The organism is Streptomyces sp. NPDC088810 (assembly GCF_044750305.1).
GTDB lineage: Bacteria > Actinomycetota > Actinomycetes > Streptomycetales > Streptomycetaceae > Streptomyces.
The window spans coordinates 341,189-398,859 of the sequence record NZ_JBIVJQ010000008.1 but is presented as its reverse complement, the minus strand read 5'-3'; the positions used below and the strand labels follow the sequence as shown (position 1 = coordinate 398,859).

Below are 57,671 nucleotides of genomic sequence, written 5' to 3'. Positions count from 1 at the left end.
CTGCGAGGTGCGGATGGACGGCGGTCCGCTGCGCTGCTGGGTGATGGTGGGGACTCCCGCGCGCGTGCTGCTCACGTGGGCCGCGCTGACCGGGGCGCCCGCGCTGCCGCCCGCGTGGGCGCTGGGCCATCACCACGCGCGGTGGGGCTTCGGCAGCGAGCAGGAGGTGCGCCGGATCGTCGCGGGCTACCAGGAGCACGGGCTGCCGCTGGACGCCGTGCACCTCGACATCGACCACTACGACGACCACCGGGTGTTCACGGTCGACCAGGAGCGTTTCCCCAAGCTGCCGGTTCTGGCGGAGGAGCTGCGCCGGGACGGGATCCGGCTGGTGTCGATCGTCGACCCGGCGGTGCGGGCGGAGCCGGGCAGCGCGGTGTACGAGAGCGGTGCGGCCGTGGACGCGTTCGTGCGGGACGGGCAGGGCCGCCCGGTGGAGGGTGTCGGGTGGGCCGGCGATTCGGTGTTCCCGGATTTCACGCACGCGCGCGTGCGTGAGTGGTGGGGCGGGCTGTACGAGGAGCGGCTGGGGCAGGGATTCGCGGGGTTCTGGCACGACATGAACGAGCCGACGTCGTTCAGCGCCTTCGGTGAGCCCACGCTGCCGCGTTCGTCGCGGCACGCCCTGGAGGGGCGCGGCGGCGACCACCGGGAAGCGCACAACGTGTACGCCCTGTGCATGGCCCGGGCCGCCTATGAGGGGCTGCGTGGGCTGGCGCCGCAGGAGCGGCCCTTCCTGTTCTCCCGCTCGGGCTGGGCGGGGCTGCAGCGGTACGGGGGCACGTGGTCGGGGGACGTGGCGACGGGCTGGCCGGGGCTGCGGGCGTCGCTGTCGCTGGTGCTGGGGCTCGGACTGTGCGGAGTGCCGTACTCGGGTCCGGATGTGGGCGGTTTCGACGGCAGTCCGTCGCCGGAGCTGTATCTGCGGTGGTTCCAGCTGGGCGCGTATCTGCCGCTGTTCCGCACCCACGCGGGTCTGCGGGCGGGGCGCAGGGAGCCCTGGGAGTTCGGTGCCGAGGTGCTGGAGCACGCGCGCGGGGCGCTGCTTGAGCGCCGGCGGCTGCTGCCGTACTTCCTGACGTTGGCGCATCTGGCCCGGCGGACCGGCGCACCCTACGTCCGGCCGCTGTGGTGGGGCGCGCCGGAGGACCGGGCGCTGCGCGACTGCGAGGACTCGTTTCTGCTGGGCGACGGGCTCCTGGTGGCCCCGGTGCTGGATCCGGGTGCCGAGCGGCGCGCGGTGCGACTGCCGCGGGGCCGCTGGTACGACACGGTGACGGAGGAGGCCTACGACGGGCCGGCCCAGGTCCTCCTGGACGCTCCCCTGTCCCGGATACCGGTGCTCGCGCGCGCGGGAGCGGTGATCCCGGTGCGTGGTGCCGACGGCGGGCTGGAGCTGGAGGTGTGGGCGCCCGCGCGCGGGCGCACGGGGGGCGGCCTGGTGGTGGCGGACGCGGGCGACGGCTGGGACGAGCCGGAGATCGAACGCTACGTCGCCCGTCGGCAGGGCGGCCGGGTGGTGGTCACCCGGGACCGGGAGGACGGCGTGGCCGAGCCGCCCTACCCGGTGCGCGTGCGGGGGCTGGGCTGAACCGCCCGGCTCACACGTAGCGGCCCTCGAACCACGCCTTGACGGCCACGGTGTGCAGCGGGAAGGCGAGCTCCTCGGGCCTGCGCAGCAGCTGCCAGCCCTCGGTCTCGTCCGTGGGAGCGGAGGGCGGCAGTCCGTCGGCCGGGCGTTCCGGCAGCAGTCCGAACAGCAGCAGGTGTCCGTCGGGTGAGCTCATGACGTCCACGAGCCGCACGTCGCGGGCAGCTGCGTCGATGCCGGTCTCTTCCTTGAGTTCGCGTACGACGGCCTGCTTCCAGTCCTCGCGGTCGTCGATGTAACCGCCGGGCAGGGCCGTGCCTCCGCGCGCGGGGGCGACGGTCCGGGTGATGACGACCAGGGCCGTGCCCTTGGTGTCGTACACGGGCTGGAGCGCGACCGCGACCGGCAGCGGGTTGCGGTAGGCGACGGTGCCGCAGGACGGGCAGGTGCGCGGCCATCCGGAAACGCCCTCTCCATAGGGCGCTCCGCAGCTCGAACAGTGGGAATTCGGCGCGGAATTGGCAGTTGGTTGCTGAGTTTCGGACACGCGCGGACTGTATCCGATCACGGGAGGGATGTGTTCCGGCAGCGACCCGTCAGGAACGGACGGATCAGGAGGGGGCGGCCGGAATCACCCCCGTCGGTCCCGGCCGCCCCCTCCTGTACCACGACGCCGTGCGGGGCCGTTCGGTTCACCGAACACCCCTGCCCATTTCCGGTGGCCCGTGGCACACTCCTGACGAATCGTCAGATCGCTGCCTGTGAGGGAGGGCCCTTGCCGTACACACGCAAGCCGGCGATCGCCGGCTGGTTCACCGGTGAGGGTGACGGCTTCCGGCTCCTGGGCACCCGCTGCACGACGTGCGCCTCGGTCTTCTTCCCGCGCGAGGACGTCCACTGCCGCAACCCGCACTGCGCGGGCGGCTCCCTGGAGGAGATTGCCTTGTCGCGAAGGGGGCGGATCTGGTCGTACACCGACAGCCGATACCGTCCGCCGTCACCCTATGTGAGCAATCCGGAACTTCCGTGGGAGCCGTACGCGTTGATCGCGGTGGAGCTGGAGGCCGAGCGGATCGTGGTGCTGGGGCAGGCGGCTCCCGGGGTCACCGTCGCCGATCTGACGGTGGGCATGGAGGTGGAGGTCGTCCCCGGGGTGCTCCATGCGGACGAGGACACGGAGACGGCCTGGACGATGTGGCGCTGGCGGCCGACGAGGGTGGCGGCATGACGAAGGACGTGGCGGTGCTCGGCGCGGGCATGCACCCATGGGGCAAGTGGGGCCGTGGCTTCGTCGAGTACGGGACGGCGGCGGCCCGCGCGGCGCTCGCGGACGCCGGCCTCGGCTGGCGGGACGTCGGTTCCGTCGTGGGCGCGGACACGGTGCGCGGTGGGTATCCGGGACATGTCGCGGGAGCCACGTTCGCCAAGGCCCTGGGCTGGCAGGGTGCCAGGGTGACCAGTGTGTACGCGGCGTGCGCGTCCGGAGCCCAGGCCGTTGCCGCGGCGCGGGCGCAGATCCTCGCCGGTCTCGCGGACGTCGTGCTCGTGGTGGGTGCGGACGCCGCGCCCAAGGGATTCTTCCGGCCCGCGGGCGGGGACCGGCCCGACGATCCGGACTGGCAGCGTTTCCGCCTGCTGGGCGCGACGAATCCGGCGTACTTCGGGCTGTACGCGCGACGGCGGATGGCAGTCCACGGTGACACGCCGGAGGACTTCGCGCTGGTCAAGGTGAAGAACGCCGCACTGGGGGCGCTCAACCCGTACGCCCGGTACCGCAAGCGGGTCACCGCCGAGGAGGTGGCCGCCTCCGTGGTGGTCGCGGATCCGCTGCGGCTGCTGGACATCTGCGCCACCTCCGACGGCGGGGCCGCCCTGGTGCTGTCCAGCCTGGACTTCGCACACCGGCACGGTGTCGCCCGGCCGGTGCGGATCCGGGCGGTGTCGACGGTCACCCCCCGCTTCCCGAACACGGTGCTGGACCTGCCGGACATCGCCACGGACTCCGCGGTCGCGGTGGCACCCCCGGCGGAGACCTTCCGGGCGTCCATCGCCAGGGCCGCCTACGAGGAGGCGGGCATAGGCCCCGAGGACCTGTCCGTGGCCGAGGTGTACGACCTGTCCACCGCAATGGAACTGCAGTGGTACGAGGATCTGGGACTGTGCGGCGAGGGCGAGGGTGCGAAGCTGCTCCGGGAGGGCGCCACCGCCCCGGGCGGCCGGATACCCGTGAACACCAGCGGCGGGCTGGCCTCCTTCGGTGAGGCGGTGCCGGCCCAGGCCATCGCCCAGGTGTGCGAGCTGACCTGGCAGTTGAGAGGCGCGGCGGGCGACCGGCAGGTCCCGGGGGCACGGGTGGGCATCACCGCCAACCAGGGGCTGTTCGGGCACGGTTCCTCGGTGGTCGCCGTGCGGTGAGCCGAGCCGGGCCGGAGCCTCGTGCGCCGCAAGGGAGGCCTGGGATTCCACGCTCAGTGATCACCTGGGAATCCTCCGTGAACGTCTCATGAACTGCGCCTGGGTGTGCGCGGGCAGCGCCATCATGCTCCCGTGCACTCCTGGACGGATACTCTCCGCTTCGCCTTCCAGCCGGTGGTCAACCTGAGGACGGGCGCGGTCGCCGCACTGGAGACACTCGCCCGCCCGGAGACCGGCGACGTCCTGGCCCAGGCCCGCCGGGATCCCGAACTGGACGCCAGACTGGCCGTGCTGGCGCTCCGTGCGGCGGCCCGCAAGGAGACGCTGCTGCCGCTGCACCTGAACGTGTTCGCGGCCACGCTCGCCGACCTCGGCGGTCTCACACCGCTGCACGACGCCGTGCGCGCGGCGGGGCGCATGGCCTGGGAGGTGACGCTCGACATCGTCCCGCCCTACACGCACGTGCCCCAGCGCGCCCTGCTGGAGGCGGTGGCCTCGCTGCGCGAGCAGGGCTTCCGGATCAGCGCGGACGGCATCGGCGACGGCGACGTACCACTCAGGCTGCTCACCGACCTCTCCCCCGACCTGGTCAAGCTCGACGCCCCACTGCTGGCCCGGCCGGCCGCGGTACGGGCGATGCGGACGCTGTGCGAGGAGCTGGGCGCCCTGGTCGCTGTGGAGGGCGTGGAGACGGAACTCCAGTGTGCGGCGGCCATGGCGGCCGGCGCGCAGTTGGCCCAGGGTGAGCTGTTCGCGCCCCCGGCCCGGATCCCCGCAGCGGACGTATACGTTCCGCCACTGGCTCCCGGTGCCGTCTCCGTGCCCCGCTCCGGGCCGTCGGTGCGGGAGTTCGTGCGGCCCGCCGCCCTGCTGCCGCGGACCGCCTCGGCAGGGCAGGTGCGGGCGCTGCTGACCGGTTCGCCGGACGTCTCGGGGGTGCTGCTGGTGGACCCGTCCGGCCGGCCCGTCCGGTCCGTGCACCGCTCGCGCTTCCTGCTGTCGATGTCGGGCCGCTACGGACACGCCCTGTACGCCGACCGGCCGGCCTTCAAGCTGGGCGACGCGCCCCGCACGGTCGGCGTCGACGCGACGGCCTGGGAGGTGCTGGACGTGGTGGCGGTCGGGGGCCGGGACCGGACGTCCGACGACGTGGCGGTGGTCGACGCGCACGGCCGGTGCGTGGGGGTCGTGCGGCTGGCGGATCTGGTGCGGGCGCTGGCCGAGAGCCGGGTCGAAGAGGCCGCCGGGCTCAATCCGCTGACCCGGCTGCCCGGTTCGGACGCGATCGTGGGTGAGGTGGACCGGCGGATCGCCGAGGGGCGGGCGTTCACGCTCAGCTGGCTGGACATCGATCACTTCAAGCAGGTCAACGACGGTGCCGGGTTCGCTGCGGGAGACGAGCTGATCCGCGCGGTGGGCCGCGCGCTCCACCAGGCGGTCGCGGGGCACGCGCGCGTGGGGCACATCGGCGGTGACGACTTCCTGGTGCTGGCCGACGAGGAGGCGCTCGATCCGCTGGCGGCCGCCGTGCTGGACGTCCCCTGGGCGGCGGGAGGGCGGCCGGTCACCTGCTCCCTGGCGACCGTCGTCTGCGGCCCCGGCAGCGTGGGCGACCACCACCAGGCCGCCGCCCAGCTCGCTCCGCTGAAGAAGGCCGCCAAGGCGCTCGGCGGCGCGAGCTGGGTGCTCGGGCGCGCCGGGTCACCGGGCCACGAGGTCCTGCGCGGCGACCCGGGGCAGGCCGCGGCGCAGGCCGGATACGCGGCCGCCGAGCCACGGTGGTGAACGGCTGCTCCCTGTCCGTCCGTTGTGCCGGATCTCTGGGACTCAGGCCGAGGGAAGGATCGGTGTCACCGTCGTCGCCGGCAACCTTGACGCCCCCGGGACGCCGGTGAACACTTCCCGGTGTCAGCCGACATCGCCGTACATTCTCGGCGTTATCAGGCACTGCGGTACGGGTCTGTCCTGCTCCACGGCCCGGCCGCCCAGGGCGATCCGGCTGCGACGGCACGCTCGTCACGGACGCCGGGCGGGGCGCGGGGCCCTCCCTGCCTTCGGCTGAAGTCGCCAAGGGAACCGTCCTGCACGACAGGGCCGGGGCGATCGCCCCGTACCGGCGCCAAGGGAGCCGCCATGAGCAACGGAGACATCTTCGTCGGCGAGGTCATCGGTACCGCGATCCTGATCCTGTTCGGCGCGGGTGTCTGCGCCGCCGTCACCCTCAGACACTCCAAGGCGCGGGCCTCGGGCTGGATCGTGATCGCGTTCGGCTGGGGCTTCGGCGTGCTCGCGGGCGCGTACACCGCCGCTCCCCTCTCCGGCGGTCAGCTCAATCCGGCGGTCACCATCGGCATCGCCGTGGACACCGGCAAGTGGGGCAAGGTCTGGGTGTATCTGCTCGGACAGATCGCCGGCGCGATGCTCGGTGCCGTGCTGGCGTATCTGGTGTACCTCGCCCAGTTCCAGGCCAACGTCCGCACGGAAGGCACCACCGACGGCACCGCCGGCGAACCCGTGCCGACGCTCGGCGTCTTCTCCACCATCCCGGAGATCCGCAACCCGGTCGCCAACCTCGTCACCGAGATCATCGCGACCGTCGCGCTCGTCCTGCCGGTCCTCGCCTTCGGTCTCACCAAAGGGCTCGGCGAATCCGGCATCACCGTGCTGATCGTCTCCTTGCTCGTCGTCGGCATCGGCCTCTCCCTCGGCGGCCCCACCGGCTACGCCATCAACCCGGCCCGCGACCTCGGCCCGCGCCTCGTGCACACCTTCCTGCCGATCCCCAACAAGGGCAGCTCCGACTGGGGTTACGCCTGGATACCGGTCGCCGGCCCGCTCATCGGCGGAGCACTGGCCGGCCTGGTCTACAACGCCGCCTTCTGATTGCCCGGCTCCCGATCCCCGCACGGCCTTTCGACCAGCGATCCGACCCAGCGACCCAGGGGCAGCCATGACGGACACCGCCGACACGTATGTCGCCGCCATCGACCAGGGCACGACGTCCAGCCGCTGCATCGTCTTCGACCACAGCGGCGCGATCGTCGCCGTCGACCAGCGCGAGCACCGGCAGATCTTTCCCAAGCCCGGCTGGGTGGAGCACGACGCCACCGAGATCTGGTCCAAGGTGCAGGCCGTGGTGGCCGGGGCGCTCGCCAAGGCCGGGCTGCGCGCCGGCCAGCTGAGCGCCCTCGGCATCACCAACCAGCGGGAGACCACGGTCCTGTGGGACCGCGCCACCGGCAAGCCCGTGCACAACGCGATCGTCTGGCAGGACACCCGTACGGCGGCACTGTGCGGCGAACTGGGCGGCACGGACGGCCAGGACCGCTTCCGCGAGCGGACCGGGCTGCCGCTGGCCAGCTACTTCTCCGGGCCCAAGGCGGCCTGGCTGCTGGACCACGTGCCCGGTCTGCGGCACCGGGCCGAACGCGGTGAGATCGCGTTCGGAACCATCGACTCCTGGCTGATCTGGAACCTCACGGGCGGCACCGACGGCGGCCGCCACGTCACCGACGTCACCAACGCCGGCCGTACCATGCTGATGAACCTGGACACCCTGCAGTGGGATCCCTCCATCCTGTCCGCGATGAACGTGCCCGAGGCCGTGCTCCCCGAGATCCGGTCCTCCGCCGAGGTCTACGGCACCGCGGTCGGGCAGCTGTCCGGAGTGCCCGTGGCCTCCGCGCTGGGCGACCAGCAGGCCGCCCTGTTCGGGCAGGCCTGCTACGACGTCGGCACCGCGAAGAACACCTACGGCACCGGCAGCTTCCTGCTGCTGAACACCGGCAACCGGCCGGTGCCGTCCAAGAGCGGGCTGCTGACGACGATGGGCTACAAGATCGGCGGGGAGGCGCCGGTGTACTGCCTGGAGGGGTCCATAGCGATAACGGGCGCGCTGGTCCAGTGGTTCCGCGATCAGCTAGGGATCATCCGGAGCGCCGACGAGATCGAGACGCTGGCGGCGAGCGCCGACGACAACGGCGGCGCCTACATCGTGCCGGCGTTCTCCGGTCTGTTCGCGCCGTACTGGCGCTCCGACGCGCGCGGGGTCGTCACCGGCCTCACCCGGTACGTCACGAAGGCGCATCTCGCGCGCGCGGTGCTGGAGGCGACGAGCTGGCAGACCCGCGAGGTCGTGGACGCGATGCACCAGGACTCCGGGGTGCGGATCACCACCTTGAAGGTGGACGGCGGCATGACGAGGAACAACCTGCTCATGCAGCACCAGGCGGACGTCCTCGGCGTGCCGGTGATCCGGCCGCGGGTGTCGGAGACGACCTGTCTGGGCGCCGCGTACGCGGCCGGGCTGGCCACGGGGGTGTGGAACGACCTGGACGAGCTGAAGTCGCACTGGCAGAAGGACGCCGAGTGGACGCCCGCCATGGAGGCGTCGGTCCGCGACCGCGAGTACCGCAACTGGCGCAGGGCCGTGGAGAAGAGCTTCGGCTGGCTGGCGGAGGACGGGGGCTCGGAGGCGTAGAAGTCGCCGCACGCGCGCGTGGGTGCTCCGCACAGGACCACGGCCCGTACCCCGGTCGGCGGGGGTACGGGCCGTGCCTGACGGTCAGCCGAGCACGGCCTGGCGGCGGTCTGCCGCGTACTCCATCGCGTGCTGGACGACTCCGATGAGCACCTCCTTGACCGACTCCCGGTCACGGGCGTCGCACAGCAGGACGGGCACGTCGTCGTCCAGGTCGAGGGCCTGACGGACGGACTCGGCGGGGTAACGGGCGGCTCCGTCGAAGCAGTTGACGCCGACGAGGAAGGGGATGGAACGCCGCTCGAAGTAATCGACGGCGGCGAAGCAGTCCTCCAGGCGGCGGGTGTCGGCGAGGACGACGGCGCCGAGCGCCCCCTCGGACAGCTCGTCCCACATGAACCAGAACCGTTCCTGCCCGGGCGTGCCGAAGAGGTACAGCACCAGGTCCTCGCGCAGGGTGATGCGGCCGAAGTCCATGGCCACCGTGGTGGTGTGCTTGCCCTCCACACCGCTGATGTCGTCGACGGGACGCCCGGCCTCGGTGAGCAGTTCCTCGGTCCGCAGCGGCCTGATCTCGCTGACCGCGCCGACGAGGGTCGTCTTGCCCACGCCGAAGCCGCCGGCCACCAGGATCTTGAGCGTGACGGGCTCGACCGGAGGCTTGCCGCGCTCAGAACGCCCGAAGATCATCGGTCTCTTCTCCTGCTTGATGGGGTTCGGGCGACGGTCGGCCGTAGCCGCCGCCACCGGGGGTTTCGATGACGAGTACGTCGCCGGGGCCGACGTCGGCCGAGCCGCTCGCGCCGAGGTCGGTGACCGTGCCGTCGGCTCGCTCCACCCGGTTGGCGCCGAGCGCTCCGGGGGCGCCGCCGGCCATGCCGTACGGGGGCACGCGGCGGTGCTGGGAGAGCGTGGAGACGGTCATCCGTTCGAGGAACCGGATGCGGCGGACGGCTCCGTCACCGCCGCGCCACCGCCCCGCGCCGCCGCTGCCCCGCCGGACGGCGAACTCCTCCAGCCGGACCGGAAGCCGCCACTCCAGGACTTCCGGGTCGGTGAGACGGGAGTTGGTCATGTGGGTCTGGACGACGTCGGCACCGGGGAAACCGTCGCCGGCGCCGGATCCGGAGGCGACGGTTTCGTAGTACTGGTGCCGGTCGTTGCCGAAGGTGACGTTGTTCATGGTGCCCGAGCCCTCGGCCTGGACACCGAGCGCCGCGTAGAGCGCCCCGGTGATGGCCTGCGAGGTCTCCACGTTGCCCGCGACGACGGCGGCGGGCGGCTCGGGAGCGAGCATCGAGCCGGCCGGCACGATGATGTCCAGGGGGCGCAGGCACCCGTCGTTGAGCGGGATGTCGTCGGCGACCAGCGTGCGGAAGACGTACAGGACGGCCGCGTCGACCACCGCCAGGGGCGCGTTGAAATTGGTGGCGAGTTGCGCGGAGGTGCCGGTGAAGTCGATGGTCGCCCGGCGCTCGGTGCGGTCGACGCGGACCCGGACCCGGATGACGGCACCGGAGTCGGTCTCGTAGGCGTACTCACCGTCGTCCAGGGCGTCGATGACGCGGCGCACGGCCTCCTCGGCGTTGTCCTGGACGTGCCGCATGTAGGCCTGGACGACGTCGAGGCCGAACTCCTCGATCATGCGGCGGACCTCGTCGACGCCCTTCTGGTTGGCGGCGATCTGGGCGCGCAGGTCGGCGAGGTTGGTGCGCGGATTGCGGGACGGGTACGGCGCCTCGGTGAGCAGCCGGCGGGTCTCCTCCTCGCGGAAGCGGCCGTTCTCGGTGAGGAGCCAGTTGTCGAAGAGGACGCCCTCCTCTTCGATGGTGCGGCTGTGGGCGGGCATGGAGCCGGGGGCGATGCCGCCGATCTCGGCGTGGTGACCCCGTGAGGCGACGTGGAAGAGGATCCGCGGCTCACGCTGCGTGTCCGGGGCGCGGTCGGTGTCGAAGACGGGGGTGATCACGGTGACGTCCGGCAGGTGCGTGCCGCCGTGGTACGGGTCGTTGACGGCGTAGGTGTCGCCCGGCCGCATGGCGGAGCCGCGACGGCGGATGACCTCTTTCACGCTGGTGCTCATGGAGCCCAGGTGGACGGGGATGTGGGGGGCGTTGGCCACCAGGTTTCCGTCCGGGTCGAACAGGGCGCAGGAGAAGTCCAGCCGCTCCTTGATGTTGACGGACTGGGCCGTGGACTCCAGGCGTGCGCCCATCTGTTCGGCGATGGACATGAAGAGGTTGTTGAAGACCTCAAGGAGAACCGGATCGGTTTCCGTGTCGAGATCGGAACTCTGCGTAATCGCCGTGCGTTCCATGAGCAGATGCCCGTCATCGGTCGCGGCGGCCCGCCAGCCGTCGTCGACGACGGTCGTCGCGCCGGACTCGGTGATGATCGCGGGGCCGGTGACGGTCTCGCCGGGAGGAAGGGCCTCCCGGCGGCGGAGGGGTACGTCGCGCCAGGCGCCGCCGGTGTGGAGACGGACGGTGCCGGGCGCATCGGAACGGCCCTCGTACGGGGCGAGGGCGGACAGATCGGGGGGTGCGGTGATGCCGGTGGCTTCGACGGAGAGGGCTTCCACGACGACGGGCCGGTCGAGTGCGAAGGAGTACGTGGCGCGATGACGTTCTTCGAAGGCGTCCCTCATGGCGTCGGGCTCGCCCAGTTCGACGGTGAGGGTGGTGTCGGTGCCGTCGTAGCGGAGCTGTGCGCGGCGGGTGACCTGGACGCGGTCCTCCGGGACGTCCTCGGCGACGAGTTCGGCGCGGGCCGCGGTCTCCAGGTCGTCGGCCGTCTTGCGGATGCCGGGCATGGCGGCGGCTTCCAGGGGCGCCTCCACGGACTGTTCGCGCATCGCCGTGGTGTCGGCGAGACCGATGCCGAGCGCGGAGAGCACGCCGGCCATGGGGGGTACGAGGACGGTGCGGATCCCGAGCGAGTCGGCGACCCCGCACGCGTGCTGGCCGCCCGCGCCGCCGAAGGTGGTCAGCGCGTAGCGGGTGACGTCGTGGCCCTTCTGGACGGAGATCCGCTTCACGGCGTTGGCGATGTTGGCGATGGCGATCTGCAGGTAGCCCTCGGCCACCTGCTCGGGGGTGCGGTCGTCGCCGGTGCGTTCGTGGATCTCGCGCGCGAGGGCGGTGAACCGGTCACGGACGACGGCGGCGTCCAATGGCTGGTCGCCGTCGGGCCCGAACACCGCGGGGAAGTGGGCGGGTTGGATACGGCCGAGCATCACGTTGGCGTCGGTGACGGTGAGCGGGCCACCGGCGCGGTAGCAGGCGGGGCCGGGGTCGGCGCCTGCCGAGTCGGGGCCGACGCGGTAGCGGGAGCCGTCGAAGTGCAGGACGGAGCCGCCGCCGGCGGCGACGGTGTGGATGTCCAGCATGGGGGCGCGCAGCCGGACGCCCGCGATCCGTGTGGTGAAGACCCGCTCGTACTCGCCGGCGAAGTGCGAGACGTCGGTGGAGGTGCCGCCCATGTCGAAGCCGATGACGCGGTCGTAGCCGGCGCGCTGGGACATGCGGGCCATGCCGACGATGCCGCCGGCCGGTCCGGAGAGGATGGCGTCCTTGCCGCGGAACTGTCCGGCCTCCGTCAGCCCGCCGTTGGACTGCATGAACATCAGCGGTACGCCGCGCAGTTCGTCGGCGATGTGCCGCACGTACCGGCGCAGCACGGGCGAGAGGTAGGCGTCCACGACGGCGGTGTCCCCGCGCGGAACGAGTCTCATCAGCGGGCTGACCTCGCTGGACAGCGAAATCTGCGGGAAGCCGATGCGGGCGGCGAGCTCGCCGACGGCGCGTTCGTGGCCGGGGTGGAGGTGGCTGTGCAGGCAGACGACGGCGATGGCGCGGATCCCGTCGTCGTAGGCCTCCTGGAGCGGGCCGGCCAGGGCGTCCAGGTCGGGGGCGCGCAGGACGGTGCCGTCGGCGGCGACGCGTTCGTCCACCTCCACGACCCGTTCGTGGAGCAGCTCGGGCAGCTCGATGCGGCGGGCGAAGATGCGCGGGCGGTTCTGGTAGGCGATGCGCAGGGCGTCGCGGAAACCGCGGGTGACGACGAGGAGGGTGCGCTCGCCCTTGCGTTCCAGCAGGGCGTTGGTGGCGACCGTGGTGCCCATCCGGACGGCCTCGACGGGCTCCTGGGAGGCGCCGAGGAGTTCGCGTACGCCCGCGACGGCGGCGTCCGCGACGGTGGTCTCCCCGCTCGGGCGAGGCCGGGAGCCGGAGGGACTGGGACGGTCGGACAGGACTTTGTGGGTGAGCAGCCGGCCGTCCGGGCGACGCGCGACGATGTCGGTGAAGGTGCCGCCTCGGTCGACCCAGAACTGCCAGCCAGTCACGTCACTACCCCGCTTCCGCGCCGGTCACAGCGCCCGGAGGCCGTTGATCACGTCGCGCAGAATACTCTCGTCGGGGAGCTCGGCCGGGGGGACCGGCCGGGTCACATGGACGAGTTCCGCGTGCACCAGGTCGCCGATGAGGACGCGGACCACGCCGATCGGCAGGTCGAGTTCCGCGGCGAGTTCGGCGACCGACTGCGGCGCGTCCCGGCAGAGTCCGACGATCTCCACGTGTTCGGGGGACAGTGTCGGGTCCGATTCCGGGTCGCCGTTACCGGGCTCCGTGACCACCACCGCGATCAGATCGAGGCGGTGCTGACCCGCACTGGTGGTGCGGCCGCGCGTCATGGCGTACGGACGGACGACCGGCCCGGCTTCGTCGTCGAACCAGTGGTTTCTTGTCTGACCGTCTGCGCTCATGTCATCCCACTACCCGCCTGCGGGCAGATCGGTGCGCGGGGCGGTGCCCAGATGCACGCCGACCCGCTTGACCAGGAGCGTCATCTCGTAGGCGACCTGTCCCACGTCGGAGTCGGCGTCCGAGAGGACGGCGAGGCAGCTGCCGTCCCCGGCGGCGGTGACGAAGAGGAAGGCGTCGTCCAGCTCGACCACCGTCTGCCGGACGCTGCCCGCCTCGAAATGGCGGCCCACGCCCTTGGCGAGGCTGTGGAAGCCGGACGCCACGGCGGCCAGATGCTCGCTGTCCTCCCTGGTCAGGTCCTTGGACACCCCCGTCGGCAGTCCGTCGCCGGACAGGATGACGGCCTTGCGGATGCTGGCCACCCGGTCGACCAGGTCGTCCAGGAGCCAGTTCAGCTCGCCCTTGTTGGTCGCCGTGTGGCCGGTCGCCTTCGGTGCGGTCATCGACCGTCCCCCTTAGTCGTTCCTTGTGCTGTGCCGTTACGGGCCCCGTCGCCCTCGGCGTTCTCCTCCCGGCCGCGCTGCCAGCCGCGCTGGAGCGAGGCCATCCGGCTGCGGACCTCCTCGGCATCGCGGTCGGCGGGCGCCGCCGCGCGCTCGGCGCGCCGGTCGGTGTCCTGCTTGAGCTGGGGGGCCAGGTTCGCCTGGCGTACCCGCCGGGGCAGCGGCCCGGCGCCCGGTTCGGGGGCCGTGTCACCTGCGGGTGCGGTGGTGCCGCCGCGGGGCGGGGCCGTGTCCGCCGGGCCGGCGGCACCGGGCGCGCCGGGCCGGGTGCGCCTGGGCAGTGCCGGGGCTTCGGGTGTCGCGTCGGCGCTGTCGGCCGGGGCCCCGGCGCGGTCCTCGGCCCGGTCGGTGAGTCCGGCGGGGCGCCGGGAGGCGCTCCCGCGACGGCGGGCGGGCAGCGGGGCCAGTCCGCCCGGGTCGGAGCGGCGCGGTCCTGCGGAGGGCGCGGGGTCCGGTTCGCCGCGGCGGGGCCGCTGGTCGCTGACGGGCTTGCCGTGCGAGCTGACCAGCTTGGGCGTCTGCCGCCGCGGCAGGGGCACGGGTCCGCGGTCGCCGGCCTCCTCGCGCGACAGCCGGTCGGCCGGCCCGGCGGCGTCCGGCTCGTCGTCCTCCGGCTGGGGCCGGCGGGGGCGGAACAGGCCGCCGCGCTCGCTGTCCGTGTCCGGGAGGGCGCCGGGGAAGCCGTCCAGCGCGTCGAGATCGACGGGCGCCTCCAGCTCGACCGGGCCGTCCAGCAGGGAGGTGGGCAGGCCGGGCAGCTGCAGCGGTGCCGGGGACCGCCCGCCGGTACGGCCCACGGCCTCGGTGCCCTTCGCCGAGCGGTCTCGGTCGAGCCGGAAGCCGATGCCGTTGGTGTCCGGGACGTCGTCGGTCAGCAGCGCGTCGGGGATGAACACCACCGCGGTGGTGCCGCCGTACGGCGACGGCTGGAGGGAGACGCGCACGTTCTGGCGCTGGGCGAGGCGGCTGACCACGAACAGGCCGAGCCGGTCGGTGTCGGAGAGTTCGAACTCGGGGGTCTCGGCGAGGCGCAGATTGGCGTCCAGGAGCGCTTCGGCCGTCATGCCGAGACCCCGGTCGTGGATCTCCAGGGTGAAGCCGTTGGCGACGCGCTCGCCGAGGACCTGGACGGCGGTGTGCGGCGGCGAGAAGACGGTGGCGTTCTCCAGGAGTTCGGCCACGAGATGGGTGAGGTCGGCGACGGCGGGCCCGGTGACGGCGACCCGCGGCAGACGCCGGACCTCGATGCGCTCGTAGTCCTCGACCTCGGCGACGGCGGCGCGGACCACGTCCATCAGCTGTACGGGCCGGCGCCACTGCCGGGAGGGCGCGGCACCGGAGAGGATCACCAGGCCCTCGGCGTGCCGGCGCATACGGGTGGTGAGGTGGTCCAGGCGGAACAGGTCGGCGAGTTCGTCGGTGTCCTCGGTGCGGCGCTCCATGCTGTCCAGCAGCGTCAGCTGCTTGTGCAGCAGCACCTGGCTGCGGCGGGCGAGGTTGACGAAGACCTCGGAGACACCGGCCCGCAGCTCGGCCTGCTTGACGGCGGCCTCGACCGCGGCGCGCTGAAGGGTGTTGAGGGCCTGCCCGACCTCGCCGATCTCGTTCTTGTCGTACTCCAGGCGCGGCACCTCGGTCTCGACGTCGACCTGTTCCCCCGCGGACAGCCGGCGCATCACGCTGGGCAGCCGGACGCCGGAGGCCTCGTGGGCCTCCAGCCGCAGCTGGCGCAGGTCGCGGATGAGAGTGCGGCCGACCCGGATGGAGAGCACGACGGACAGCAGCAGCGCCACCAGTCCGAGGACGCCCGCGACGGCCGCCTCCACGATGACCTCCACGGCGACGGGACGCATGCGGTCCTGGAAGCGGTCGCCCACCTGGTCGTCCAAGGCGCCGAGTTCCTTCAGGACGGACGCCGCGGCGGAGTCCCAGCTCTGCGCGGTGACACCGCGGGGGGTGCCGGACTCCCACGAGATGACGGAGCGTTCGGCCACCCGCAGCGGGGCCGTGGTGGCGTTCTTCCAGAAGCGGTCGTAGCGTTCGCGCTCCCCCGCGGGAAGCAGCGGCAGGCTGATGTCGTACAGCAGGGTGCGCTGGGCGACGAGGCCGGAGATCTCACGGGTCTCGTCACGGGTGAGCCGGCCGACGACGAGGGAGGAGCCGAGCAGGGCGTCCTCACGGGACAGCAGCTCGCGGGCACGGGTGATGTTGACCAGGGCGCGGGCCTGCTTGTCGACCTCGACTTCGTCGATGCCGTCGAGGGACGCGAGGAGCGCGTAGCAGGGGTCGACGAGGCGGTTGTACTGGTAGAACGCCTGGGCCCGGGTGACGGTGCCCTGCTCGACGCCGCGGCGCAGCGAGTCGAGACCGCCGAGGGCGTCCAGCACGGCGGTCAGGTGCTCGCTGTCGTCCCCGTCCATGCCTGACCGGGTGTCATCGTCCTTGGCGTTCGCACGGAAGGCGGTGATCGCCCGGTCGGTGGCGGTCCGGGTGCGGTGCAGTGCCGAGAGGGCCTCGGAGGCGCGCGGGTCGGCGAGGTAGACGAGGGTCTGCCGCCGCTCCTGCTGCAGGACGCGGACGGTATCCTCGGCCGGGTAGCCGATGTCCTGGACCACGTCGGTCACACGGAACAGCCGGGCGACCTCGCGCCCCGTGAGCACCGTGGCGAAACCCCAGACGGCGGTCAGGGACAGCAGCGGCACGAGAAGCAGCGCCACGATCTTCCGGCGGATCGACTTCCCGCGAAAGCGCATGGCCTCCCCCAGCTCGACCCCCGCCGGCCGGGGGTGCTCATGTCCGTCTACAAACGGCGCGAGCCTACTACCGCCCCACAGTTAACTCGAAGACATGTCCGGAGGGCGAACTTCCGCTCCGACGGCGAGACATGGCGAGTTGTCCGGGCATTGCGGGAGATTGCCACCGCGATACGCACACCGGCACCCGGCCCGGCGGTGGCGTCACAGACATCGGTTGGCTGGAAATTTACGCCAGTTGGGAATCTTTGCAGGCTGCCGTGCGTCCTTCTCTATGGGAAATGGGGGCGGAATGGGCCACAGGAGCCGTATCCCGCACCCCGGCGGCGTAAAACAGCGCAAGCCGGGCAGCCACTGGGGAGTCGGGGTCTTCGGATGCCGGGGGCGAGCGGTCTGCTGGCGGTGGGGAGTGACACGGTGATGGGCACGGCGGAGCGGCGCAAGGCGCCCGAGGAGAGCGTGGCGGAACGCTCGCAGGCGGGGCGGGGCCGGAAGGCGCCGGATCGCGGCATTCCGGTGCATGGGCACACGGGGGTGTCCGTCGGTGATGAACAGCGGCAGAGCTACCAGCCGTTGTGGGTGGAGGAGCCCGCGCGACGGCACCCGATGCCCGATCCGGTCCGTACGGCGGCGGTGCGGGCCGTCCTGGTCATAGCGGTGACGCTGATTCAGGCGATGGTCGCGTTCCTGTGCACGCTGGCCGGGTCCTGGCTGGCGTTCCCCATGGTGATCAGCGGCGTGGCGAGCACAGTGGCGGCCACCTGGGCCGTGGTCGACGTGTGGGTGACCCGCCAGGTGTGGCGCCAGCGGCACGGCGTGGTCTCCGAGCCGAGCAGCACGGCCCGGGCCCTCCGACGGGAGCGGCGGGCCCGCCGGCGCCAGGAGCGGCTGAGCCTGCGGGAACAGGAGCGGATACGCCGCAGGGGCGGGGCCGGTCAGCTGTCGCACTCCTGACCCCGGCGGGTCAGCTGTCGCACTTCCGGCCCCGCGGGCCGCTGTCGCACCACGAAATCGGCGGACCGCTCCCGGATCCCCGGGGCGGTTCGGAGCCAGATCACGAGGACCCGGACTGCCGGGAGCCGAGTCACCGGGACCAAGGTCGCCGCGACCGGCCCAGCCTGGACACGGCCGACGCGGCCCCGGCGTCACGCCGCACCGGCGCGTCACAGCGCCGCCGGCGCCACCCTCGCCCGTTGGTCCCGCTCTCCCTCCGCCCGCTGGAGTTCGCGCCGGGCCCGCATGAACGCGCGGGGCCGGTCCACTCCGAGCACGGCGACGGTACGGCCGTCGCGTTCGTAGCGGGCCAGGAAGCCGGACTCACCGGGCGCTCGCTCGTCGGTGATCTCGCCCTCGGTGACGTGGACGGTGTCGCCCTCGCGGTACCGGCCCGCGAACTGGATCCGGGAGTCGTACTGATCGGACCAGAAGTACGGCAGCGGGCGGGCGGTCGCGCGGGTGTGGCCGGCGAGCAGGTTGGTCACCGCGACGCGGGGCTGCTCGGTGGCGGAGGTCCAGTGCTCGGCCCGGGCGCCGCCGACCCGGGCCACGTCGCCGACCGCGACCACCTGGGGCAGGGGGGTCACGCAGCCGTCGTCGCACAGCACGCCGTCGTGCACGGCGACCGTCGAGCCGAGCAGCCAGGCGGTGTTGGGGACGGCGCCGATGCCGACGATCACTACGTCGGCTGGCAGGGTGCGGCCGTCGGCGAGATCCACCCCGGTGACCGTGGCGGTGCCCCGGAGCGCGGCCACGCCAATTCCGGTGACCAGCTCCACGCCGCCACGGCGGTGCAGGGCGGCGCACACGGAGGCCATCCGGGGGCCGAGTTGGGGCACGAGCGGCAGCGGTGCGGCCTCGACCACCGTGACCTCGTGGCCGAGCCGGGCACAGGAGGATGCGGTTTCGGCGCCGATGAAGCCGCCGCCGATGACGACGACCCGGCGGGGCCCCTGGGTGAGGTCGGCGCGCAGGACGCGGGCGTCGTCCAGGGTGCGCAGGGTGTGGACGCCGGCGAGGCGGTCGCCGGGCAGCCGGCGGGCGGCGGCGCCGGTGGCGATGACGACGCCGTCGGTGGAGACCGTACGGCCGTCGTCCAGGAGGACCGTGCGGCCACGGGCGTCGAGCCCGTGGGCGCGGACCCCGAGCAGCCACTCGGCGTGGAGTCCGGCGGTCTCGTCGGCGTCGGTGAGCGCCAGCCCGCTCTCCTCGGCGCGGCCGATGAGGAAGTCCTTGGAGAGAGGAGGGCGGTCATAGGGGTGATGGGGTTCCTCGCCAATGAGCACCAGCCGGCCGTCGAAGCCCTGGGCGCGCAGCTCGCGGGCGGCGTACAGCCCGGCGAGGGAGGCGCCGACGATGGTCACGGTCCTCATACGGCACTGCTCCTGGCGTCGGTCGCGGGGCGGTGGGGGCGAGCCGGTGCCGCTGCGGGCGGACGGCTGCGGCCTGCGGCGGCGGGGTGCGGCTGCCTGGCGGTGGTCATGCGGCCGTACCCTCCTCGGCGCCGAGGCGGACGTGCACGACACCGTCCTCCACGGTGACCCGGTGGGTGCGCACGGGGCGCCGGGCCGGCAGGCAGGTCGGTTCGCCGGTGCGCAGATCGAAGGAGGCCGCGTGCAGCGGGCACTCGACGAGGCAGCCCTCCAGCCAGCCCTGGGAGAGGGAGGCGTCCTGGTGGGTGCAGGTGTCGTCGATGGCGTACAGCTCGCCGTCCTCGGTGCGGAACACGGCGATCGGCGGCGTGGTCGCGACGCGGACGGATTCTCCCTCGGGGAGGTCTTCGAGGCGGCAGACGGGAATCACGGGCCCCCCTCTCGGTCCGGGACGCTCGGTCCGGGACCTGCTCGATGCGGGCGTCAGGGATGCCGCCGGGAGCCCGGATCCACGTCGGTCCGGCCCGGCGAAGCGGCAAGGGAGTGGTGGACCGTCATCGGTCCGGGTGGTCCGGCGCCCTTCCGGGATCCGGACGCTTCGGTAACATGTTGTTTCGCATGGCGCACGATCCAGCGCTATGCGCAACAGAATCCGGGCGGGACGACCGTCACGTCAAGGGCTTCCCGCAGATGCGGCCCGAACCGGGCCGACAGGTGGTGAGAGTTGAGCCATGACCCGCACGCAGAAGCAGTCTGACCGCAGCGAGGAGACCACGGAGAACCCAGGGGCCCCGGACAGGCAGAGCGGCCGCGGCGCGGCCGGCGCTGTGCAGTCGGTGGACCGTGCCGTGAGCGTGCTGGAGATCCTCGCCCGGCACGGCGAGGCGGGCGTCACCGAGATCGCCGAGGAGCTGGACGTGCACAAGTCCACGGCGTTCCGGCTGCTCGGCGTCCTGGAGAACCGTGGCCTGGTGGCCCAGGCCAAGGACCGCGGGAAGTACTACCTGGGGGCCGGCGTACTGCGCCTGGCGGGGGCGGCGGCAGTGCGTCTCGACATCTCCCAGGAAGGTGTCCCGGTCTGCCGGGAGGTCGCCGACGAGCTGGGCGAGACGGTCAACATCGCCGTGCTCGACGACGACGCGGCGGTCAACATCATGCAGGCCCGCGGCACCGCGTCGGTGACCGCGCAGAACTGGCTGGGCAGACGCACCCCGCTGCACGCCACCTCCAGCGGCAAGGTGCTGCTCGCGCACATGCCGCCGACCTTGCGCGAGGGCCTGCTGGCACGGCCGTTGCCGCGGTTCACGGACCGTACGATCACCGGCGCGGCGATGCTGCGCGCCGAGCTGGAGGCCGTGGTCGGACAGGGCTACGGCGTCACGATCGAGGAGCTGGAGCTGGGGCTCGCGGCCGTCGCGGCACCGGTGCGCGCGCACGACGGCAAGGTGATCGCGGCGATCAGCGTCTCCGGGCCGGTGTACCGGCTCAACGCGGACCGCCTGCCGGAGGTGGCCAAACGTACGGTCGCGGCAGGCGCCGAGCTGTCCCGGCGGATGGGATACGGCTTCTGACCGGAAACCGAGGGCCCCGGCGGGCGGAACAGGCCGGCCTCGCCACGCCTCCGCCCCCGGAGCAGACTCGGCAACCGCACACCGCGGACACGCCGCGGGATCGGCACCTCCCCGGTCCCGCGCCGTCGTGTGTCCGACGGGTTTCGCCCCACAGGTTCCTTTTGCCAAGGGTTAACGCGCACCCCTTGACGGCCCCGTGACGCCGTTCTCAGTATGTTCCCCATCGCGCAACTCATCGTGCAATGCGCAACAGCAGAGGAGCTTGTCGTGCCACACGAGGTCCGTGCCGTAGTCGCTGTGAAGAAGGGCGCACCCGTGGAGGTGCGGACGATCGTCGTTCCCGACCCGGGTCCCGGTGAGGTGCTCGTCGACGTGCAGGCCTGCGGGGTGTGCCACACGGACCTCCACTACCGGGAGGGCGCGATCACCGACGACTTCCCGTTCCTGCTCGGCCACGAGGCGGCCGGCACCGTCGCGGCGGTCGGCCCGGGGGTCACCGATCTGAAGCCCGGCGACTACGTCGTCCTGGCCTGGCGGGCGCCGTGCGGCAGCTGCCGTTCCTGCCGCCGCGGCCGGCCCTGGTACTGCTTCGACTCCCGCAACGCCGCACAGCCCATGACGCTGCCGGACGGCACCCCGCTCGGCAACGCGCTCGGCATCGGCGCGTTCGCCGAGAAGACGCTGGTCGCGGCGGGCCAGGCGGTCAAGATCGATCCCGCCGCACGGCCCGAGGCGGCCGGTCTCATCGGCTGCGGGGTGATGGCCGGCTACGGCGCGGCGGTCAACACCGGAAACGTCGGCCGGGGCGACTCGGTCGCGGTCATCGGTTGCGGCGGCGTCGGCAACGCGGCCATCGCGGGCGCCTGCCTGAACGGTGCCATGAAGGTGATCGCCGTCGACATCGACGACAGGAAGCTGGACCAGGCGGAAAAGTTCGGCGCCACCCACACCGTCAACTCGCGGGGCACCGACCCCGTGGAGGCGGTCCGGGAGCTGACCGACGGTCACGGCGTGGACATCGCGATCGACGCGGTCGGCCGCCCCGAAACCTTCCTGCAGGCCTTCTACATGCGCGACCACGCGGGTCTGCTGGTCCAGGTCGGCGTCCCCGCCCCCGAGATGAAGGTCGAACTCCCGCTCATCGACGTCTTCTCGCGCGGCGGCGCCGTCAAGTCCTCCTGGTACGGCGACTGCCTGCCGAGCCGGGACTTCCCGTTCCTGATCGACCAGTACCTCTACGGCCTGCTCGACCTCAACGCGTTCGTGTCGGAGACGATCGCCCTGGACCAGGTGGAGGAGGCGTTCGGCAAGATGCACCGCGGTGAGGTGCTGCGCTCGGTGGTGGTCCTGTGAGCGTCCACGGGGCCGTGCGCGCCGAACGCGTCGTCACCTCGGGCACGTTCACCCTCGACGGAGAGACCTTCGACGTCGACAACAACGTCTGGCTGGCCGGCGACGACGCGGAAGTGCTGGTCGTCGACGCCGCCCACGACGCCGAGGCGATCCACCGGGCCACCGCCGGCCGCCGGGTCACCGCCATCGTCTGCACCCACGCGCACGACGACCACATCGACGCGGCGCCCGCACTGTCCCTCCTGACCGGCGCACCCGTACTCCTGCACCCCGACGACACCGGGCTGTGGTCGCTCACCCACCCCGGCCGCAAGCCGGACGGCGAGCTGCGCGACGGCCAAATCCTCACGGTGGCCGGCATCGAACTCCACGTGATCCACACCCCGGGCCACACCTGGGGCAGCTGCTCGCTCCACGCGCCGTTCCTGAACGCCGTCTTCACCGGCGACACCCTCTTCCTCGGCGGCCCCGGCGCCACCGGCCGCTCCTACTCCGACCGCCCGACCATCGAGGCGTCCCTGCGCGCACGGCTGCTGACCCTGCCGGCCACCACCGTCGTGCACACCGGACACGGCCCGGACACGACGATCGCCGCCGAGCGGCCGCACGTCCCCACCGCCTGAGCGGTTCCCCCGTACCTGCCGTCCCCGCCACCGCAAGGAGGGGCATGTCCAGCACCCCCGAAGAAGGGTCCCAGGGACCCCGTGTCATCGTCATCGGCGCCGGCATCGTCGGCTGCTCCCTGGCCGACGAACTGACCGCCCGCGGCTGGACGGACGTCACCGTCCTCGAACAGGGCCCCCTGCCCGCGCCGGGCGGCTCCACCTCGCACGCCCCGGGACTCGTCTTCCAGACCAGCCCGTCCAAGACCCTCTCGGAGTTCGCCCGGTACACCGTCGAGAAGTTCCGCTCCCTCGAAGCCGACGGCGTCTGCTGTTTCGAGCAGGTCGGCGGCCTGGAACTCGCGACCACCCCGGAACGCCTGGCCGAGCTGCACCGCAGGGCCGGCTACGCGGCCTCCTGGGGCATCCGCGGCGAGGTCGTGGGCACCGCCCGGTGCAAGGAACTGTGGCCGCTGCTGGACGAGTCGGTGGTCCTCGGCGGCTTCCACACCCCGGACGACGGCCTGGCCCGGGCCCTGCTCGCGGCCCGCGTCCAGATGGACCGCGCCACCGCGCGCGGCGCCCGCTTCCTGGACCGGCACACGGTCACCGGCATCGAGCAGCAGGACGGCCGGGTCACCGCGGTCGTCACCGACCGGGGCACCTTCCCGGCCGACCACGTCGTCTCGGCGGCCGGTTTCTGGGGCCCGGTGATCGGCCGCATGGCGGGCATCGACGTACCGCTGCAGCCCCTCGCGCACCAGTACGCGAGGACCGGGCCGCTGGCCGAGCTGAGCGGCGCCGCGGCCGAGGCCACGCGGCCCATCCTCCGCTTCCAGGACCGCGACCTGTACTTCCGCGAGCACACCGACCGCATCGGGATCGGCTCGTACGCGCACCGGCCGATGCCGGTGGATCCGTTCGCGGTCCTGGCGTACGACGAGGCGCGCGCCCGGGACATGGAGATGCCGTCCTCGTACCCCTTCACCACCGGGGACTGGGCGCCGAGCTGGGAGGACTGCCGACGGCTGCTGCCCGCACTGCGGGAGACCGGGACCGAGACCGGGTTCAACGGGGTCTTTTCCTTCACGCCGGACGGTATGCCGCTGCTCGGGGAGACCCGGCGGCTGCGGGGCTTCTGGTTGGCCGAGGCGGTCTGGGTGACCCACTCCGCCGGGGTGGCGAAGGCGGTGGCCGAGTGGATGGTGGACGGCAGGCCGTCCGTCGACGTGCACGAGTGCGACCACACCCGATTCGAGGAAGCGCAGCGTTCACCGTCGTACGTCCGTGAACGCGGTTCACAGCAGTTCGTCGAGGTGTACGACGTCCTGCACCCCCTCCAGCCGATGGAACAGCCCCGGCCTCTCCGCGTCAGCCCCTTTTACGCCCGCCAGCAGCAGCTCGGCGCCTTCTTCCTGGAGGGCACCGGCTGGGAGCGCCCGCACTGGTACGAGGCGAACGCCCCGCTCGTGGACGCCCTCGACGGCCTCCCCGAGCGCGACGCCTGGTCGGCGCGCTACTGGTCGCCCATAGCCGCCGCCGAGGCGAAGGCCACCCGCGAGAAGGTCGCCCTCTACGACATGACCCCGCTGCGCCGCCTGGAGGTCACCGGCCCCGGAGCCCTCGCCTTCCTCGACCGCATGACCACCAACAACCTCCGCAAGAAGCCCGGCGCGGTCACCTACACCCTGCTCCTCGACGAGACCGGAGGCATCCGCTCCGATCTCACCGTCGCCCGGCTCACCCCGGACCGCTTCCAGGTCGGCGCCAACTCCCCCGCCGACCTGGACCGCCTCCTGCGCCACGCGCCCGACGGCGTGCAGGTCCGCGACATCACCTCCGGCACCTGCTGCATCGGCGTCTGGGGGCCCCTCGCCCGTGCCCTCGTCCAGCCCCTGACCGGCGACGACTTCTCCCACGAGGGCTTCGGCTACTTCCGGGCGAAGCAGACCTACCTCGGACACGTGCCGGTGACGGCGATGCGGCTGAGCTACGTCGGCGAGCTGGGCTGGGAGCTGTACACCACCGCCGACCTGGGCCTGCGGCTCTGGGACACGCTGTGGGAGGCCGGGCAGGAGCTGGGCGTGGTCGCCGCGGGCCGCTCCGCCTTCAACTCGCTGCGGCTGGAAAAGGGCTACCGGGCCTGGGGCGCCGACATGACCGACGAGCACACCCCCTTCGAGGCCGGCCTCGGCTTCGCCGTCCGCATGGACAAGGAGGACTTCGTCGGCAAGGCGGCGCTCCGGCGCGCCGCAGAACCCTCCCGCCGGCTCACCCCGCTGCTGCTGGACGACCCCGCCGCCGTGGTCCTCGGCAAGGAACCGGTCCACGTCGACGGCGCCCCGGCCGGTTACGTGACCAGCGCGTCGTACGGCTACACGCTGGGCCGCTGTGTCGCCTACGCCTGGCTGCCGGCCGGGCTGCCCACCGGTACCGGCGTGCACATCGAGTACGTCGGCCAGAAGGTCCCGGCGACCGTCGCCGACGAGCCGCTGTTCGACCCGAAGATGACCCGCATCCGTCGCTAGGAGGCGCCCAGTGTCACCGTCTTACGACGTCATCGTCATCGGACTCGGCGGCATGGGCAGCGCCGCCGCCCACCACCTGTCCGCGCGCGGCGCCCGCGTCCTCGGCCTGGAGAAGTTCGGCCCGGTCCACAACCGCGGCTCCAGCCACGGCGGTTCACGCGTCACCCGGCAGTCGTACTTCGAGGACCCGGCGTACGTGCCGCTGCTGCTGCGCGCCTACGAGCTGTACGACGACCTGGAACGGGCCACCGGCCGGGACATCGCGATCCTGTCGGGTGGCGTGATGGTCGGCCCGCCGGAATCCCGGACCGTCTCCGGCGCGCTGCGCTCGGCCACCGAGTGGGACCTGCCCCACGAGATGCTGGACGCCAAGGAGATCCGCCGCCGCTTCCCCACGCTCAACCCGTACGACGACGAAGTCGCCCTGTACGAGGCGAAGGCGGGCCTGGTGCGGCCCGAGAACATGGTCGCCGCGCACCTCCAACTGGCCACCCGGCAGGGCGCCGACCTGCACTTCGAGGAGCCGGTGCTGCGCTGGGAGCCGTACCGGGACGGGGTGCGCGTGCACACGGCCGAGAACACCTACACGGCCGGGCAGCTGGTGATCTGCCCCGGCGCCTGGGCGCCGCACCTGCTCACCGACCTCGGGGTGCCGTTCACCATCGAGCGGCAGGTCATGTACTGGTTCCGGCCGAGGGGCGGCACCGAGCCGTTCCGGCCGGAGAACCACCCGGTATACATCTGGGAGGACGCGGCCGGCGTCCAGGTCTACGGGTTCCCGGCGATCGACGGCCCCGAACTGGGCGCCAAGGTCGCCTTCTTCCGCAAGGGGCAGGAGACGACCCCGGAGACCATCGACCGGACGGTGCACGAGGACGAGATCCGGGCCATGGCCGACCACATGTCCCGCTGCATCCCGGACCTGCCCGGCGCCTTCCTCAAAGCCGCGACCTGCATGTACTCCAACACCCCGGACGAGCACTTCGTGATCGCCCGGCACCCCGCGCATTCCGAGTCGGTGACCGTGGCCTGCGGTTTCTCCGGACACGGGTTCAAGTTCGTGCCGGTCGTCGGCGAGATCCTGGCCGACCTGGCGCTGACCGGTGCCACCGCGCATCCCATCGGCCTGTTCGACCCCGCCCGGCCCCCCGCTCGACTCCGCTCGAGCGGGGCGACCGCCACCGCCGCCGCGCCCGCCTGAGGAGCCCGCCCGTGACGACGACCCCGATCTCCCCAAGCCCCGTTTCCCCGAGCCTCATCGCGACCCTCCCGGGCCACTACTACACCGACCCGGAGGTCTTCCGGCGCGAGCAGGAGAAGCTGTTCGAGTCCATGTGGTTCTGTGCCGTCCGCAGCGCCGACCTGGACAAGCCGGGCGCCTTCCGCACGGTCCAGGTGGGCCGCGAGAACGTCATCATCACCCGGACCCGCACCGGAGAGCTGCGTGCCTTCCTCAACGTGTGCCGGCACCGCGGGGCGCGGCTGTGCACCGAGGAGTCCGGCGAGGTGCGGCGCAGCCTCCAGTGCCCGTACCACGCATGGACGTACGACCTTGACGGCACGTTGATCGCCGCACCCAACCTGATCAAGATGCCCGATGTCGACCGCGTCGAGTACGGGTTGATCAAGGTGGCTCTGCGCGAGTGGCTCGGCTACGCCTGGGTGTGCCTGGCCGGCGAACCGCCCTCCTTCGAGGACACGGTGATGTACGCGGCCGTGGAGCGGCTCGGCGACGCCGCCGCCATCGAGCACTACGGCACCGAGAAGCTCGCTCTCGGCAGACGCGTCACCTATGACGTGCGGGCCAACTGGAAGCTGATCGTCGAGAACTTCATGGAGTGCTACCACTGCGCGACGATCCATCCCGAACTCACCGAGGTGCTCCCGGAGTTCGCGGACGGCTACGCGGCCCAGTACTACGTCGGCCACGGCGCGGAGTTCGGTACGGAGATCAGGGGCTTCACGGTGGACGGCAGCGAGGGCTTCGCCAAGCTGCCGGAGGTGAGCGCCGACCAGGACCGCCGCTACTACGCCATCACGGTCAAGCCGACCGTGTTCGTCAACCTCGTCCCGGACCACGTGATCCTGCACCGCATGTTCCCGCTGGCCGAGGACCGCACGGTGGTGGAGTGCGACTGGCTGTACGCGCCGGAGGTGGTGGCCTCGGGCGCGGACGTGTCGAAGTCCGTGGAGCTGTTCCACCGCGTCAACGTCCAGGACTTCGAGGCGTGCGAGCGCACCCAGCCGGCGATGTCCTCGCGCGCGTACCGCCGGGGCGGGGTGCTGGTCCCGAACGAGCACCACATCGGCATCTTCCACGCCTGGCTGCTGGACCGGCTGGGGGAAGCCCATGCCTGACCTGTTCATCGACGGTCAGTGGCGGGGCGCCCTGGACGAGCGCACGCGGGAGATCCGCTGTCCCGCCGACGGCTCCCTGGTCGGGGTCGTGGACGAGGCCGGTGGCAAGGACACCGTGGAGGCCGTCGCGGCGGCCCGGCGCGCCTTCGACACCGGTCCCTGGCCGCGTACGCCCGCCGAGGAGCGCGGCGACCTGCTGCTGCGGGTCGCGGACCTCCTGGCCCGGGACAAGGACGCTCTGGCCCGCGCCGAGTCCCTGGACACGGGCAAGCGGCTGGTGGAGAGCGCGTACGACATCGACGATGTCGTCAACTGTTTCCGCTACTTCGGACGGCTGGTGGTGAGCGAGACCGGCCGGGTGATCGACACCGGGCGGCCGGACGTGGACAGCCGGGTGGTGTACGAGCCGGTCGGCGTCTGTGCCCTGATCACGCCGTGGAACTACCCGCTGCTGCAGACCGCGTGGAAGGTCGCCCCCGCGCTCGCGGCCGGCAACACCTTCGTGCTGAAACCCAGCGAGCTGACCCCGCACACCGCGATCCATCTGGTCCGGCTGCTGGCGGAGGCGGGGCTTCCGCCGGGCGTGGCCAATCTGGTGCTGGGCGCCGGTCCGGAGGCGGGCGCCCCGCTCGCCGACCACCCGGACGTCGACCTGGTCTCCTTCACCGGCGGTCTGCAGACCGGCCGCCGGCTGATGGCGGCGGCGGCCGGCACGGTGAAGAAGGTCGCGCTCGAACTCGGCGGGAAGAACCCCGACATCGTCTTCGCGGACGCCGGCTTCGAGGCCGCGGTCGACATGGCGCTCACCGCCGTCTTCCTGCACTCCGGGCAGGTGTGTTCCGCCGGGGCGCGGCTGCTGGTCGAGGACGCGCTGCACGACCGGTTCGTGGACGAGGTCGTACGGCGGGCGCGGCTGATCCGGCTCGGCGGGCCGTTCGACGAGCGGGCACAGACCGGGCCGCTGATCTCGGCGGCCCACCGGGCCAAGGTCGAGGCCTATGTGGCACGCGGGCTGGCGGAGGGCGCGGTGCTGCGCTGTGGCGGGGCCCGGCCCTCCGGCCCCGGCCACGACGAGGGCTTCTACTACCTGCCGACCGTCCTGGACGAGTGCACGAGCGCCATGTCCGTCGTCCGGGAGGAGTCCTTCGGGCCGGTGCTGACCGTCGAACGGTTCACCGGCGAGGAGGAGGCCGTCCGGCTCGCCAACGACACCGTCTACGGCCTCGCGGGCGCCGTCTGGACCGGCGACGAGGCCAGGGCCGCGCGGGTCGCGGGGCGGCTGCGGCTCGGCACGGTCTGGATCAACGACTACCACCCGTACGTGCCGCAGGCCGAGTGGGGTGGTTACAAGCAGTCCGGGTTCGGACGCGAACTCGGACCGGCGGGGCTCGCCGAGTACCGCGAGACGAAACACATCTGGCGCAACACGGCGCCGGCACCGCAGGGCTGGTTCGACTGACAGCCAGAGGAGTCCGCTCATGACGACCACCGAACAAACGCCAGGTCCCCACCACCAGGACGACGCCGAACTCGCCGAGTTCGGCTACAGACCCGAGCTCAAGCGCACCCTCGGCACCTTCCACACCTTCGCCGCCGGGATCAGCTACATCTCGATCCTGACCGGCACCTTCCAGCTGTTCTACTTCGGCTACGGCAGCGGTGGCCCGGCCTACTGGTGGTCGTGGCCGATGGTGTTCGTCGGCCAGTTCATGGTGGCCCTGTGCTTCGCCGAACTGGCCGCCCGCTATCCGGTGGCCGGCTCGGTCTACAACTGGTCCAAGAAGATCGGCAATCCTCATCTCGGCTGGCTCGCCGGGTGGATGATGTTGATCGCGTCCATCGTGTCCATCTCGGCGGTCGCGCTGGCCTACCAGCTGACGCTGCCGCAGATCTCGTCCGTGTTCCAGTTCGTGGGGGACGGCACGGGCACGTACGACGTGGCGACCAACGCGGTCGTCCTCGCCACCGTGTTGATCCTGTTCACCACGCTGGTCAATGCGTTCGGTGTCAAGCTGATGGCCACGATCAACACAGCGGGTGTATTCATCGAGTTGATCGCGACCGTTGTATTGATCATCCTGTTCGCCGTCCACATCACCCGTGGTCCTCAAGTCGTCATGCAGACGAACCACACGGGATCGGGATACTCAGCGGGTTACCTCGGCGCCTTCCTGGTGGCCTCGCTGGCCTCCGCGTACGTCATGTACGGCTTCGACACCGCCGCCTCGCTCGGCGAGGAGTCCCTGGACCCCTCCCGGAACGCCCCGCGCGCGATCATCCGGGCGATCGTCGCCTCGTTCGTCCTGGGCGGTCTGGTCCTGCTGCTGGCGCTCATGAGCGTCTCCAGCCTCAAGGGCGACAAGCTCTCCACCGACGGCCTGCAGTACGTCGTGCTCGACGTGCTCGGCCCGACGGCCGGCAAGGCGATGCTGTGGTGCGTGCTGATCGCGGTCACGGTCTGCGCGCTGGCCGTGCACACGGCGGCGATCCGGCTGGCGTTCGCGATGGCCCGGGACAACAACCTGCCGGCGTCCTCGCTGATGGCCCGGGTCAGCCCCCGCTTCCAGACCCCGGTCCTGCCGGCCGTGATCATCGGCGTGCTGGCGCTGGCGATCCTCGTGGTCAACATCCGCCAGCCGCAGATCTTCACCGTCGTCACCAGCATCGGCATCGTCATGATCTACCTCGCCTATCTGGGCGTCACCGGGCCGATGCTGGTGGCGCGGCTGCGCGGGAAGTGGCAGCCCGCGGGCGAGGGCAGGTTCTCGCTGGGCCGCTGGGGACTGCTCGTCAACATCGTCGCGGTGGTGTGGGGCGCGGCCATGACGGTGAACCTGATCTGGCCGCGCGCCTCGGTGTACAACGCCTCCGCGCCGTACCACTGGTACCTGCGCTGGGGCGCCGTCCTCTTCGTCGCGGTCATCGCGGGTGGCGGCTTCACCTACTACTGGTGCGTCCAGCGGCACCGCACCGGCGTACTCGCCGAGCACCGACCGGACACCGCCGCCGGCCCGACCGCTCCCCTCGCCGCCCCGGCGGCCGAGTGATTCCGCCCCGATTCCCGCCGACCTGGAGGTCACATGAGCATCGATGAGTTCGACTACGTCGTGGTCGGTGGCGGCACCGCGGGCAACGTCGTGGCCGCCCGGCTCTCCGAGGACCCCTCGGTGACGGTGTGCGTGCTGGAGGCGGGCCCCAGCGACGTCGGCGACGACGACGTCCTGAAGCTGGAGCGCTGGATGGGGCTGCTGGAGTCCGGGTACGACTGGGACTACCCGGTCGAACCGCAGAGCAGCGGCAACAGCTTCATGCGGCACGCGCGCGCGAAGGTGCTGGGCGGCTGTTCGTCGCACAACTCCTGCATCGCCTTCTGGGCGCCCGCGGAGGACCTGGACGACTGGGCGGCCCAGGGCTGTACGGGATGGAGCGCGGCCGACCTGTTCCCGCTCTACCGGCGGCTGGAGAACAACGACGCGCCCGGCGACCACCACGGCCGCACCGGCCCGGTGAAGCTGCGCACGCTGAAGGGCGGGGACCCGTGCGGCGCCGCCCTGCTGGAGGCGTGTGCGCAGGCCGGCATACCGACGGTCCCGTTCAACACCGGCAGGACGGTGGTGCGCGGGGCCAACTGGTTCCAGATCAACTCCGACGAGAACAACATCCGCCAGTCCTCGTCCGTGGCCTATCTGCACCCGGTCCTGGGCAAACGCCCCAACCTCGACGTCCGCACCGGGGTGCGGGCCAGGAAGCTGGTGCTGGAGGGCCGGCGGTGTGTGGGCGCCGAGTACCTGGACCCCGACCTGGTGCACACCCGCACGGTGCGGGCCCGCCGCGAGGTGATCGTCTCCTGCGGCTCGATCGACTCCCCGAAGCTGCTGATGCTGTCCGGCATCGGCCCGGCCGGGCATCTGCGCGAGGTCGGCGTCGAGGTCGTGGTGCACTCCCCCGGCGTCGGCGAGAACCTCCAGGACCACCCCGAAGGCGTGATCATGTGGGAGGCGAAGCAGCCGATGACCACCACGTCCAGCCAGTGGTGGGAGGCGGGCGTCTTCTACGACACCGAGCCCGGCCTGGACCGGCCCGACCTGATGTTCCACTACGGCTCGGTGCCGTTCGACATGAACACCGCGCGCTGGGGCTACCCGACCTCGGAGAACGCGTTCTGCCTCACACCCAACGTGACGAAGGCGAAGTCACGCGGCACGGTACGGCTGCGGACGCGGGACTACCGGGACAAGCCGAGGGTGGACCCGCGGTACTTCACGCACGAGCACGATGTGCGGGTGATGACGTACGGGCTGAAGCTGGCCCGGCGCATCGCCGCGCAGCCGGCGCTGAGCGGCTGGGCGGGCGCCGAGCTGGCGCCCGGGCCGGAGGTCCGCACGGACGACGAGCTGCTGGACTACATCCACAAGACGCACAACACCGTCTACCACCCGTCGTGCACCGTGAAGATGGGCGCCGACGACGACCCCTCGGCCCCGCTCGACGCGCGGCTGCGGGTCAAGGGGGTCGAGGGTCTGCGGGTCGCCGACGGGTCGGTGATGCCGGATCTGATCGCGGTCAACCCGTGCATCACGACGATGATGATCGGCGAGAAGTGCGCGGATCTCCTGAAGGAGGACGCCTCTTGAAAGAGGAGGGCCCGAGAACTACGCCGGCTTCTTGTACATCCTCGTCGCCGTGATCTCGCTGCGCACCGTCTCTCCGGCCTGGGGCTGCTGGGGCAGTCCGGGCCGGAGGTGTTCCTCCACGCTGATGTACTTCAGGCCCGCCCTGAGGTCGGCGTCGTTGCGCAGGCGGATGACCAGCGGGAACTCGGCGAGGGCGGTCGTGTCGAACAGGCCGGTGGTGTACAGCAGCTGGACGCCCAGCGCGTCGGAGACGGCCCGCTGGAGCTCCAGCAGGTAGGTCGCGTTGGCGCGGCCGATCGGGTTGTCCAGGAACAGCGTGCCGGCGTGCCGGTGCTTGTCCCGCCCCCGGTCGTTCGAGCGCAGCGCGGCCATCGTGCAGTACAGGGCGATGGCGGCGGTGAGCAGCTGGCCGCCCGAGAACACGTCGCCCATCTGCCCGACGGGGACGCGCTCGGCGCGCAGGACGGCGTCGGGCTTGAGGATCTCGACGGCCACGCCCTTCGGCTGCAGGGCCGCCGCGACGCCCCGCAGCAGCAGGGACATGCCGTCGCGGCGCAGGTCTGAGTTCTTCTTGACGGCCGCGCGCGTGGCCTCGTCGATGACCTCGCCGAGCCGTTCGGTCAGCGTGGCCTGGTCCGGCTCGTCGAAGCGGATGCGCAGGAACTCCTGCCCGGACCACTCGCCGAGCCCCTCGGGCAGCCGGGAGAGGCGCTGGGCGGAGCGCAGCGTGGCCAGGGCCGACTCCACGAGTCCGCGCAGCCGGTCCACGATCGAGTCGCGGTTGCGCTCCAGCTGGGCCAGCTCGTCGGTCAGGACCCGCAGCCGGGGCGCGAACGCGTCCGCCCACTTCTGGGCGTGCTCGGGCAGCGCGGAGGCGGGCAGTTCGCGGATCTGCTGCCGGGCCGGGGTGCGCACCTGCTCGTAGCGCGTGGAGTTGGCGTGCCGGACCAGGACGTCGCTGGCCTCGCGCACGGCCGCCTCGGCGGCGGACAGGTCGGCGGCGCAGCCGCGCAGCGAGCGGCGGGCCTCGGCAGCGGAGTGCCGGGCCTCCTCCAGGGTGCCCGGGTACGGCTCCGTCTCCTCCTGCTCCTCCTCAGCAGTGTGTTCGCGCAGCAGGTCGCGGAGCATCGCGGCGGTCTCGTCGAAGCCGCCGGCCGCGTCCTCGGCGGCGCGGTGGGCGTCCAGGAGCTCCGCGTGGGCCTCGCGGGCCTCGGCCAGCGCCTCGGTGCGGGCGGCGAGTTCGCCCGTGGCGGTGCGCAGCAGCGCCTGGGCGTGCTCGGCGTCGCGCGGGACGAGTTCCTCGGGCAGCTCGGTGTGCGCCTCGCCCTCCTCGGGCGCGTGCCGCTCCGTCTCGCCGCGCAGCCGGCCGAGCTGCTCGCTCGCGGTCGACATCCGGGTCTCCAGGAGCTGCACGAGCTCCTCCGCGCGCGCGGCGGCGGCCTGCCGGGAGGGCCCGTCGGAGCCGTCGGGCGACTGGAGCAGCTGCTCGGCGCGGGTGCGGACCTTGTTGCTGAGCCGGTCCAGTTCGGCGCGGGCGGCGCTCTCGTCGCTCTCCGCGCGGGCCTGCTCGGCGCGCAGGTCGGCGCCGACGCCGACCTTCTCGTACACCTGGGAGGCCGCCCGGTAGGCCTCGCGGAGGGCGGGCAGGGACGCCTTCGGGGCGTCGTCGTCGGCGACGGGTACGTCGTCGGGGGCGCCGGCGATCTCCGAGCGCTCGGCGCGCAGGGCGCGCGCGGTGCGGCGGGCGTCGTCGGCGGCGCGCTGGGCGGCGCGGCGGTCCTCGTCGGCGGCGCGGGCGCGTTCCAGGCAGGACTGGGCGCGGGCCTCGGACTCGGCGGCCTCGTCGGCGAGTTCGCGGAGTTTCACCTGCCAGCCGGCGCGTTCGCGCAGCCGGAAGGCGAGGCCGGCGAGGGCGTCGGCGGCGCGCCGGGCCTTCTGCGCGGCCTCCTGCCGTTCGTCGCGGATCTGCGCGGCCTCGGCGGCAGTTTCGTCGGCCTCCGCGCGCGCGGCGCGGGCCTCGGCGAGTTCGCCCTCGGCCTCCTGGGCGAAGGCGCGGGCCTCCTCGGCGGCACGGGCCAGCTCGGTGAGGCGCCCGGCGGGGCAGCCGGTGCGCCAGGAGGCGAGGCGCGCGGCGAGTTCGCGGTCCTTGCCGAGGCGGGCGGCGAGGGCGCGGATCTCCTCGTCGCGTTCGGTGGCCCGCGCGCGCAGCGCCTGGCGTTCCTCGTCGGCGGCGTGCTCGTCGTGCATGGCCGGGTTCGGCGGCACCAGGAACACGTCACCGGCGGCGGTGCCCGCGGCCGGGGGCGGGGCGAGCAGCGCGGCGGCGGTGCCGACGGCGACGGCGGAACGGGGCAGCAGGGCGGCGTCACCGAGGGCCTCGCGGGCCCGCGCGTGCGTGTCCGGGTCGGTGATGATCACCCCGTCGACCAGTTCGGGGCGGGCGGCGAGCACGCGCGCGTGGTCGGCGGGGTCGACGGCCTGCGCGAGGTAGCGCCAGCCGGGCAGGGCCGGGATGCCGTGCTCGCCGAGGAACTCGACGGTGGCCAGCACGTCCGGGCCGGGCGGCAGCAGTCCGCCGTCCCCGAGGGCGCCGAGGATGCGGGCGTCGTCGGCGGCGGCCGTCCGCAGGTCGAACAGGTGCCGTTCGGCGGTCGACACGGCCTCGTCGAGGAGTTCGCGCAACTCGTCGGCGAAGCGGTCGAGTTCTTCGGGGGTGAGAACGCCCTGGGCGGGGTTGGCGGCCGGTGCGCGCGTGCCGTCGGACCCTTCGGTCCGGGGCGCGGGCACCCGTGCCGTGCCGGGCGCGCCGGGCAGGCTCAGCAGCTCCGCGAGCCGCTCCTCGGCGGCCAGCGACTCCGCGAGGCGCCGCTCGGCCTCGTGGGCGCGCTCGGCGGCGGTCGCCGCGTCCGCCGCGCGCGCCGCGGTCAGTTCCGCGCGGGACTCGGCGGAGGCCGCCTCGCGCGCGTGCTCGGTGGCCTTGCGGGCGGCCTCGCGGGCCGCGTCCCAGGCGGCGACGGCGGTCTTCTCGGCGTCGCTGGCGGCGAGCGCGGCCCGCGCCGGGTCGGCGTCCGGGGCGCTGTCGTCCAGCCAGCCCGCGCGGACGGCCTCGGCGGTCTCCTGCTCGACCTCGGCGAGCCGCTGGCGCAGGTGCCCGGCCTCGCTGCGGGCCCGCTGCGCGTCGGTGGCGGCGGCGGTGGAGTCCCGGTAGGCGGAGTCGCTGACCTCCTGGAGGGCGGCGGAACGCTCCTCCTCCTCGTTGGCGAGGGACTCGGCGCTCTCCGCGGCGGCGTGCAGGGCCCGTACGAGGTCCACGGCGGCCTTGGCGCGGGCGGCGAGCGCGGGCGCCGCGTCCCGTTCGGCCTCCTGGATGGCTGCGGAGACGCGCGCGACGCGGTCGGCGGCGGCGCGGTGGCGCAGCACGGCCTCGGCGGCCTGCCAGGCGGAGTGCAGGGTACGGGCGTCGGCCAGCTCGCGCTTCTGCGCGGCGGCGGACTTCTCGGCGGCGGCCAGCGCCAGCGAAGCGTGCCGGTAGGCGAGTTCGGCCGCGATGAGGGAGCTGCGCTCGCGGGCGCCCTCGGAGTGCGTGACGGCGTACGCGGCGGCCGTCACGCGCTGGGCGAGGTCGGCGGCCCGGATCCGCTCCTGCACGGCTCGCGCGGACAGCCGACGGGCCAGCGTGCGGGTGCGGCGCTCGGCGCCCGTGTGGACGTCACGCGCGCGTGCCCGCGCTTCGGCTGCCTCCACGATGCGGCCGAGCAGGTCGACGGAGCCGGCGGTGAAGTCCCGTTCGGCGATCAGCTCGGCGCGCCGGCCGAGTTTGTTGCCGAAGCCGCTGACGAGGTCGGCGAGGCCGTCGGTGTCGCGGGTGTCGGTGACCGCGCGCAGCAGCAGGTCGGTGAAGTCGGAGTCCTTCTTGACCGCGAAGAGGCCGGCCGCCTCGCCCTCGTCGGCGTTCATCTCGCGCTGGTAGCGGAACAGTTCAGGGTCGAGGCCGAGGTCGCCGAGGTGCTCGATCCAGCGGTCGTGGATCTCCTCCCAGTGCACCTCCAGGTGCGGGTAGGCCTTGCCGGCCTCCATGAGGGCGTCGCGGAAGCCCTTCATGGTGCGGCGGCGGCCCTGGGCGCCGGAGGTGCCCTCGGCGGACGGCCGGACGGCGGTGGACTCGGCGACGGGCAGGCTGTCCAGGCTGAGGCCGGGGCCGGGCCGGAAGGAGTACCAGGCCTCGGCGAACTTGCGCGGGTCGCTGGAGACCTGCCGCCCGCGCCACTCGCTGACCTTGCCGACGACCACGCACTCGCCGGTCAGCACGTGCTGCCACTCCAGGGCCACATGGCCGCAGTCGTCGGCGAGCAGGAACTTGCGCAGCACGCCGGAGCTGGCACCGCCGAGGGTGTTGCGGTGGCCCGGCAGCATCACGGAGAAGATCAGCTTGAGCAGGACGGACTTGCCGCCGCCGTTCTCCAGGAACAGCACGCCCGCGGGCGCGGGCCGGCGCGGCGGACCGGACGGCTCCTCCTCGAAGAACTCCGCCTGCGTGGGCGCCGGGTCGGGCACGGGCTCGCCGACTCCCCGCAGGTCCAGCACGGTGTCGGCGTAGCGCGCACCGGCGGGACCGATGGAGTAGAGGCGGACCCGGGACAGCTCGTACATGGCGGACTCTCGTAAGTCTGGTGAAAGGTGCGGTGGTTCGGGGGTTCCTGGAGCTACGGAGCTTCAGGCGTCAGGAGTGGAACGGCAGTCCGGCGTCGGCCACCAGGTCCAGGTCGTCGGTGTCCTCGGCGGGCAGCAGGGTGGCGGTGCCGTCGGTGACCGGGACGACGCCCAGTTCCAGCAGCTCGGTCAGGGCGGCGCTGCCGGCCATGTCGCGGACCTGGAGCTGGTAGCGGGCGGTGGTGCGGTACGTGCCGCCGTTGTCGTCGCCGGTGCGCTGCAGGAAGCCGGAGTCGGTGAGGAAGGCGAGGGCCTTCGCCACGATGCCGGTGGTGGAGGCGGCCGGCCGGCGGGCGTCCTTGGTGGCGCCGGTGGCGCTGCGTCTGGCCCAGATCCGCCAGGCGGCCTCCAGGCCGGGCGCGTCGGTCGCCGGGTCGGTGTTCTCGCCCTGCTCCTCGGCGCGCTCCTCCAGGCGGCGGCAGGCCTGCCGCACGAAGGCGTCGACGCCGTTGACGGTGACCCGGCCGATGTAGGAGTCGTCGGCGAGGTCCTCGGGGCGCGGGAACGCCAGCGCGGCGACCGCGAGATGGGCGAGTCCGTGCAGGAAGCGGTCGGCGGAGTCGGCGGCGGTGCGACGCGCGTAGTCCCCCATGCGGACGGCGAAGACGGAGTCCTCGGCGGCGGTCACGGCCATGCCCGCGCGCGGGGACACCTCCAGCACGACGAGCCCGAGGCCCGCGGCGACGGCGTCCGCGAGCCGGGCGAACGCCGGGTTCTCGCGGTAGCGGCGCAGCAGTTCGGTGTACTCCTGGTCGCGCGCGGGCGCCAGCTTGGGCTGCAGTCCGAAGGCGACGAGCCGCGCCGCGTCGGCGGCGTCGGCGGGGGTGACGGCGGAGCCGGCCGGTGCGGCGGCAGACTCGGGTTCACTCCGGTCGACGTGCTCGGTCACGGGTTGGGCTCCTTGTCGTGCTGTGGTCCACTCATGCTGCTTCCGTCCGGTCCGCGGCCATGCCGGCCGCGTCCAGCAGGGCGGTCCCCACGATCAGGTCCGCCCCGCCGAACTCGGGATCGTCCAGTTCGGTGCCGTCGTCCACGGCGAACAGCAGCTTCTCCTCGCCCTGCCGGTAGGCGGTGCCGACGGCCGGACTGGCCGCGTGGACGGCCAGCAGCGCCACCAGGTACGCCAGGTCCGGGTCGCCGGTCCGCCGGGCCTCGGCGAGCAGCCCGGACAGTCTGCGCGGCGCGTCCGCCGGCAGGTCCAGCAGCTCCGTCGCGGCGGCCAGCTGCTCCTCGCTGAACCGGCTGTCGTCCGGCGTGGCGATCAGGTCGGGTTCGGGCATCTCCGCGCCCAGGTGCTCCCGCTCGACGGGCGGGGTCAGCAGTATGCCGACGAGGTCCCCGACGCGGACGGACACCGGTGTGCGCAGTCCCGTGCCGCGCGCGAAGAAGGCGTCCGTGACCCGGATCGCCTGCTCCATGGGCAGCGGCAGGACGGGGGCGACGAGATGGCCGTAGAGGTCTATCCCGGAGGTGGTCGCCGGCGTGGCGAAGGCCTGCCGGTCCTGTTCGGCGCGGAACAGCGGGCCCGCCTCCAGCAGGCGGGACTGGAGCTGGGTGTGGCGCCGGATGCAGTCCTTGACGATGTCGACCAGTTCGGCGGCGCGGCGCTTGTGCTCGGGCTCCTCGGTCTCGTCGCGGGCCTTGCGGATGTTGGTGAGGATGGCGTTCTCGTGGCGGTACCGCTCGGCGACGTGGTCCAGGGCCTCGGCGATCATGTCGGGGACGGCGTTGAGCCAGTCGACCGCGCGGACGTTGCGCCGGGTGGCGTCCAAGGCCCGGCGGAGCGTCTCGGAGTACTGCACCGTGCGGTAGCGGGCCTGCTCGGCGGCGAGCTGGGCGTCGGCGAGCCGGCCACGGTTGATCAGCACCTCCAGCTTGACCTCGGCGGCGATCTGGGCGCTGGTGACGTCGGTGTCGAGGGCGCCGACCAGGACGTTGACCGCCTCGTCGGTCGTGCGCAGGTACACCGTGCCGCCGGGGCCGGGGACCTCCTCGATCAGCTTGAAGTCGTAGTCACGGCGGACGTACGTGCCGTCCGGCGCGAAGGTGCCGTAGACCGCGCGGAAGCCGCGGTCCACGCTGCCGACGTTGATGAGGTTCTCCAGGACCCAGCGGGCCACGCGCTCGTGTTCGGCGGTGGGCCGGTGCGGGGCCTGGGCGGCGATGCGCGGGATCAGCCGGGCCACGATCTGCTCGTGGTCGGCGCCGGTGTCGAAGTCCATGTTCAGCGTGACCAGGTCGATGGCGGCCAGGGCCACCTCGGCCATCCCGTACACCGAGTACTCACCGGCCAGGTTGGCCTTGCGCGCGTCCAGGTCGTGCAGCGGCGCGGTGCAGGCGAGCGCGCGCAGCCGACGCGCCAGCCCCTCGTCGGCGGCCGGACCCGGAGCCGGGCGCGGCCCCGCGCTGAGCTGGGGCGGAACACGGTCCGTCGATGCAGGCGAAGTCACGGTGCACAGACTAGGTCCTGGGTCTGACATCGGCCCAAACGACTCAGAAGCGACGGCCGTCACAGAAGCTCAAGAGGCGCCTGCCGCATCCTCGCCGACCCGGCGCCGGTACACCTCGACCACCCGCTCCAGCGAGTCCGCGAGGTACCTCTCCAGCAGCCGTTCCGCCCCGCGCCGGTCCCCCGCTTGCAGGGCCTGCAGGATCTCGGTGTTGCGGGCCAGGTACGGCTCGTGCAGGCGGCGCGGGTCGTCCACGACGTGGAAGGCGAGGCGCAGCTCGGCGAAGACGCTGCGCATCAGCTCGTCGGTGCGCTCGCTGCCGGCGAGGGCGACCAGTTCCCGGTGGAAGTGGATGTTGGCCGTACCCAGCTCTTTCCAGTCATTCTCCGCGGCCGCCGTCCGCCCTTCCTCGACCGCCGCCACCAGCCCGCCCAGCCGGTACGGCGGTGCGCCCAGCCCGCGTACGACGGCGCACTCGACCAGGGAGCGCGTGCGGTAGATGTCCTCCACGTCCTCGATGGTCAGGACCCGCACGAACACCCCGCGGTTGAGCTCGTGGACCAGCAGGCGCTCGTGGGTGAGCAGCCGGAACGCCTCGCGCAGGGTGTTGCGGGAGACGCCGAGCGCCCCGCCGATGCTGTCCTCCGACAGCCGGGTGCCGGGCGGGAAGTAGCCCTCGGAGATGCGGCTCCTGAGGATGTCCGAAACCCGCTCCGCGGTGCTCGTACGGCCCAGGAGGACACGGTCGCCGGCCAGTCCCGTCAGGTGCTCTGCCATGCCCGGAATTCAATCGCACACACCGGAACGAAACAACGTGGGTATTGAGGGATCGTTGAACGATCCTCTACGGTGCTCCGCACGGCTCACTTCCCCGCACCCTCCGTCCCTCTCCTGCGAGGTGCCCATGAGCACGACTCCACCGCCCCGTTCACCCTCCGCGCCGTCCACCGGCACCCACCCGGCCCGAGAACGCACCGGTGAGGACGGCGCGTTCGACTGGCTGCGCGCCCTCGGCCCGCGCGGCCGGCGCGCCTTCGCCGGCGCTTTCGGCGGTTATGCCCTGGATTCCTACGACTACTTCACCCTGCCGCTCAGCATGGTGGCGCTCGCGGCGTACTTCGGCCTCGACAGCGGCCAGACCGGCTTGTTCACCACGGTCACGCTGGTGGTCTCGGCCGTCGGCGGCGCCGCGGCGGGTGTGCTCGCGGACCGGGTGGGCCGGGTCCGGGCCCTGATGATCACGGTGATCACCTACGCCGTCTTCACGGTCGCCTGCGGCTTCGCGCCCACCTACGAGACGCTCCTGGTCTTCCGCGCCCTCCAGGGCCTCGGCTTCGGCGGCGAGTGGGCGGTCGGCGCGATCCTGGTCGCGGAGTACGCGAGCGCGCGCCACCGGGGCCGTACGCTCGGCGCGGTCCAGAGTTCCTGGGCGGTCGGCTGGGGACTGGCGGCGGCCGTCTACACGCTGGTCTTCTCCTTCGCCGGCGACGACCTGGCCTGGCGGGTGATGTTCTGGACCGGCGCGCTGCCGGCGCTGCTCGTGGTGTGGCTGCGCCGCGGGGTGCACGACGCGCCCACGGCGACGGCGGCCCGCGAACAGGACCCGCGGCGGGGCTCGTTCGCGGCGATCTTCCGGCCCGGCCGGGACGGCGCCCCGGGCCTGCTGCGCACCACGGTCTTCGCGTGCCTGCTGTCCACCGGCGTGCAGGGCGGCTACTACACACTGGCGACCTGGGTGCCGACGTACCTGAAGTCCGAGCGCGGTCTGTCGGTCGTCGGCACCGGCGGCTACCTGACGTTCCTGATCTCCGGCGCCTTCCTCGGCTACCTGACCGGCGGCCAGCTGACCGACCGGCTCGGCCGGCGGAACAACATCTGGCTGTTCGCCCTGCTGTCGGCGCTGTGCATCGTGGCGTACGCGAACATCCCGCAGGGCGCCGACACCCTGCTGCTGGTGCTCGGCTTCCCGCTCGGCTTCTGCATGTCGGCCATCTTCAGCGGCTTCGGCTCCTACCTGAGCGAGCTGTACCCGACGGCGGTGCGCGGCACCGGGCAGGGCTTCACGTACAACACGGGCCGCGCGGTCGGCGCGGTGTTCCCGACCCTGGTGGGCTTCCTCGCGGACAGCTGGGGCGTGGGCGGTGCGCTGGTCTTCGGCGCGATCGGCTACGGCCTCGCCGCGGTGGCGCTGCTCGGGCTGCCGGAGACGCGCGGGAGGGAGCTGGCGTGACGCGGGTGAACCGTACCGGGGACCGTCCCGTCATCACGGTCGACGCGCACGCGCACGCGTGGAGCCCCGCAACGGCGCGGGCCCGTTTCCGCGAGGGTCTGGCCGGGCCCACCGCGGGGGTCGCCGCCGGCCACACGCAGGCCAACCTGATCGCGGTGCCCGCCGACTGGGCCTACGACATGCTGCTGTTCTGCCAGCGCAACCCCAAGCCCTGCCCGGTGCTCGACGTCACCGACGCCGGTTCCCCGGCGACCGTCCTCGCCGAGGGCGCCGATCTGCGCACCGACCTGCCGCGCTACCGGGTGTGGGAGAACGGCGGGCTGGTGGACGAACCCACGGACGTGCGCGCGTACTGGCGCGACGACCTGGTGTCGTTCCTGCTCGGGTGCAGCTTCACCTTCGAGTGGGCGCTGGCCCGGGCCGGCGTGCCGATCCGGCACGTCGAGCAGGGCCGGAACGTGCCGATGTACGTGACCGGCCGGGAGTGCCGGCCGGCGGGCCGGCTGCGCGGGCCGATGGTGGTGTCCATGCGGCCGGTTCCGCCCGAGCGGCTGGGCGCGGCGATCCGGGAGAGCAGCCTGCTGCCGGCCGTACACGGCGGCCCGGTGCACTGCGGGGATCCCGCGGCCCTCGGCATCGAGGACCTCGGCCGGCCCGACTTCGGCGACCCGGTGACCCTCGCCGACGGCGACATCCCGGTGTTCTGGGCCTGCGGGGTGACCCCGCAGGCGGCCGTGACGGCCTCCCGGCCGCCGTTCGCGATCACCCACGCGCCGGGCCGGATGTTCCTGACCGACGCCCGCGACGAGCAGTACCGGCTGGTCGGCATCGACTGAGGCCGGCCGTAGGAACAGCCGCGTACGAGAACCCCGTCCGAGACCCTCGACGACGGACCGCACGAGAACCGGAGACACGAGAACACCATGACCGCGAGCACCGCGATCGATCTGAACGCCGACCTCGGCGAGGGCTTCGGCCGCTGGCGGCTGACCGATGACGAACAGCTGTTGTCCGTCGTCACCAGCGCCAACGTGGCCTGCGGCTTCCACGCCGGGGACGCGGCCACCATGCGCCGGGTGTGCGAGCAGGCGGCCGAGCGCGGGGTGACGATCGGCGCGCAGGTCTCCTACCGGGACCTGGCCGGTTTCGGGCGGCGCGCCATGGAGGTGCCGCCCGCCGAGCTGGCTGCGGAAGTGGCCTACCAGATCGGCGCCCTGGAGGTGTTCGCGCGGGCGGCGGGGTCGCGCGTGGCGTACGTCAAGCCGCACGGCGCCCTCTACAACCGGGTGGTGCACGACGAGGAGCAGGCCCGGGCGGTGGTCGACGGCGTGCGGCTGGCGGACGCCTCGTTGCCGGTGCTGGGCCTGCCCGGCTCACGGCTGCTGGCGCTGGCCGCCGAGGCGGGGCTGCCGGCGGTCACGGAGGCCTTCGCGGACCGCGCGTACACCGACGAGGGCACGCTGGTGCCGCGCGGCCGGGACGGCGCCGTGGTGACCGACCCGGACGCCGTGGTGGAGCGCTCGGTGAGCCTCGCCCGTTCCGGCGCGGTGATCGCGCACTCCGGCGCGCGGATCCAGGTGCGGGCCCGTTCGCTGTGCCTGCACGGCGACACGCCCGGCGCGGTCGGCCTGGCCCGGCGGGTGCGCGAGCGGCTGGTGGCCGCGGGGGTGCGGCTGGAGGCGTTCGCGTGAGGGCGCTTCCGGTCGGCGACGACGCGCTGCTCGTCGAGGTGTCCTCCGGGGAGGAGGCGCAGGCCCTGCACGCGGAGCTGCTGCGGCGCCGCGCGGAGGGCACGCTGCGCGTCCGCGAGATCGTCCCGGCGGCCCGTACGGTCCTGCTCGACGGGCTGGCCGACCCGGCCCGCTGGGCGGCTCGCCTGACCACCGCGCGGGTACCGGCCGTGCCCGCCCACGCGCGCGAGCTGATCGAACTGCCCGTGCGCTACGACGGCCCGGACCTCGCGGCGGTCGCCGAGCACTGGGGGGTGACCGCGCGGGAGGCGGCCCGCGTCCACGCCTGTACCGAGTTCACGGTGGCGTTCTGCGGTTTCGCGCCCGGCTTCGGTTATCTCACCGGGCTCCCGGACCGCTACCACGTCCCGCGCCGCGCGACCCCGCGCACGTCCGTTCCGGCCGGTGCCGTGGCGCTGGCCGGGCCGTACACGGGCGTGTACCCGCGTTCCTCACCGGGCGGCTGGCAGCTGATCGGCACGACGGACGCGGTGCTGTGGGACCACACGCGCGTACCTGCCGCGCTGCTGGCCCCGGGGACGCGCGTGCGGTTCGTACCGGTGGAGGGGGCATGACCGATCGTGCGCTCGTCGTGGTGCGCGCCGGGGCGCTGACCACCGTGCAGGACCGCGGGCGGCCGGGGTACGCGCATCTCGGCGTGCCCCGTTCCGGCGCGCTCGACCCGCCCGCGGCGGCGCTGGTGAACCGGCTCGCCGGCAATCCGCCGGACGCCGCCGTCCTGGAGACCACCCTCAACGGCTGTGCGGTGCGCCCGCGTTCGACGGTGACCGTGGCGGTCGCGGGCGCGCCGTGCCCGGTGGCGGTGGGCGGCCGCCCGGCCGCCTGGGGTGCACCGGTCGTGGTGCCGGCGGGCGAGCTGCTGGAGGTCGGCGCGGCCACGGCCGGTGTCCGCAGCTACCTCGCGGTCGGCGGCGGGATCGCCGTGGAGCCGGTCCTCGGCAGCCGCGCCACCGACCTGCTGTCCGGACTGGGTCCGGCCCCGCTGGCGGACGGCGCGGTGCTGCCGCTGGGCGCTCCCGCCGGCCCTCCCGCGCGCGTGGACGGCGCACCGCAGCCGGGTCCGCCGGCCGAGCTCGTGCTCCGGGTGACCCTGGGCCCGCGCGACGGCTGGTTCACGGCGCAGGCGGTGCGGGACCTGGCCACGCGCGCGTACCGGGTGTCCGCGGCGAGCAACCGCATCGGCCTGCGCACCGAGGGGCCCGCCCTGGAGCGGGCCGGGACCGGTGAACTCCCCAGCGAGGGCATGGTCCTGGGTGCGGTGCAGGTCCCGCCGGACGGGCGCCCGGTGGTCTTCCTCGCGGACCATCCGACCACCGGCGGCTACCCGGTGATCGCGGTGGTCCGCGCCGCCGACCTGCCGGCCGCCGCGCAGGCGCTGCCGGGCGCCCCGGTCCGGTTCCTGCCGGTGCGGCGCCGTCGAAGCGCCGGCGCCTTCCGGTAGGGCCGCGGATACCGCTGCCGACGCCCTCAGACGAAGCGGACGGGTGCTCTGCGCCGTCGTACGGCGGCTGTCACGCCACGCCCTCCGGCACGGCGGGCCGGGCGTCGGGACGCCCGCGTCAACTTCGATCTTTCGGCGCGGGGAACGTCCCATGAGCGTTGGGCTGTGCACCCGAGCAGGTCAGACGGCCGTCATGGCCGCCTGACCCGCGGGTCATCCGGTGTTCACCCGGCGGGCGGTCGTCCGCCGGGCAGAGGTGCGGGTGGGGCCGGTGGGGCTCAGCCGAGGGCCGCGTCCGGTCCGAAGCGGCTGCGCACCGCGGTCTGCACCTCGGCCTCCTCGGCCGGATCGGCGGCCAGGCGGCGCAGGCGCTCCACGACCCGGGTGTCTCCGGTCTCGGCGTGCCGGGCGGCGAGTTCGCGGGTGGTCTCCTCGCAGTCCCACAGGCATTCGACGGCGAACCCGGTGGCGAAGGAGGGGTCGGTGGCGGCCAGCGCGCGGGCGGCGCGGCCGCGCAGATGCGAGGAGGCCGTCTCGCGGTAGACGTGGCGCAGGACGGGGGCCGCGCAGGCGATGCCGAGGCGTCCGGCGCCGTCGACGAGGGTCCCCAGCGTGGGCGTGTCCGGTCCCTCGCCGCGCACGGCCTCGCGGAGGGCGCCGAGGACGAGGTCGCGGTCCCGGGTGCCGCCGCGGGCGGCGAGCATGCGGCCGGCGGCGGCGCCGAGCGCGTCGGGGCGCTGGGCCCAGCGGCGCGCGCGGTCGACGGCGGCGACGCTGCGCATCCGTTCGAAGGCGTCGACGGCGGCCTCCACGACGAGCGCCGTCCCGTCGGTGACCGCCGCCTCGATCAGGTCGAGCGCGTCCCGGTCGTTGCTGTCGGCGAGGTAGCGCAGTGCCGTGCAGCGCGCTCCGTCGGTGCCGGCCCGGGCGGCCAGGAGGATTTCGGGCCGGTCCTCGGGGCCGGCCACGGCGACCAGGCAGCGTGCGGCGGGCACATGGAGGGCGGCGCCGCGGTCCATGCCCTGCTGGGCCCACTCGAAGACGGCGCGCACGCTCCACCCCGGGCGGGGCCCGGTGGGGCGCATCTGCCGCTGCCAGCGGTCGAAACAGCCGGTCTCCTGAGCGGCACGCACACGCGTGGCGATCGATGTGCGCGGATCCTCGGCCCACAACCGCCAGGGCCGCGGCTCGAAGGCGTCGCGTACGGCGGCGGCCAGCTCGGCCTCGCCCTCGGGATCGGTGCCGAAGCGGGCCAGGACGGGGGCGGCGAGGGCGCGCAGGCCCGCGTCGTCGTCCCGGAGGGCCAGCTCGTCCAGGGCCCAGGCCCAGTTGGAGCCGTGCGCGGCGTACCGGCGCAGCAGTTCCAGGGCGTCCAGCCGGCCGTAGGAGGCGAGGTGGCCGAGGACGGCCAGGGCCAGGCCGGTGCGGGACTCGTCGGTGTCGAGCACGTCCTCGGCGTCGAAGAGGTGCGCCTCCACGGCGTCCAGCTCGCCGTTCAGGTCGAGGAAGAGCCGGGCGTAGTACAGGGAGCGGTTCTCCAGCTGCCAGTCGTGGCGGGGGTCGCGCAGGACACAGTGGTTCAGGGCCGCGAGCGCTTCGGCGCGCGGGGCCGTGAGCGCGTGCAGCGTGCCGTCGCCACGGCCGCGCTGGAGCAGCCCGAGCAGCGTACCGCTGGGCGCTATGACCGGATCGAACATGGGAAACAGCCTCACATCAAGCGTCGACGCAACCGGGGAACACGCATTACCTGGCCACGTGACACAACGTCGGAGCGCCCGCCGTCTCTTGCTTGCTGTAGACCATCTCTCTCTGCCTCTCGTCGGTGGCCCATGCGGACCGCATCACGGCCCGCGCGGTGCGGCAACACCTGCCCGGCCATCGCGTCCGTGAAGCACGACGTCATGATGACCCGCGGTGTGTGCTGCCGCGACCGTATTTCCGGCGGCCCTGTACCGCCTCCCCCGTTTTCCGTGTCGTACCTGGTCAGTGCGTCGGCGTCAGTGGACGCCGAACAGTTCCAGCAGCTCCTTCTTGCCGAACATCCGGGCCGTGTCGACGGCCGACGGCGTGCCTGCGGAAGGGTCGGCTCCGCCCTCGAGGAGGGCCTTGATCACGTCCGTCTCACCCTTGAAGACGGCACCTGCGAGCGGAGTCTGGCCCCGGTCGTTGATCTGGTCCGCCGCCGCGCCGCGGGCGAGCAGCGCGCGCACCGCGTCGGCGTGGCCGTGGTAGGCGGCGAGCATCACGAGGGAGTCCCCGCGGTCGTTGGTGAGGTTGGCCGGAACACCCGCGTCGACGTACGCCACGAGCGCCTCGGTCTGGCCCTGCCGGGCCAGATCGAAGATCTTGGTCGCCAGCTCCACGACCTCGGGGTCGGGGGCTTCGCTCATCGGCCGGACCACCTCTCCTTGCTGATGCGGGACTGCTTCGTACGAGTGAATCGCCAGCGTACTGGCTCGCGCGGCACATGACCCGATGTGCCCGAGGTAAAGATCAGCAGCAGCTCCGGTCCGAGGCAACTCACCTGGTCAACCGGGCACCACCCAACTCCTCCGAGTGGGGGAAATCAACCGATTTTCATCCAGTTGCACCTTTAATCGTATGGATACATCCTGTGATCCTGGAAGAACTCATGGTGACTGTCCCCCACCTTCGACACCAGGAGGCCCCAAATGATCCTCTCCCTCTCAGGCGTGCTGCTGCTCGGCATCGTCGTCTTCCTGTTCTTCCGCAAGGACGGCCTGAAGGGCTCGCACGCCACGGTGTCGGCCCTGTTCGGCTTCTACCTGTCGACCACAGGCATCGCCCCGAGCATCAAAGCCGGAGGAGAGAGCCTGGCCAGCCTCCTGGGCGGCATCAAGTTCTGACCCGACAGTCCCGCCCGCACGCACCCACAGGAGTCAGCAGTGGCCCGGCGCCCTCTCCCCCGCATTCTGAGCAAGGACAGCGCCCAGATCGCCCGGACGCAGATCGCCCGGAGCAGGGAGCTGGCCCGGACGGCGGCCGACAGCGCCACCGACGTCCTCCACCCGCTGATCACTGTCACGCGCGGGCTGCGCCTGCTGGCCGCGGCCGGCGGGCGCAGGTGGGCGGACACCCCCAAGGACAGGCGCGGGCCGCTGCTGTTCTTCGTGGCGTCCGTGGTCCTGCTCGTGGCCCTGATGCCGTACGGGCCACTGCTCGCCGTCATCGCCGTGATGGCAGCAGCGGCCTGGCACGGCCGGGACCGCACCCCGCCGGCACCGGAAGGGCCCGACGAGTCCCAGACCCAACGGCTCCAGGCGCTGTACGAGGCCCTGGTGCCGTACTTCTCCGGCGCGGACGACCCGGCGCCGCTGTACGCACACGGCGGTGAGTGGGAAAAGGCCTTCACCGTGCACGACTTCGACGACGCCGGACGCGTCGCCCACCTCGTGATCCGCTACCCCGCCTACTTCCCGGACGGCGAGCCCGAGGCCCGCGCGCGGATCGAGCAGTTGCTCACCGCGAAGGCCGGGCGCAGCCGCGAGTACCACTTCGGGTGGGACGAGGCGGGCAACCAGCTCACCGTCACCGCCCTCGCCCCGCTGCCCGCCGACGTCCCCGCCCAGCGTTTCGTCACCGCGCCCGGCGAGACCGTCCTCGGCTTCACCGACCCCAGCGAGGTCCCGCGCACGCTCCCCCTCTCCTACGGAGAGGAACAGATCGACATCCCGCCGGTCGTCTGGCGCACCGGCATCCGCTCCACCGAGCCGCACCTGCTGGCCCTCGGCCATCCCGGCAGCGGTACGTCCACCCTGCTGCGGTCCGTCGTCCTGCAGACCCTGCAGTACGGCGACGTGCTGATCGTCGACGGCGGCGGCACCGGCGAGTACGCCTGCCTGACCGGGCGGGCCGGGGTACTGGCCGTGGAGTGCGCGCTGCCCGGGGCGCTGGCCAGCCTGGAGTGGGCCGCGCAGGAGACCGAGCGGCGGCTCGTCGCGATCAACCTGGCGCGGCAGGCGGGCGACCCGCCGCCCGCGGACACCCGGCGCCCGCTGTGGATCGTGCTGGACCGGCCGAGCGTCTTCGCGCACCTCGCCGCGGCGGACGGACGCAAGGACCCGCAGGCGCTGCTCGCCGTGCCCCTGCGGCACGGCCGCGCGGCGAACGTGACCGTGGTCGTGGCGGAGCAGTTCGACAGCGCCGAGACGCTGACGGACGCGGTACGGCAGCACACGCGCGCGCGTGTCGTGCTCGGTCCGGCCGCGCCGGAGCAGGTGGAGGCGGTGCTCGGGGCGCCTCCGCACACCACGCCGATGGCGCAGGTGCCGCCCGGGCGGGGGTACGCCCGGCTGGGCTCCGGTCCGGTGCACCGGCTCCAGGTGCCGCGTACGCCCGACCCCTACGACGACGCCACGAGCGATGCCGACCGGCAGGCGGTCCTGGAGCTGCTGCCGCCGCGGGGCACTGCCGTGGAGGCGGAGCCGGCGGATCTCACGAAGCCGGCGGCGGAGAACGCACCGGTGACCGCGGATGCCGTGGCGGCCGAGAGCTGATCGAGCCCCCTGAGCCACCACGCCCCTGAACCCCCGCCCCCGAACCGCTAAGCCACGAACGTGCGCGGTGCCTCGGCGCCGCCCGACGCCCCGGATTCCACCAGCCGCGCCGCGGCGGCGAGCCGTACGGCCGCTTCCTCCGCGACCGCTCCCCCGACGGTGAACGGGAGCCGGACGTACCCCTCGAAGGCACCGTCGACGCCGAAGCGGGGCCCGGACGGCACCCGGACGCCGGTCCGCTCGCCCGCCTCCGCGAGACGGGAACCGGAGAGGCCGCCGGCGCGGACCCAGAGGGTCAGCCCGCCGCGCGGAACCTCGAACTCCCAGTCGGGCAGTTCCCGGCGCACCGCCGCCACCAGGGCGTCCCGGTTCTCCCGGGCCTGGACCCGGCGCAGCTCGACCGCCTGCGCCCAGCCACCGGTGCTGAAGAGCCAGTTCACGGCCAGCTGCTCCAGCACCGGCGTGCCCAGGTCGGCGTACGCCCGCGCGGCGACCAGGCTGCGGATGACATCCGGCGCCGCCCGCACCCAGCCGATGCGCATCCCCGCCCAGAACGCCTTGCTGGCCGAGCCGACCGTGATCACCGTGGAACCGGCCGGATCGAACCCGCACACCGGCCGGGGCATGCCGCCGCCCCGGAAGTCCTCGTCGAGCCACAGCTCGGACATCGTCTCGTCGGCGACGAGCACCGTGCCGGCCGAGCGGGCCGCGTCCACCAGCCGGCGCCGCTGGTCCTCGTCGGCGAGCGCCCCGGTGGGGTTGTGGAAGTCGGCGACCACATAGGCGATCCGAGGCGCGGCCTCGCGCAGGACCTGGCGCCAGCGGTCCATGTCCCATCCGGACAGGCCCTCGGCCATGGCGACGGGGACCAGCCGGGCGCCGGTCTCGCGCATCAGCTGGAGGATGTTGGCGTAGGACGGCGACTCCACGGCGATCCGCTCGCCGCGGCCCGCGAAGAGATGGCAGATCGCGTCGATGGCACCCATCGCCCCGGTCGTCACCATGATCTGCTCCGGCATGGTGGGGATCCCACGCGTGGTGTAGCGCTCGGCGATCATCGAGCGCAGGGCGGGCAGCCCGGCCGGGTAGTCGCCGTGGGTGTGGGCGTACGGCGGCAGCTCCTCCAGGGCGCCCTGCACAGCCCGGGTGAGCCAGGGCTCGGGCGCCGGGAGCGAGGCGCAGCCCAGGTCGATCACCGAGCCGAGGGCCTCGGGGGGCAGCGGCTCGAGACCGCGGGCCGGGATCGGGTTGCCGGCCGGTACCGCGGTCCAGCTGCCGGCTCCGCGCCGGGACTCCAGGAAGCCCTCACCGCGCAGCGCCTCGTAGGCGGCGGCGACGGTGGTGCGGCTGACGGAGAGGGCCAGGGCCAGTTCGCGTTCCGCGGGGAGCCGCGCGGCCACCGGGACGCGGCCCTCCAGCACGAGCAGCCGGATGCCGTCGGCGAGGGCGCGGTAGGCGGGCGGACGGCGGGTGCCGGGGCCGGCCGGGCGGTCCTGCTGGGAGTTGAGGAGCCGGGCGAGCTGCGCGGCTCCGACAGCCGAGGTCCACTGCGCCATGAAGATCAGTCCACCTTCCCCGAATTGGCCATGGATGGCGATCCATCCCAAGCCACAGAGTGTCATGCGTCAGGCCACCGCCACCACCCAGGGGGGTACTCCCGTGTCCACTGCCGGCACATCCACTCCCAGCCCGTCCACATCGGGCACCGCCACACCCGGCGCGTCCGCCCCCGGCCGCCGCCGTCTCGGCCGGCGGCTGGTCCAGCTGTACTCCGGACTCGCGCTCTACGGCGCGAGTTCCGCGCTGCTGGTCGTGGCGGGGTTGGGCCTGGAGCCGTGGAACGTGCTGCACCAGGGGCTCGCGGAGCTGACCGGCCTGAGCATCGGGGTGGTGTCGATCATCGTGGGCGCGGCCGTGCTGCTCCTGTGGATCCCGCTGCGCCAGCGGCCCGGGCTCGGCACGGTCTCCAACGTCTTCGTGGTCGGTCTCGCGATGGACGGCACGCTCGGCCTGCTCCCGGACGCCCGTTCCCTCGCCGTGCGCGTCCCGCTGCTCCTCGCGGGCATCGTGCTGAACGGCGCGGCGACCGGCCTGTACATCGCGGCGCGCTTCGGACCGGGGCCGCGCGACGGGCTGATGACGGGCCTGCACCGGCGCACCGGCCGGTCGATCCGGCTGATGCGGACGGTCGTCGAGGTGGCGGTGGTGGTCACCGGATTCCTCCTGGGCGGCACCATCGGGGTGGGGACCGTGCTGTACGCCGTGTCCATCGGCCCGCTGGCGCAGGCGTTCCTGCGGGTGTTCGCCCTCCCGTCGGCACCGTCGGGCAGCACGGTCGTTGCCGGGACGACACCCGGGCGCGCGATACTGCGTCCGTGACCCTCGCGACGCCGCCCATCCGCCACCCGTACCTGGACCACCCGGGGCCGATCCCCTTCGCCCACCGGGGCGGGGCGGCCGACGGCCTGGAGAACACCGTGGCGCAGTTCCGGCGCGCGGTGGAGCTGGGCTACCGGTACATCGAGACCGATGTGCACGCCACGGCGGACGGCCGGCTGGTCGCCTTCCACGACACGACCCTGGACCGGGTCACCGACGGCACGGGCCGGATCGCCGACCTGCCCTGGGCGGACATACAGCACGCGCGCGTGGGCGGCCGTGAACCGGTGCCGCTGTTCGAGGAACTGCTGGAGACGTTCCCCGAGGTGCGCTGGAACGTCGACATCAAGGCGGAGCCCGCGCTGCGGCCCCTGCTGGAGCTGATCGAGCGCACGAACGCCTGGGACCGGGTCTGCGCGGGCTCCTTCTCCGAGGCGCGCGTGCTGCGCGCCCAGCGGCTGGCCGGGCCGCGGCTGGCCACCTCGTTCGGCACCCGCGGGGTGCTGAGCCTGCGGCTGCGCTCCTGGGGGCTGCCGGCCGCGGTGCGCCGGTCGGCCGTGGCCGCGCAGGTGCCCGAGGCCCAGTCGGGCGTCCCCGTGGTCGACCACCGCTTCGTCCGCGCCGCCCACGCGCGCGGTCTGCAGGTGCACGTGTGGACCGTCAACGATCCGGAACGGATGCACCGGCTTCTGGACCTGGGGGTCGATGGCATCATGACCGATCACATCGACATGTTGCGCAAGGTCATGGAGGACCGCGGCGTCTGGGTCTGACCGCCCGGCCGCACCGGCCCGCGCCTTCGCAGGAGCACGGGGAAGCGAGGGCACGGGTGAGCACCGACACCGTGCGGACGGCGGAGGACGAGGCCGCCGGCCTCAAGCGCGAGCAGCGTGGCTGGTACGTCTACGACTGGGCGTGCTCGGTCTATTCGACGAGCGTCCTCACCGTGTTCCTGGGTCCCTACCTCACCGCGGTCGCCGAGCGTGCCGCGGACGGCGACGGCTATGTGCACCCGCTGGGCGTCCCGGTCCGGGCGGGCTCCTTCTTCGCCTACTCGGTCTCCCTGTCGGTGATCGTGGCGGTGGTCCTGATGCCGCTGGTGGGCAGCGCGGCCGACCGCACGGGACGCAAGAAGCCGCTGCTCGCGGCGGCGGCCTACACCGGTGCGGCGGCGACCACGGGGATGTTCCTCCTGGACGGCGACCGGTACCTGCTCGGCGGGGTGCTGCTGGTCGTTGCCAACGCGGCGCAGTCCGTCGGGATGATGCTCTACAACTCCTACCTGCCGCAGATCGCCCCGCCGGACCAGCGGGACGCGGTCTCCTCCCGGGGCTGGGCCTTCGGCTACGCGGCGGGCTCCCTGGTCCTCGTCGCGGACCTGGTGCTCTACTCGGCGCACGACGCCTTCGGCTTGTCCGAGGCGGCCGCGGTCCGCGTCTGCCTGGCCTCGGCCGGGCTGTGGTGGGGCGCCTTCACGCTCGTACCGCTGCGCAGGCTGCGCGACCGGCACGCGCGCGTGGCGGGCGCCGCGGCACCGGGGCTGCGGCAGCTCGCGGCGACCGTCCGGGACATGCGCCGGCACCCGCTGACCCTGGCGTTCCTGCTGGCCTACCTCGTCTACAACGACGGCATCCAGACCGTGATCACCCAGGCCTCGGTGTACGGCTCGGAGGAGCTGGGGCTCGGCCAGTCGACGCTCATCGTGGCCGTGCTGCTGGTGCAGGTGCTGGCCGTGGCGGGCGCGATGGCGATGGGCCGGCTGGCGCGGACGTACGGCGCGCAGCGCACGATCCTCGGCTCGCTGGTGGCGTGGACGCTCACGCTGGCGGCGGGCTGGTTCCTGCCCGCGCGGGCGCCGGTGTGGTTCTTCGGGCTCGCCGCCGGGATCGGCCTGGTCCTCGGCGGCAGCCAGGCGCTGTCCCGGTCGCTGTTCTCCCATCTCGTGCCGCCGGGCAAGGAGGCGGAGTACTTCTCCGCGTACGAGATGAGCGACCGCGGGATGAGCTGGCTCGGCCCCCTGCTGTTCGGCATGACCTACCAGCTGACCGGAAGCTACCGATCCGCGATCTTCTCGCTGGTGGCCTTCTTCGTCCTCGGTTTCGCCCTGCTCGCGCGGGTACCGGTGCGTCGGGCGATCCGCGAGGCGGGCAACCCGGTTCCGGAAAAGATCTAGCGCCGATTTAGCACTCTGCATGAAAGGGCGGTAGTGTACGCGTTTGGCCTGCCAGGCGTACCGTTACTGCGCGTCAAAGATGCCGAAACGCTGAGTGACATCTGCTAGCAGATGTGACAAACCGGGCGCCTGTGGGTACAACAAGGGGCGGCTACGACGGCGACGCATGACCCGGAACGGGACCCGGAACGGGAATCTTTACCGCCGACCGGACGTTGACCGGATGACGACGACAGCGACACCTGTCCTGTGGGCGACAAGCCCGGGAGGCACGATTCATGAGTGAGCGAGCTCTTCGCGGTACGCGCCTCGTGGTGACCAGCTACGAGACGGACCGCGGCATCGACCTGGCCCCGCGCCAGGCCGTGGAGTACGCATGTGAGAAGGGGCACCGTTTCGAGATGCCCTTCTCGGTCGAGGCGGAGATCCCGCCGGAGTGGGAGTGCAAGGTCTGCGGTGCCCAGGCACTCCTGGTGGACGGTGACGGCCCTGAGGAGAAGAAGGCCAAGCCCGCGCGTACCCATTGGGACATGCTGATGGAGCGGCGCACCCGTGAGGAACTCGAAGAGGTCCTCGAGGAGCGTCTGGCGGTTCTGCGTTCGGGGGCGATGAACATCGCGGTCCACCCCAGGGACAGCCGCAAGAGCGCCTAGTCCCTGGCGGGGCTCGGCTGCTTCATACAGCGCAACGCAACGACCGCGGGCGCCGTACGTGATCTCACGTACGGCGCCCGCGGTCGTGTGTCCGGGGCGGACGCTCAGCGCGTCAGCGGCGGGCGGGGCTCCTGCGGGGCGTCGTACGGGTCGCCGTTCCTGATGACCTCGCCCTGCACCACCTTGCCGTCGGGCCGGTGCATGCGGACCTGCTGGAAGGCGCCGCCCAGGGTGCCCGGGGCGGCCTTGCGCAGACCCCGCTCCAGGGCGCTCTCCGCCAGGCGGCTCACCGCCTTCTGGACCGGCGGGAGCAGCAGGAGCAGTCCGGCCGCGTCCGAGAGCAGGCCGGGGATCATCAGCAGCAGGCCGCCGAGCATCATCAGGCCGTTGCCGCCGCCGCGCGCCGGCGAGCCGCCCTCGCGCAGGGCCTCGTTCAGGTTCTGGAAGGCGCGGCGGCCCGCCCGCTTGATGACCACGGAGCCGGCCACGCATCCCGCGACGAGCAGCAGGAACACGGTGAGCCCGCCGGCCGCGCCGGCGACCAGGGTCAGCAGCCAGATCTCCAGCACCAGCCACGCGGCGAGGCCCAGCGGCAGGTACCTGCGCAGCCGGGAGGGGCGGCGGCGGGTGTACGGGGAGGTCGGAGTGCCAGTCGTCATGTTCCCAGTGTGCCCGGGCGCGGCTCAGCACCGGATAAGGGAGCGATCGGCGGGGCCGCAGACCGGTGTGCTAGGCGTGCTTGTCCTTGCCGGTGAGCTTGCCCAGGCGGTCCCCGACGCCCCAGGCGGTGACCCGCCACAGCGCCTCGACCACGATGTCCCGGCTCATCTTGGAGTCGCCCAGCGCACGCTCGACGAAGGTGATGGGGACCTCGACGACGTGGTAGCCGGCCTTCACGGCGCGGCGGGCCAGGTCGACCTGGAAGCAGTAGCCCTGCGAGGCGACCTCGCCGAGGCCGAGGCCCTCCAGGGTCTCGCGGCGGAAGGCCCGGAAGCCGCCGGTGACGTCTCGGATCGGCACGTCGAGCATGAGCCGCGAGTAGGTCGAGCCGCCGCGCGAGAGGAACTCCCGGGACTTGGGCCAGTTCACCACCCGGCCGCCTGGCACCCAGCGGGAGCCGAGGACCAGGTCGGCGCCCTTGAGGGCGGTCAGCAGCCGGGGCAGTTCCTCGGGCTGGTGGGAGCCGTCGGCGTCCATCTCGATCAGCACGCCGTAGTCCCGCTCCAGACCCCAGCGGAAGCCCGCGAGGTAGGCGGCGCCGAGGCCCTCCTTGCCCTTGCGGTGCAGGACGTGGACGTGGTCGTCCTCGGCGGCCAGCTCGTCGGCGAGCTTGCCGGTTCCGTCGGGACTGTTGTCGTCCGCGATCAGTACGTGCGCCTCGGGGACGGCCTTGCGTGCCCGGCCGACGATGGACTTGATGTTCTCCGCCTCGTTGTAGGTCGGAATGATCACCAAGGCCGTGCCGAGCGGGCCGAACTGCCTCCCCTGGGCCTTGGCCGCGAGGGTCCCGTCGCCGTCGTTCACTGCTGCCCCTTCATGTCGTACGCAGGGGTCCACCATAGTGGCCACGGCCTGGGAACAGAGGACGACGCGTGCGGATCGTGGTGTCGATTCCACAAGAACGGGGTAAGACTGATCTCTTTCGGCACTGCCCACCACGGCGGATGGGGGCCCGGCGCCCTTCGGGCCGACCTGGGACCCGCTGGCTGCGGATCGACCGAGAGCCGTTGTCTACTGGACGCCCGGGCCCCACCCGGGTCACACCTGGCCGACCAGCCTGAACGTTCCCTCGTCGGCGCGGGCGCTGAGCCTGGCTCCCAGCGACGGTGTGCCCCGGTGCGGCACACCGTCCCTGACCCAGCGGCGCTGCGACGAGTCGGCTGAACGTCCCCCGGTCGGGCGTCCGGTGGTGGACTCGGACGAACCTACCGGCCCCTGGCCGCCGACTGTCAACAGCCGCCTGACCTGGGAAGACAGTGTCGTCATCGCGGTCGGTGGAGAGGATGCGCAGGTCGGGCGGCGGGGCCGCGGCGACGGTCGGCCGCCGCGCCACCCCGGGAGATCACTCGCCCGGCCGTACGAACACCGTCCGCCCGCCCACCACGGTGCGCAGGCAGACCGGCAGGTCGCGGCCCGGGGTGAGGTCCGGCAGGCCGGGGGTGCCGGAGCGCGGGTCGGTGGACCAACGGGCGACCCGGTCGTCGGGGGCCTGGACGACCAGCTCGTCGGTGCGCCAGACGGCGTAGTCGGCGGGGGCGCCCGGGACCAGGACGCCCGCGTCGTCGCGGCCGACGGCCCGCCAGCCGCCGCGGGTGTGCGCGGTGAAAGCGGCGCGGACGGAGATCCGGTGCTCGGGCGTGCGGTGGAAGGCGGCGGCGCGGACCGTGCCCCACGGGTCGAGCGGGGTGACCGGGCTGTCGGAGCCGAACGCGAGCGGCACCCCCGAGCGCAGCAGCGCGGCGAACGGGTTGAGGGTGCGGGCCCGCTCCACGCCCAGCCGCCGGGCGTACATGCCGTCCTCGCCGCCCCACAGCGCGTCGAAGGCGGGCTGGACGGAGGCGATCAGGCCCAGCTCGGCGAAGCCGGCGACGGTCTCGGGGGTGAGCATCTCGGCGTGCTCGACGCGGTGCCGGGCGGCGCGGATCCGGGCGAGGCCGAGCTTCTCGGCGGCGGCGCGGACGCCCTCGACCACGGCGGTCACGGCGGCGTCGCCGATGGCGTGGAAGCCGGCCTGGAGGCCCGCCTCGGTGCAGGCCACGACGTGGGCGGCGATGGCGTCGGCGTCCAGGTAGGCGGTGCCGGTGTGGCCGGCGTCGGCGTACGGCTCGTGCAGGCAGGCGGTGTGCGAGCCGAGGGCGCCGTCGGCGAAGAGGTCGCCCGCGGCGCCGGCCGCGCCCAGCTCGCGGGCCTTCGCGGTGTCCTCCTCCGCCCAGTAGCCGACCACGCGGGGACCCGGCAGCTCGGCGGCGAGCCGGAGCAGGCCCGTGAAGTCGTCCTCGGAGGAGATCTGCGGGCCGCCGCACTCGTGCAGGGTGCCGATGCCGAGGGAGGCGGCGTGCGCCAGGGCGGTGCGCTGGGCCTCGGCGCGCTGGGCGGGTGTGATGGCGGCGAGGGCGGCTTCGCGGACGGCGTGGTGGGCGTCCCCGGTGAGCGGGGCGTCCTCGCGCGGGACGCCACCGGGGACCAGGTCCAGCAGCGCGGTGGTGACGACCGCGGAGTGCACGTCGATGCGGCTCAGGTAGAGGGGGCGTCCGCCGGTGGCCGCGTCCAGTTCCGCGCGGGTGGGCGGCCGGCCGCCGGGCCAGCGGGCGGCGTCCCAGCCGTGGCCCAGCAGCACCCGGTCGTCGGGACGGGCGGCGGCGAACTCGCGGATCCGGGCGAGGGCCGCCTCCAGGGAGGGGGTACCGGACAGGTCAAGGCCGGTCAGGGCGAGGCCGGTGGCGG

The 57,671-nt window shown here is 73.0% G+C and carries 45 protein-coding genes (2 of these 45 running past the window's edge); 27 read left to right on the top strand and 18 right to left on the bottom strand.

Annotated elements, in window-relative coordinates; translation table 11 throughout:
- On the top strand, nt 1-1,591 hold the 3' portion of the coding sequence (locus ACIP4Y_RS26120) for a glycoside hydrolase family 31 protein (protein WP_401397862.1). Its footprint begins 770 nt before the window's first position; the window shows 1,591 of its 2,361 coding nt (coding positions 771-2,361); its start codon lies off the left edge, out of view; it ends in the stop codon at nt 1,589-1,591.
- A 10-nt stretch (nt 1,592-1,601) separates the two neighbouring features.
- On the opposite strand, the gene ACIP4Y_RS26115 is transcribed toward ACIP4Y_RS26120, so the two are convergent.
- Nucleotides 1,602-2,138, bottom strand: coding sequence for an NUDIX domain-containing protein (locus ACIP4Y_RS26115; RefSeq protein WP_401397860.1), 537 nt, complete (start codon nt 2,136-2,138; stop codon nt 1,602-1,604).
- A 228-nt stretch (nt 2,139-2,366) separates the two neighbouring features.
- On the opposite strand from ACIP4Y_RS26115, the gene ACIP4Y_RS26110 reads away from it, so the two are divergent.
- The 5 genes from ACIP4Y_RS26110 (at nt 2,367) to glpK (ending at nt 8,486) form a co-directional block, all read left to right on the top strand.
- Complete coding sequence (locus tag ACIP4Y_RS26110) at nt 2,367-2,819, top strand: Zn-ribbon domain-containing OB-fold protein (RefSeq protein ID WP_401397858.1); 453 nt, start codon at nt 2,367-2,369, stop codon at nt 2,817-2,819.
- Nucleotides 2,816-4,006, top strand: coding sequence for a lipid-transfer protein (locus ACIP4Y_RS26105; RefSeq protein ID WP_401397856.1), 1,191 nt, complete (start codon nt 2,816-2,818; stop codon nt 4,004-4,006). Before ACIP4Y_RS26110 ends, ACIP4Y_RS26105 begins: the two co-directional genes overlap by 4 nt.
- A gap of 132 nt (nt 4,007-4,138) precedes the next feature.
- Entirely contained in the window at nt 4,139-5,791 is a 1,653-nt protein-coding gene (locus tag ACIP4Y_RS26100; RefSeq protein ID WP_401397854.1) for an EAL domain-containing protein, read from the top strand.
- Between the two features lie 348 nt (nt 5,792-6,139).
- Entirely contained in the window at nt 6,140-6,889 is a 750-nt protein-coding gene (locus ACIP4Y_RS26095; RefSeq protein WP_401397852.1) for an MIP/aquaporin family protein, read from the top strand.
- Between the two features lie 67 nt (nt 6,890-6,956).
- Nucleotides 6,957-8,486 (top strand): glycerol kinase GlpK, encoded by a 1,530-nt coding sequence (gene glpK / locus ACIP4Y_RS26090; protein ID WP_401397850.1) that lies wholly within the window; start codon nt 6,957-6,959, stop codon nt 8,484-8,486.
- Nucleotides 8,487-8,570: 84 nt separating this feature from the next.
- Here the strand turns inward: glpK and ACIP4Y_RS26085 are convergent, their stop codons facing one another.
- Genes ACIP4Y_RS26085 through ACIP4Y_RS26065 form a run of 5 tightly spaced genes read right to left on the bottom strand, consistent with a single transcriptional unit; the run spans nt 8,571 to nt 16,508 of the window.
- Nucleotides 8,571-9,176 (bottom strand): GTP-binding protein, encoded by a 606-nt coding sequence (locus ACIP4Y_RS26085; protein WP_401397848.1) that lies wholly within the window; start codon nt 9,174-9,176, stop codon nt 8,571-8,573.
- The gene (locus ACIP4Y_RS26080; RefSeq protein ID WP_401397846.1) at nt 9,157-12,831 is read right to left on the bottom strand and encodes a hydantoinase B/oxoprolinase family protein; all 3,675 of its coding nucleotides are present in this window, start codon (nt 12,829-12,831) and stop codon (nt 9,157-9,159) included. Before ACIP4Y_RS26080 ends, ACIP4Y_RS26085 begins: the two co-directional genes overlap by 20 nt.
- Before the next feature lie 24 nt (nt 12,832-12,855).
- Complete coding sequence (locus ACIP4Y_RS26075; protein WP_401397844.1) at nt 12,856-13,251, bottom strand: DUF742 domain-containing protein; 396 nt, start codon at nt 13,249-13,251, stop codon at nt 12,856-12,858.
- Between the two features lie 9 nt (nt 13,252-13,260).
- Complete coding sequence (locus ACIP4Y_RS26070; protein ID WP_358647666.1) at nt 13,261-13,695, bottom strand: roadblock/LC7 domain-containing protein; 435 nt, start codon at nt 13,693-13,695, stop codon at nt 13,261-13,263.
- Nucleotides 13,692-16,508, bottom strand: a complete 2,817-nt coding sequence (locus ACIP4Y_RS26065; RefSeq protein ID WP_401397842.1) for a nitrate- and nitrite sensing domain-containing protein — start codon at nt 16,506-16,508, stop codon at nt 13,692-13,694. The genes ACIP4Y_RS26070 and ACIP4Y_RS26065 overlap by 4 nt, the downstream gene beginning before the upstream one ends.
- 375 nt (nt 16,509-16,883) lie before the next feature.
- Between ACIP4Y_RS26065 and ACIP4Y_RS26060 the strand changes: the two genes are divergently transcribed.
- Nucleotides 16,884-17,462 carry a hypothetical protein gene (locus tag ACIP4Y_RS26060; RefSeq protein ID WP_401397840.1) on the top strand — a complete coding sequence of 193 codons (579 nt, stop codon included), beginning with the start codon at nt 16,884-16,886 and terminating at the stop codon, nt 17,460-17,462.
- Between the two features lie 209 nt (nt 17,463-17,671).
- Here the strand turns inward: ACIP4Y_RS26060 and ACIP4Y_RS26055 are convergent, their stop codons facing one another.
- Together ACIP4Y_RS26055 and ACIP4Y_RS26050 are read right to left on the bottom strand one after the other, a co-directional pair.
- The gene (locus tag ACIP4Y_RS26055) at nt 17,672-18,877 is read right to left on the bottom strand and encodes an NAD(P)/FAD-dependent oxidoreductase (RefSeq protein WP_401397838.1); all 1,206 of its coding nucleotides are present in this window, start codon (nt 18,875-18,877) and stop codon (nt 17,672-17,674) included.
- 106 nt (nt 18,878-18,983) lie between these two features.
- Nucleotides 18,984-19,307: a bifunctional 3-phenylpropionate/cinnamic acid dioxygenase ferredoxin subunit gene (locus ACIP4Y_RS26050; protein WP_401397836.1), complete on the bottom strand. Its 324-nt coding sequence runs from the start codon at nt 19,305-19,307 to the stop codon at nt 18,984-18,986.
- 301 nt (nt 19,308-19,608) lie between these two features.
- Here ACIP4Y_RS26050 and ACIP4Y_RS26045 point away from each other — a divergent pair, with 301 nt between their 5' ends.
- The 9 genes from ACIP4Y_RS26045 (at nt 19,609) to ACIP4Y_RS26005 (ending at nt 31,923) form a co-directional block, all read left to right on the top strand.
- Complete coding sequence (locus ACIP4Y_RS26045) at nt 19,609-20,448, top strand: IclR family transcriptional regulator (RefSeq protein ID WP_358647519.1); 840 nt, start codon at nt 19,609-19,611, stop codon at nt 20,446-20,448.
- A gap of 267 nt (nt 20,449-20,715) precedes the next feature.
- Nucleotides 20,716-21,801 (top strand): S-(hydroxymethyl)mycothiol dehydrogenase, encoded by a 1,086-nt coding sequence (locus ACIP4Y_RS26040; protein ID WP_358647517.1) that lies wholly within the window; start codon nt 20,716-20,718, stop codon nt 21,799-21,801.
- A complete protein-coding gene (locus ACIP4Y_RS26035) occupies nt 21,798-22,424 on the top strand; it encodes an MBL fold metallo-hydrolase (protein WP_401397833.1) in 627 nt (208 codons plus the stop codon). The genes ACIP4Y_RS26040 and ACIP4Y_RS26035 overlap by 4 nt, the downstream gene beginning before the upstream one ends.
- A 44-nt stretch (nt 22,425-22,468) precedes the next feature.
- The gene (locus tag ACIP4Y_RS26030; protein WP_401397831.1) at nt 22,469-24,931 is read left to right on the top strand and encodes an FAD-dependent oxidoreductase; all 2,463 of its coding nucleotides are present in this window, start codon (nt 22,469-22,471) and stop codon (nt 24,929-24,931) included.
- Nucleotides 24,932-24,941: 10 nt separating this feature from the next.
- Nucleotides 24,942-26,132 carry an N-methyl-L-tryptophan oxidase gene (gene solA / locus ACIP4Y_RS26025; RefSeq protein WP_401397829.1) on the top strand — a complete coding sequence of 397 codons (1,191 nt, stop codon included), beginning with the start codon at nt 24,942-24,944 and terminating at the stop codon, nt 26,130-26,132.
- 11 nt (nt 26,133-26,143) lie between these two features.
- Nucleotides 26,144-27,289 carry an aromatic ring-hydroxylating dioxygenase subunit alpha gene (locus ACIP4Y_RS26020; RefSeq protein ID WP_401397827.1) on the top strand — a complete coding sequence of 382 codons (1,146 nt, stop codon included), beginning with the start codon at nt 26,144-26,146 and terminating at the stop codon, nt 27,287-27,289.
- The gene (locus ACIP4Y_RS26015) at nt 27,282-28,748 is read left to right on the top strand and encodes an aldehyde dehydrogenase family protein (protein WP_401397825.1); all 1,467 of its coding nucleotides are present in this window, start codon (nt 27,282-27,284) and stop codon (nt 28,746-28,748) included. Before ACIP4Y_RS26020 ends, ACIP4Y_RS26015 begins: the two co-directional genes overlap by 8 nt.
- 19 nt (nt 28,749-28,767) lie before the next feature.
- Nucleotides 28,768-30,336 (top strand): APC family permease, encoded by a 1,569-nt coding sequence (locus ACIP4Y_RS26010; protein WP_401397823.1) that lies wholly within the window; start codon nt 28,768-28,770, stop codon nt 30,334-30,336.
- Between the two features lie 33 nt (nt 30,337-30,369).
- Complete coding sequence (locus ACIP4Y_RS26005) at nt 30,370-31,923, top strand: GMC family oxidoreductase (protein WP_401397821.1); 1,554 nt, start codon at nt 30,370-30,372, stop codon at nt 31,921-31,923.
- Nucleotides 31,924-31,941: 18 nt separating this feature from the next.
- Here the strand turns inward: ACIP4Y_RS26005 and ACIP4Y_RS26000 are convergent, their stop codons facing one another.
- The 4 genes from ACIP4Y_RS26000 to ACIP4Y_RS25985 all read right to left on the bottom strand — a co-directional run bounded on the left by ACIP4Y_RS26000 (nt 31,942) and on the right by ACIP4Y_RS25985 (nt 39,860).
- Nucleotides 31,942-36,573 (bottom strand): hypothetical protein, encoded by a 4,632-nt coding sequence (locus tag ACIP4Y_RS26000; protein WP_401397819.1) that lies wholly within the window; start codon nt 36,571-36,573, stop codon nt 31,942-31,944.
- 70 nt (nt 36,574-36,643) lie between these two features.
- Nucleotides 36,644-37,522, bottom strand: coding sequence for a hypothetical protein (locus tag ACIP4Y_RS25995; protein WP_401397817.1), 879 nt, complete (start codon nt 37,520-37,522; stop codon nt 36,644-36,646).
- 31 nt (nt 37,523-37,553) lie between these two features.
- Nucleotides 37,554-39,083, bottom strand: coding sequence for a hypothetical protein (locus ACIP4Y_RS25990; protein WP_401397815.1), 1,530 nt, complete (start codon nt 39,081-39,083; stop codon nt 37,554-37,556).
- 69 nt (nt 39,084-39,152) lie between these two features.
- Nucleotides 39,153-39,860 carry a GntR family transcriptional regulator gene (locus tag ACIP4Y_RS25985; protein ID WP_401397813.1) on the bottom strand — a complete coding sequence of 236 codons (708 nt, stop codon included), beginning with the start codon at nt 39,858-39,860 and terminating at the stop codon, nt 39,153-39,155.
- Nucleotides 39,861-39,987: 127 nt separating this feature from the next.
- Here ACIP4Y_RS25985 and ACIP4Y_RS25980 point away from each other — a divergent pair, with 127 nt between their 5' ends.
- The 5 genes from ACIP4Y_RS25980 to ACIP4Y_RS25960 all read left to right on the top strand — a co-directional run bounded on the left by ACIP4Y_RS25980 (nt 39,988) and on the right by ACIP4Y_RS25960 (nt 44,505).
- On the top strand, nt 39,988-41,313 hold the full coding sequence (locus tag ACIP4Y_RS25980) for an MFS transporter (RefSeq protein WP_401397811.1): 1,326 nt from the start codon (nt 39,988-39,990) through the stop codon (nt 41,311-41,313).
- 5 nt (nt 41,314-41,318) lie between these two features.
- Nucleotides 41,319-42,149, top strand: coding sequence for a putative hydro-lyase (locus ACIP4Y_RS25975; RefSeq protein WP_401397882.1), 831 nt, complete (start codon nt 41,319-41,321; stop codon nt 42,147-42,149).
- Between the two features lie 87 nt (nt 42,150-42,236).
- Complete coding sequence (locus ACIP4Y_RS25970) at nt 42,237-43,004, top strand: LamB/YcsF family protein (RefSeq protein WP_401397808.1); 768 nt, start codon at nt 42,237-42,239, stop codon at nt 43,002-43,004.
- Nucleotides 43,001-43,618: an allophanate hydrolase subunit 1 gene (locus tag ACIP4Y_RS25965; RefSeq protein ID WP_401397805.1), complete on the top strand. Its 618-nt coding sequence runs from the start codon at nt 43,001-43,003 to the stop codon at nt 43,616-43,618. Before ACIP4Y_RS25970 ends, ACIP4Y_RS25965 begins: the two co-directional genes overlap by 4 nt.
- Nucleotides 43,615-44,505 (top strand): biotin-dependent carboxyltransferase family protein, encoded by an 891-nt coding sequence (locus ACIP4Y_RS25960; protein ID WP_401397802.1) that lies wholly within the window; start codon nt 43,615-43,617, stop codon nt 44,503-44,505. Before ACIP4Y_RS25965 ends, ACIP4Y_RS25960 begins: the two co-directional genes overlap by 4 nt.
- Nucleotides 44,506-44,783: 278 nt before the next feature.
- Here ACIP4Y_RS25960 and ACIP4Y_RS25955 read toward each other — a convergent pair whose 3' ends face one another.
- Both ACIP4Y_RS25955 and ACIP4Y_RS25950 read right to left on the bottom strand, forming a co-directional pair.
- A complete protein-coding gene (locus ACIP4Y_RS25955; RefSeq protein ID WP_401397799.1) occupies nt 44,784-46,202 on the bottom strand; it encodes a HEAT repeat domain-containing protein in 1,419 nt (472 codons plus the stop codon).
- Between the two features lie 300 nt (nt 46,203-46,502).
- The gene (locus ACIP4Y_RS25950) at nt 46,503-46,895 is read right to left on the bottom strand and encodes an ankyrin repeat domain-containing protein (protein WP_401397796.1); all 393 of its coding nucleotides are present in this window, start codon (nt 46,893-46,895) and stop codon (nt 46,503-46,505) included.
- Between the two features lie 282 nt (nt 46,896-47,177).
- Here ACIP4Y_RS25950 and ACIP4Y_RS25945 point away from each other — a divergent pair, with 282 nt between their 5' ends.
- Together ACIP4Y_RS25945 and ACIP4Y_RS25940 are read left to right on the top strand one after the other, a co-directional pair.
- The gene (locus ACIP4Y_RS25945) at nt 47,178-47,372 is read left to right on the top strand and encodes a hypothetical protein (protein WP_030620070.1); all 195 of its coding nucleotides are present in this window, start codon (nt 47,178-47,180) and stop codon (nt 47,370-47,372) included.
- Nucleotides 47,373-47,411: 39 nt separating this feature from the next.
- The gene (locus ACIP4Y_RS25940) at nt 47,412-49,022 is read left to right on the top strand and encodes a hypothetical protein (RefSeq protein WP_401397792.1); all 1,611 of its coding nucleotides are present in this window, start codon (nt 47,412-47,414) and stop codon (nt 49,020-49,022) included.
- Between the two features lie 47 nt (nt 49,023-49,069).
- Here the strand turns inward: ACIP4Y_RS25940 and ACIP4Y_RS25935 are convergent, their stop codons facing one another.
- A complete protein-coding gene (locus ACIP4Y_RS25935; RefSeq protein ID WP_401397790.1) occupies nt 49,070-50,578 on the bottom strand; it encodes a PLP-dependent aminotransferase family protein in 1,509 nt (502 codons plus the stop codon).
- A gap of 64 nt (nt 50,579-50,642) precedes the next feature.
- On the opposite strand from ACIP4Y_RS25935, the gene ACIP4Y_RS25930 reads away from it, so the two are divergent.
- The 4 genes from ACIP4Y_RS25930 (at nt 50,643) to ACIP4Y_RS25915 (ending at nt 54,227) form a co-directional block, all read left to right on the top strand.
- A complete protein-coding gene (locus tag ACIP4Y_RS25930) occupies nt 50,643-51,401 on the top strand; it encodes a YitT family protein (RefSeq protein ID WP_401397787.1) in 759 nt (252 codons plus the stop codon).
- Nucleotides 51,398-52,174: a glycerophosphodiester phosphodiesterase gene (locus tag ACIP4Y_RS25925; RefSeq protein ID WP_401397784.1), complete on the top strand. Its 777-nt coding sequence runs from the start codon at nt 51,398-51,400 to the stop codon at nt 52,172-52,174. Before ACIP4Y_RS25930 ends, ACIP4Y_RS25925 begins: the two co-directional genes overlap by 4 nt.
- A 56-nt stretch (nt 52,175-52,230) precedes the next feature.
- Nucleotides 52,231-53,574 carry an MFS transporter gene (locus tag ACIP4Y_RS25920; protein WP_401397781.1) on the top strand — a complete coding sequence of 448 codons (1,344 nt, stop codon included), beginning with the start codon at nt 52,231-52,233 and terminating at the stop codon, nt 53,572-53,574.
- A 278-nt stretch (nt 53,575-53,852) separates the two neighbouring features.
- Entirely contained in the window at nt 53,853-54,227 is a 375-nt protein-coding gene (locus ACIP4Y_RS25915) for an RNA polymerase-binding protein RbpA (RefSeq protein ID WP_003977404.1), read from the top strand.
- Between the two features lie 104 nt (nt 54,228-54,331).
- Here ACIP4Y_RS25915 and fxsA read toward each other — a convergent pair whose 3' ends face one another.
- From fxsA to ACIP4Y_RS25900, 3 genes are all read right to left on the bottom strand, one after another.
- A complete protein-coding gene (gene fxsA / locus ACIP4Y_RS25910; protein WP_401397778.1) occupies nt 54,332-54,886 on the bottom strand; it encodes an FxsA family membrane protein in 555 nt (184 codons plus the stop codon).
- Nucleotides 54,887-54,956: 70 nt separating this feature from the next.
- Nucleotides 54,957-55,751, bottom strand: coding sequence for a polyprenol monophosphomannose synthase (locus tag ACIP4Y_RS25905; RefSeq protein ID WP_358646521.1), 795 nt, complete (start codon nt 55,749-55,751; stop codon nt 54,957-54,959).
- 538 nt (nt 55,752-56,289) lie between these two features.
- A protein-coding gene (locus tag ACIP4Y_RS25900; protein ID WP_401397774.1) for an amidohydrolase crosses the window boundary here: on the bottom strand, nt 56,290-57,671 show its 3' portion. 226 nt of this gene lie beyond the right edge of the window; only the last 1,382 of its 1,608 coding nucleotides appear in the window; the start codon falls outside the window, past its right edge — the gene reads right to left on this strand; the stop codon is at nt 56,290-56,292.

Excerpts from the sequence above, each read along its gene's own strand:
- ACIP4Y_RS26105 (WP_401397856.1), top strand. The coding sequence starts at position 2,816 with ATGACGAAGGACGTGGCGGTGCTCGGCGCGGGCATGCACCCATGGGGC.
- ACIP4Y_RS26095 (WP_401397852.1), top strand. The coding sequence starts at position 6,140 with ATGAGCAACGGAGACATCTTCGTCGGCGAGGTCATCGGTACCGCGATC.
- glpK (WP_401397850.1), top strand. The coding sequence starts at position 6,957 with ATGACGGACACCGCCGACACGTATGTCGCCGCCATCGACCAGGGCACG.
- ACIP4Y_RS26085 (WP_401397848.1), bottom strand. The coding sequence starts at position 9,176 with ATGATCTTCGGGCGTTCTGAGCGCGGCAAGCCTCCGGTCGAGCCCGTC.
- ACIP4Y_RS26075 (WP_401397844.1), bottom strand. The coding sequence starts at position 13,251 with ATGAGCGCAGACGGTCAGACAAGAAACCACTGGTTCGACGACGAAGCC.
- ACIP4Y_RS26070 (WP_358647666.1), bottom strand. The coding sequence starts at position 13,695 with ATGACCGCACCGAAGGCGACCGGCCACACGGCGACCAACAAGGGCGAG.
- ACIP4Y_RS26065 (WP_401397842.1), bottom strand. The coding sequence starts at position 16,508 with ATGCGCTTTCGCGGGAAGTCGATCCGCCGGAAGATCGTGGCGCTGCTT.
- ACIP4Y_RS26060 (WP_401397840.1), top strand. The coding sequence starts at position 16,884 with ATGCCGGGGGCGAGCGGTCTGCTGGCGGTGGGGAGTGACACGGTGATG.
- ACIP4Y_RS26055 (WP_401397838.1), bottom strand. The coding sequence starts at position 18,877 with ATGAGGACCGTGACCATCGTCGGCGCCTCCCTCGCCGGGCTGTACGCC.
- ACIP4Y_RS26045 (WP_358647519.1), top strand. The coding sequence starts at position 19,609 with ATGACCCGCACGCAGAAGCAGTCTGACCGCAGCGAGGAGACCACGGAG.
- ACIP4Y_RS26030 (WP_401397831.1), top strand. The coding sequence starts at position 22,469 with ATGTCCAGCACCCCCGAAGAAGGGTCCCAGGGACCCCGTGTCATCGTC.
- ACIP4Y_RS26015 (WP_401397825.1), top strand. The coding sequence starts at position 27,282 with ATGCCTGACCTGTTCATCGACGGTCAGTGGCGGGGCGCCCTGGACGAG.
- ACIP4Y_RS26010 (WP_401397823.1), top strand. The coding sequence starts at position 28,768 with ATGACGACCACCGAACAAACGCCAGGTCCCCACCACCAGGACGACGCC.
- ACIP4Y_RS26005 (WP_401397821.1), top strand. The coding sequence starts at position 30,370 with ATGAGCATCGATGAGTTCGACTACGTCGTGGTCGGTGGCGGCACCGCG.
- ACIP4Y_RS26000 (WP_401397819.1), bottom strand. The coding sequence starts at position 36,573 with ATGTACGAGCTGTCCCGGGTCCGCCTCTACTCCATCGGTCCCGCCGGT.
- ACIP4Y_RS25985 (WP_401397813.1), bottom strand. The coding sequence starts at position 39,860 with ATGGCAGAGCACCTGACGGGACTGGCCGGCGACCGTGTCCTCCTGGGC.
- ACIP4Y_RS25980 (WP_401397811.1), top strand. The coding sequence starts at position 39,988 with ATGAGCACGACTCCACCGCCCCGTTCACCCTCCGCGCCGTCCACCGGC.
- ACIP4Y_RS25970 (WP_401397808.1), top strand. The coding sequence starts at position 42,237 with ATGACCGCGAGCACCGCGATCGATCTGAACGCCGACCTCGGCGAGGGC.
- ACIP4Y_RS25960 (WP_401397802.1), top strand. The coding sequence starts at position 43,615 with ATGACCGATCGTGCGCTCGTCGTGGTGCGCGCCGGGGCGCTGACCACC.
- ACIP4Y_RS25955 (WP_401397799.1), bottom strand. The coding sequence starts at position 46,202 with ATGTTCGATCCGGTCATAGCGCCCAGCGGTACGCTGCTCGGGCTGCTC.
- ACIP4Y_RS25950 (WP_401397796.1), bottom strand. The coding sequence starts at position 46,895 with ATGAGCGAAGCCCCCGACCCCGAGGTCGTGGAGCTGGCGACCAAGATC.
- ACIP4Y_RS25945 (WP_030620070.1), top strand. The coding sequence starts at position 47,178 with ATGATCCTCTCCCTCTCAGGCGTGCTGCTGCTCGGCATCGTCGTCTTC.
- ACIP4Y_RS25935 (WP_401397790.1), bottom strand. The coding sequence starts at position 50,578 with ATGGCGCAGTGGACCTCGGCTGTCGGAGCCGCGCAGCTCGCCCGGCTC.
- ACIP4Y_RS25930 (WP_401397787.1), top strand. The coding sequence starts at position 50,643 with ATGCGTCAGGCCACCGCCACCACCCAGGGGGGTACTCCCGTGTCCACT.
- ACIP4Y_RS25915 (WP_003977404.1), top strand. The coding sequence starts at position 53,853 with ATGAGTGAGCGAGCTCTTCGCGGTACGCGCCTCGTGGTGACCAGCTAC.
- fxsA (WP_401397778.1), bottom strand. The coding sequence starts at position 54,886 with ATGACGACTGGCACTCCGACCTCCCCGTACACCCGCCGCCGCCCCTCC.